This window comes from Rivibacter subsaxonicus, from assembly GCF_004217215.1.
Lineage (GTDB): Bacteria > Pseudomonadota > Gammaproteobacteria > Burkholderiales > Burkholderiaceae_C > Rivibacter > Rivibacter subsaxonicus.
In genome coordinates this window covers 892389-948855 of record NZ_SHKP01000004.1, presented here as the reverse complement: position 1 = coordinate 948855, position 56467 = coordinate 892389, and the positions used below count along the sequence as shown (strand labels likewise).

The 56467-nt window shown below is 70.2% G+C and carries 50 protein-coding genes and 1 tRNA gene (2 of these 51 only partly in view); 33 read left to right on the top strand and 18 right to left on the bottom strand.

The window, feature by feature from the left end; translation table 11 throughout:
• The 3 genes from gmk to EV670_RS04365 all read left to right on the top strand — a co-directional run.
• A protein-coding gene (gmk, locus tag EV670_RS04375; protein WP_130430561.1) for a guanylate kinase crosses the window boundary here: on the top strand, positions 1–430 show its 3' portion. The gene continues 191 nt to the left of window position 1, outside the view; 430 of the gene's 621 nt are visible here — the last part of the coding sequence; its start codon lies beyond the left edge, outside the window; its stop codon occupies positions 428–430.
• 43 nt (positions 431–473) lie between these two features.
• Positions 474–677 carry a DNA-directed RNA polymerase subunit omega gene (gene rpoZ, locus EV670_RS04370; protein ID WP_130430560.1) on the top strand — a complete coding sequence of 68 codons (204 nt, stop codon included), beginning with the start codon at positions 474–476 and terminating at the stop codon, positions 675–677.
• 133 nt (positions 678–810) lie between these two features.
• Positions 811–3102 (top strand): RelA/SpoT family protein, encoded by a 2292-nt coding sequence (locus EV670_RS04365; protein WP_130430559.1) that lies wholly within the window; start codon positions 811–813, stop codon positions 3100–3102.
• Here EV670_RS04365 and greB read toward each other — a convergent pair whose 3' ends face one another.
• The 3 genes from greB to EV670_RS04350 form a co-directional block, all read right to left on the bottom strand.
• Positions 3103–3678 (bottom strand): transcription elongation factor GreB, encoded by a 576-nt coding sequence (gene greB / locus EV670_RS04360; RefSeq protein ID WP_130430558.1) that lies wholly within the window; start codon positions 3676–3678, stop codon positions 3103–3105.
• The gene (locus EV670_RS04355) at positions 3675–5585 is read right to left on the bottom strand and encodes a patatin-like phospholipase family protein (RefSeq protein WP_130430557.1); all 1911 of its coding nucleotides are present in this window, start codon (positions 5583–5585) and stop codon (positions 3675–3677) included. The genes greB and EV670_RS04355 overlap by 4 nt, the downstream gene beginning before the upstream one ends.
• Before the next feature lie 141 nt (positions 5586–5726).
• Positions 5727–6080 (bottom strand): VOC family protein, encoded by a 354-nt coding sequence (locus EV670_RS04350; protein WP_242616859.1) that lies wholly within the window; start codon positions 6078–6080, stop codon positions 5727–5729.
• Between the two features lie 233 nt (positions 6081–6313).
• Here EV670_RS04350 and EV670_RS04345 point away from each other — a divergent pair, with 233 nt between their 5' ends.
• Positions 6314–8518, top strand: a complete 2205-nt coding sequence (locus EV670_RS04345; RefSeq protein WP_130430555.1) for a prolyl oligopeptidase family serine peptidase — start codon at positions 6314–6316, stop codon at positions 8516–8518.
• Between the two features lie 19 nt (positions 8519–8537).
• On the opposite strand, the gene EV670_RS04340 is transcribed toward EV670_RS04345, so the two are convergent.
• The 6 genes from EV670_RS04340 to hemC form a co-directional block, all read right to left on the bottom strand.
• On the bottom strand, positions 8538–9005 hold the full coding sequence (locus EV670_RS04340; protein WP_130430554.1) for a thioredoxin family protein: 468 nt from the start codon (positions 9003–9005) through the stop codon (positions 8538–8540).
• Between the two features lie 91 nt (positions 9006–9096).
• Positions 9097–9173: transfer RNA gene (locus tag EV670_RS04335), tRNA-Arg, on the bottom strand.
• A 74-nt stretch (positions 9174–9247) separates the two neighbouring features.
• Positions 9248–10492 carry a heme biosynthesis HemY N-terminal domain-containing protein gene (locus tag EV670_RS04330; RefSeq protein WP_130430553.1) on the bottom strand — a complete coding sequence of 415 codons (1245 nt, stop codon included), beginning with the start codon at positions 10490–10492 and terminating at the stop codon, positions 9248–9250.
• A gap of 64 nt (positions 10493–10556) precedes the next feature.
• Positions 10557–11645 carry a uroporphyrinogen-III C-methyltransferase gene (locus EV670_RS04325; protein WP_242616830.1) on the bottom strand — a complete coding sequence of 363 codons (1089 nt, stop codon included), beginning with the start codon at positions 11643–11645 and terminating at the stop codon, positions 10557–10559.
• Entirely contained in the window at positions 11642–12526 is an 885-nt protein-coding gene (locus EV670_RS04320) for a uroporphyrinogen-III synthase (RefSeq protein WP_130430552.1), read from the bottom strand. Before EV670_RS04320 ends, EV670_RS04325 begins: the two co-directional genes overlap by 4 nt.
• The gene (gene hemC / locus EV670_RS04315; RefSeq protein ID WP_130430551.1) at positions 12523–13494 is read right to left on the bottom strand and encodes a hydroxymethylbilane synthase; all 972 of its coding nucleotides are present in this window, start codon (positions 13492–13494) and stop codon (positions 12523–12525) included. The genes EV670_RS04320 and hemC overlap by 4 nt, the downstream gene beginning before the upstream one ends.
• Before the next feature lie 117 nt (positions 13495–13611).
• Here hemC and ppc point away from each other — a divergent pair, with 117 nt between their 5' ends.
• Entirely contained in the window at positions 13612–16413 is a 2802-nt protein-coding gene (gene ppc / locus EV670_RS04310) for a phosphoenolpyruvate carboxylase (RefSeq protein WP_130430550.1), read from the top strand.
• Positions 16414–16715: 302 nt separating this feature from the next.
• Entirely contained in the window at positions 16716–17066 is a 351-nt protein-coding gene (locus EV670_RS04305; RefSeq protein ID WP_130430549.1) for a DMT family transporter, read from the top strand.
• 74 nt (positions 17067–17140) lie between these two features.
• Here EV670_RS04305 and EV670_RS04300 read toward each other — a convergent pair whose 3' ends face one another.
• Both EV670_RS04300 and EV670_RS04295 read right to left on the bottom strand, forming a co-directional pair.
• Entirely contained in the window at positions 17141–18067 is a 927-nt protein-coding gene (locus EV670_RS04300; RefSeq protein ID WP_207224992.1) for a ketopantoate reductase family protein, read from the bottom strand.
• Between the two features lie 31 nt (positions 18068–18098).
• On the bottom strand, positions 18099–19610 hold the full coding sequence (locus tag EV670_RS04295) for a Ppx/GppA phosphatase family protein (RefSeq protein WP_130430931.1): 1512 nt from the start codon (positions 19608–19610) through the stop codon (positions 18099–18101).
• A 191-nt stretch (positions 19611–19801) separates the two neighbouring features.
• Here EV670_RS04295 and EV670_RS04290 point away from each other — a divergent pair, with 191 nt between their 5' ends.
• Both EV670_RS04290 and EV670_RS04285 read left to right on the top strand, forming a co-directional pair.
• Complete coding sequence (locus EV670_RS04290) at positions 19802–20686, top strand: dienelactone hydrolase family protein (RefSeq protein WP_130430548.1); 885 nt, start codon at positions 19802–19804, stop codon at positions 20684–20686.
• A gap of 67 nt (positions 20687–20753) precedes the next feature.
• Positions 20754–21593 carry a ZIP family metal transporter gene (locus EV670_RS04285; RefSeq protein WP_130430547.1) on the top strand — a complete coding sequence of 280 codons (840 nt, stop codon included), beginning with the start codon at positions 20754–20756 and terminating at the stop codon, positions 21591–21593.
• 54 nt (positions 21594–21647) lie between these two features.
• Here EV670_RS04285 and EV670_RS04280 read toward each other — a convergent pair whose 3' ends face one another.
• The 5 genes from EV670_RS04280 to EV670_RS04260 form a co-directional block, all read right to left on the bottom strand.
• Positions 21648–22109 carry a SixA phosphatase family protein gene (locus tag EV670_RS04280; protein WP_130430546.1) on the bottom strand — a complete coding sequence of 154 codons (462 nt, stop codon included), beginning with the start codon at positions 22107–22109 and terminating at the stop codon, positions 21648–21650.
• Positions 22110–22127: 18 nt separating this feature from the next.
• Positions 22128–24215, bottom strand: coding sequence for a polyphosphate kinase 1 (ppk1, locus tag EV670_RS04275; RefSeq protein ID WP_130430545.1), 2088 nt, complete (start codon positions 24213–24215; stop codon positions 22128–22130).
• 152 nt (positions 24216–24367) lie between these two features.
• Entirely contained in the window at positions 24368–25432 is a 1065-nt protein-coding gene (locus EV670_RS04270; protein ID WP_165393234.1) for a porin, read from the bottom strand.
• 311 nt (positions 25433–25743) lie between these two features.
• On the bottom strand, positions 25744–26832 hold the full coding sequence (locus tag EV670_RS04265) for a glycosyltransferase family 4 protein (protein WP_130430543.1): 1089 nt from the start codon (positions 26830–26832) through the stop codon (positions 25744–25746).
• 4 nt (positions 26833–26836) lie between these two features.
• Positions 26837–27748 (bottom strand): UDP-2,3-diacylglucosamine diphosphatase, encoded by a 912-nt coding sequence (locus EV670_RS04260; RefSeq protein ID WP_242616829.1) that lies wholly within the window; start codon positions 27746–27748, stop codon positions 26837–26839.
• Between the two features lie 106 nt (positions 27749–27854).
• Here EV670_RS04260 and EV670_RS04255 point away from each other — a divergent pair, with 106 nt between their 5' ends.
• Positions 27855–28244: a hypothetical protein gene (locus tag EV670_RS04255; protein ID WP_130430542.1), complete on the top strand. Its 390-nt coding sequence runs from the start codon at positions 27855–27857 to the stop codon at positions 28242–28244.
• A gap of 147 nt (positions 28245–28391) precedes the next feature.
• Complete coding sequence (locus EV670_RS04250) at positions 28392–31553, top strand: S8 family peptidase (protein ID WP_130430541.1); 3162 nt, start codon at positions 28392–28394, stop codon at positions 31551–31553.
• A gap of 72 nt (positions 31554–31625) precedes the next feature.
• Here the strand turns inward: EV670_RS04250 and polA are convergent, their stop codons facing one another.
• Positions 31626–34448, bottom strand: a complete 2823-nt coding sequence (polA, locus tag EV670_RS04245; protein WP_130430540.1) for a DNA polymerase I — start codon at positions 34446–34448, stop codon at positions 31626–31628.
• A 30-nt stretch (positions 34449–34478) separates the two neighbouring features.
• On the opposite strand from polA, the gene EV670_RS04240 reads away from it, so the two are divergent.
• The 5 genes from EV670_RS04240 to EV670_RS04220 are packed head-to-tail and all read left to right on the top strand — an operon-like array spanning position 34479 to position 37488.
• Complete coding sequence (locus tag EV670_RS04240) at positions 34479–34844, top strand: hypothetical protein (RefSeq protein WP_130430539.1); 366 nt, start codon at positions 34479–34481, stop codon at positions 34842–34844.
• 33 nt (positions 34845–34877) lie between these two features.
• Positions 34878–35858 carry a homoserine kinase gene (locus EV670_RS04235; protein ID WP_130430538.1) on the top strand — a complete coding sequence of 327 codons (981 nt, stop codon included), beginning with the start codon at positions 34878–34880 and terminating at the stop codon, positions 35856–35858.
• 8 nt (positions 35859–35866) lie between these two features.
• Entirely contained in the window at positions 35867–36655 is a 789-nt protein-coding gene (locus tag EV670_RS04230; RefSeq protein ID WP_130430537.1) for a BPSS1780 family membrane protein, read from the top strand.
• Between the two features lie 39 nt (positions 36656–36694).
• On the top strand, positions 36695–36943 hold the full coding sequence (locus EV670_RS04225) for a DUF1272 domain-containing protein (protein WP_130430536.1): 249 nt from the start codon (positions 36695–36697) through the stop codon (positions 36941–36943).
• Between the two features lie 2 nt (positions 36944–36945).
• Positions 36946–37488 carry an isochorismatase family protein gene (locus EV670_RS04220; RefSeq protein ID WP_165393233.1) on the top strand — a complete coding sequence of 181 codons (543 nt, stop codon included), beginning with the start codon at positions 36946–36948 and terminating at the stop codon, positions 37486–37488.
• A 7-nt stretch (positions 37489–37495) separates the two neighbouring features.
• Here the strand turns inward: EV670_RS04220 and EV670_RS04215 are convergent, their stop codons facing one another.
• Entirely contained in the window at positions 37496–37831 is a 336-nt protein-coding gene (locus tag EV670_RS04215) for a DUF3579 domain-containing protein (RefSeq protein ID WP_130430534.1), read from the bottom strand.
• A gap of 169 nt (positions 37832–38000) precedes the next feature.
• Here EV670_RS04215 and EV670_RS04210 point away from each other — a divergent pair, with 169 nt between their 5' ends.
• The 18 genes from EV670_RS04210 to EV670_RS04125 all read left to right on the top strand — a co-directional run.
• Positions 38001–39224, top strand: coding sequence for an aspartate aminotransferase family protein (locus tag EV670_RS04210; protein WP_130430929.1), 1224 nt, complete (start codon positions 38001–38003; stop codon positions 39222–39224).
• 10 nt (positions 39225–39234) lie between these two features.
• Positions 39235–40197 carry an ornithine carbamoyltransferase gene (gene argF, locus EV670_RS04205; RefSeq protein WP_130430533.1) on the top strand — a complete coding sequence of 321 codons (963 nt, stop codon included), beginning with the start codon at positions 39235–39237 and terminating at the stop codon, positions 40195–40197.
• A 319-nt stretch (positions 40198–40516) separates the two neighbouring features.
• Entirely contained in the window at positions 40517–41533 is a 1017-nt protein-coding gene (locus tag EV670_RS04200; protein WP_130430532.1) for an FAD:protein FMN transferase, read from the top strand.
• Between the two features lie 40 nt (positions 41534–41573).
• Complete coding sequence (locus EV670_RS04195; RefSeq protein ID WP_165393232.1) at positions 41574–44624, top strand: HzsA-related protein; 3051 nt, start codon at positions 41574–41576, stop codon at positions 44622–44624.
• Positions 44621–45298, top strand: a complete 678-nt coding sequence (locus EV670_RS04190; protein ID WP_130430531.1) for a hypothetical protein — start codon at positions 44621–44623, stop codon at positions 45296–45298. Before EV670_RS04195 ends, EV670_RS04190 begins: the two co-directional genes overlap by 4 nt.
• Before the next feature lie 47 nt (positions 45299–45345).
• Positions 45346–46110 carry an SH3 domain-containing protein gene (locus tag EV670_RS04185; protein ID WP_242616828.1) on the top strand — a complete coding sequence of 255 codons (765 nt, stop codon included), beginning with the start codon at positions 45346–45348 and terminating at the stop codon, positions 46108–46110.
• Positions 46111–46116: 6 nt separating this feature from the next.
• Complete coding sequence (locus EV670_RS04180; RefSeq protein WP_130430530.1) at positions 46117–46776, top strand: outer membrane beta-barrel domain-containing protein; 660 nt, start codon at positions 46117–46119, stop codon at positions 46774–46776.
• Between the two features lie 25 nt (positions 46777–46801).
• Complete coding sequence (locus tag EV670_RS04175; protein ID WP_130430529.1) at positions 46802–47308, top strand: TlpA family protein disulfide reductase; 507 nt, start codon at positions 46802–46804, stop codon at positions 47306–47308.
• A complete protein-coding gene (locus EV670_RS04170; protein WP_130430528.1) occupies positions 47305–47550 on the top strand; it encodes a DUF4266 domain-containing protein in 246 nt (81 codons plus the stop codon). Before EV670_RS04175 ends, EV670_RS04170 begins: the two co-directional genes overlap by 4 nt.
• Positions 47537–48646: a DUF3570 domain-containing protein gene (locus EV670_RS04165; protein ID WP_242616827.1), complete on the top strand. Its 1110-nt coding sequence runs from the start codon at positions 47537–47539 to the stop codon at positions 48644–48646. Before EV670_RS04170 ends, EV670_RS04165 begins: the two co-directional genes overlap by 14 nt.
• Before the next feature lie 17 nt (positions 48647–48663).
• On the top strand, positions 48664–49263 hold the full coding sequence (locus EV670_RS04160) for an AraC family transcriptional regulator (RefSeq protein ID WP_130430526.1): 600 nt from the start codon (positions 48664–48666) through the stop codon (positions 49261–49263).
• 5 nt (positions 49264–49268) lie between these two features.
• The gene (locus EV670_RS04155) at positions 49269–51194 is read left to right on the top strand and encodes a hypothetical protein (protein WP_130430525.1); all 1926 of its coding nucleotides are present in this window, start codon (positions 49269–49271) and stop codon (positions 51192–51194) included.
• Positions 51172–54066 carry a tetratricopeptide repeat protein gene (locus EV670_RS04150; protein WP_242616826.1) on the top strand — a complete coding sequence of 965 codons (2895 nt, stop codon included), beginning with the start codon at positions 51172–51174 and terminating at the stop codon, positions 54064–54066. The genes EV670_RS04155 and EV670_RS04150 overlap by 23 nt, the downstream gene beginning before the upstream one ends.
• 112 nt (positions 54067–54178) lie before the next feature.
• Positions 54179–54802, top strand: a complete 624-nt coding sequence (locus tag EV670_RS04145) for a tetratricopeptide repeat protein (protein WP_165393231.1) — start codon at positions 54179–54181, stop codon at positions 54800–54802.
• Complete coding sequence (locus EV670_RS04140) at positions 54799–55131, top strand: hypothetical protein (RefSeq protein WP_130430522.1); 333 nt, start codon at positions 54799–54801, stop codon at positions 55129–55131. The genes EV670_RS04145 and EV670_RS04140 overlap by 4 nt, the downstream gene beginning before the upstream one ends.
• A gap of 32 nt (positions 55132–55163) precedes the next feature.
• Positions 55164–55820: a MotA/TolQ/ExbB proton channel family protein gene (locus EV670_RS04135; protein ID WP_130430521.1), complete on the top strand. Its 657-nt coding sequence runs from the start codon at positions 55164–55166 to the stop codon at positions 55818–55820.
• A gap of 31 nt (positions 55821–55851) precedes the next feature.
• The gene (locus EV670_RS04130; RefSeq protein WP_130430520.1) at positions 55852–56358 is read left to right on the top strand and encodes an ExbD/TolR family protein; all 507 of its coding nucleotides are present in this window, start codon (positions 55852–55854) and stop codon (positions 56356–56358) included.
• Positions 56355–56467: the start of an ExbD/TolR family protein gene (locus tag EV670_RS04125; RefSeq protein ID WP_130430519.1), read on the top strand. 382 nt of this gene lie beyond the right edge of the window; only the first 113 of its 495 coding nucleotides appear in the window; the start codon lies at positions 56355–56357; the stop codon falls past the right edge of the window. Before EV670_RS04130 ends, EV670_RS04125 begins: the two co-directional genes overlap by 4 nt.

The following is a 56467-nucleotide window of genomic DNA, read 5'->3' as shown; positions in this document are numbered from 1 at the left end:
GGCCGGGCGCGGCGACTTCTTCGAGTGGGCCGAGGTCCACGGCAATCTCTACGGCACCTCGCGCGCCGCGATCGAGGCCCGGCTCCAGGCCGGCGAGGACGTGGTGCTCGAGATCGATTTCCAGGGCGCGCTGCAGATCAAGCAGCTGTTCGGGCATGCGGTGCTGATCTTCATCCTGCCGCCAAGCTGGGCCGAACTCGAGCAGCGGCTGCGCCGCCGCGGCGAGGACGCCAACGGCGCCATTGGCCAGCGCATGGCCAACGCGCGCGAGGAGGTGGCGCAGGCGCGGCACTTCGATTTCGTCGTCGTCAACGCGGTATTCGAGACCGCTCTCTTCGACCTCAAGACCATCGTTCACGCACAACGGTTAAAATACTCGGCTCAACAGCGCAGCAAGGCCGCCGTGTTCAAGGCGCTCGACCTGCTCTGACCCCGAATTCCCGATCCTCAAGACAGCCACCGGAGTTTTCAGCATGGCCCGCATCACCGTCGAAGACTGCCTGGACAAGATCCCGAACCGCTTCCAGCTCGTGCTGGCCGCCACCTACCGTGCGCGCATGCTGAGCCAGGGCCACGCGCCCCGCGTCGAGACCAAGAACAAGCCCGGCGTCACCGCGCTGCGCGAGATCGCCGAAGGCCTGGTTGGCGTGGAGATGCTCAAGAAGGTGCCGATCTGAGGATCGCGCACGACGCCTGAGCCGCGACGGCCCAGGCCAGCACCAAGGCCCGCCACCCGGCGGGCCTTTTCGTTGGCGTCAACCGGGAGGCCCCTTGGCGCGCTCGCCGGGCATGCTCCGTTACCATTCGCAGATGCCCTCGCGTGCCGTCACCGCCGTTCGCAAGAAGCTCAGTGAAGCGCTGCCGGCCTTCATGCTCGGCGGCGCCGCGGCGCTGAACAAGGGTGGCTCAAACGTCGAAGCCAGCAGTTTTGCCGCGCTGGCCGACAAGCTCGACTACCTCGACAGCGCCGACCTCAAGCAGGTCCGCGCCGCCTACCGCTTTGCCGACGAGGCCCACCTGGGCCAGTTCCGCGCCAGCGGCGAGCCCTACATCACGCACCCGATCGCCGTCGCCGGCCTGTGCGCCGACTGGAAGCTCGACGCGCAGGCGATCCAGGCCGCGCTGATGCACGACGCGATGGAGGATTGCGGCATCACCAAACCGGAGCTGATCGAGCGCTTCGGCGCCCCGGTGGCCGAACTGGTCGACGGCCTCACCAAGCTCGACAAGCTGCAGTTCAGCACGCGCGAGGAAGGCCAGGCGGAGTCCTTCCGCAAGATGCTGCTGGCGATGTCGCGCGACGTGCGCGTCATCCTCATCAAACTCGCCGACCGGCTGCACAACATGCGCACGATGGACGCGATGCCGGCCAACAAGCGCGGCCGCATCGCGCGCGAGACGCTCGAGATCTACGCCCCGATCGCGCACCGGCTGGGCCTCAACCAGAGCTACCGCGAGCTGCAGGAGCTCTCGTTCCGCCATCTGCGGCCGTGGCGCTTCGGCGCGGTCGAAAAGGCGGTCGGCCGAGCGCGCGGTTTCAGGCGCGACATCGTCGATCGCGTGCAGAAGGACGTCGAGCGTGCCTTCAAGGAAGCCAAGCTGCCGGTGCAGGTGTCGGGCCGCGAGAAGACGGTCTACAGCATCTACCGCAAGATGCGCGAGAAGCACCTGAGCTTCGCCCAGGTCAGCGACGTGTTCGGCTTCAGGCTGGTGGTCGGCACGCTGCCCGAGTGCTACCTCGCGCTGGGCGTGCTGCACCAGCTCTACAAGCCGATGCCGGGCCGCTTCAAGGACTACATCGCGATCCCCAAGGCCAACGGCTACCAGTCCTTGCACACCACGCTGGTGAGCCCGCTCGGCACCGCGGTCGAGTTCCAGATCCGCACCGAGCAGATGCACCTGGTGGCCGAGAAGGGCATCGCGGCGCACTGGCTCTACAAGGCGCGCGGCGCGGCCGGCACCGACGCGCAGGCGCTCGGCGCGATGTGGCTGCAGAGCCTGATGGACATCCACGACGAGACGCGTGACGCGGCCGAGTTCCTCGAGCACGTCAAGATCGACCTGTTCCCCGACTCGGTCTATGTCTTCACGCCGATGAGCAAGATCCTGGCGCTGCCGCGCGGCGCCACGCCGGTCGACTTTGCCTACGCGATCCACTCCGACGTCGGCGACCACTGCATCGCCGCCAAAGTCAACGGCGAGTCGGTCGCGCTGCGCACCGAACTGCGCTCGGGCGACGTGGTCGAGGTGATGACGGCGCCGAGCGCCAAGCCCAACCCGGCCTGGTTGAACTTCGTGCGCACCGGCCGCGCGCGCTCCAAGATCCGCCACTACCTCAAGAACATGGAGGGCGAGGAGTCGCAGCGCCTGGGCGAGAAGCTGCTGGCGCAGGCGTTGCGGGCCGAGGGCCTGCAGCTGCCGGCGGGCGACGCCGAGGGCGAAGGCGCCGACGCCCAGCTCTGGACCGCGCTGCTGCGCTGGAGCGCCAGCCGCAACCGCGAGGACCTGATGATCGACATCGGCCTCGGCAAGAAGATCCCGAGCATCGTCGCCAAGCGGCTCGCCATGCTGCTCGGCGAGCGCGGCGCGCGGCCCGATGCGCTGACGCTGACCGCCGGCCGCTTCGTGGCCGACGACGCCCAGCCGGCGCAGGGCACTGTGATCATCGACGGCAGCGAGGGCGCCACGGTGCAGCTGGCGCATTGCTGCCGGCCGATCCCGGGCGACGAGATCACCGGCTACCTCGGCCGCGGCGAGGGCCTGGTGGTGCATGCCGCCGACTGCGGCGTCGCGCGCCGGCTGGCGCAACGCGACAGCGAGCAGTGGATCAAGGTCGAATGGGCCGAGGCGCCGGAGCGTAGCTTCGAGACCTCGGTCAGCGTGCTGGTCGGCAACGGCAAGGGCGTGCTGGCCCAGGTGGCTTCGGCCGTCAGCGGGGCAGAGGCCGACATCGTCCACCTCGACATGGGCGACGATCGTGCCGCCGAGACCACCGAACTGCGCATGCTCATCGCGGTGCGCGACCGGCTGCATCTGGCCGAGGTGCTGCGCACCCTCAAGCGCGCCAGCACCGTGCTGCGCGTGGCGCGCAGCAAGGGTTGATCAGTTCGGGGTTCCGGGCGCCGGGTAGCTGACCACCAGCACCTCGAGCCGCTCGACGCCGCCCGGCGTCGGCAGCGTCACCTCGTCGCCCTCGCGCGCCTTGATCAACGCACGCGCGATCGGCGCCACCCAGCTGACCTCGCCCTTCAGGTTGTCGACCTCGTCGATGCCCTTGATCGTGATCGTGCGCCGCTCGCCCTTGGCGTTGGCGTAGGTGACCGTGGCGCCGAAGAAGATCTGGTCGCTGCCATGGTGCGCACTCGGGTCGGCCACCTCGGCGATGTCGAGCCGCTTGGTGAGAAAGCGGATGCGGCGATCGATCTCGCGCAAGCGCTTCTTGCCATAGAGGTAGTCGCCGTTCTCGCTGCGGTCGCCGTTCTTGGCCGCCCACGAGACGACCTCGACCACCTTCGGCCGCTCGTCGTCCATCAGCTGCATCAGCTCGGCGCGCAGCCGCGCGTAACCCTGCGGCGTGACGTAGTTGCGGGCACCGGCTGGCAGCGCGGGCAACGCGGGACCCGCGTCCTCGTCGTCGTCGAGATCGCCGTCGGGCTCGCGGGTGAAGGCCTTGTTCATCGCACGCCCAGCGTATCAGCAAGCCCGGCGCCGGCGGAGCCGGCACCGAGTTGCCGCAACGCCGGCGCGGACATCTGGCCAAGAACCTCGAGCGCGTGCGCATGCCCCTGTTGCACGACCTGGTCGAAGCGATCCCAGGCCAGCATGCCGACCCGCTCCAGCGGCGGATTGAAATAGAGGTCGGTCAGCTTCTTCGCCTCGCGCTGGCGCGACATGCTGTAGAGGATCGTGACGTTCATCAGGTAGGCCGGCAGCGAAGGCAGCCGGTAGCGCCGCTGCTTGCGGGGTCGCAGCCGGTCGCGCAACAGGGCCCAGGTGCCGGGCATGTCGTCGTGCTCGATGCGACGCAGCTTGCGGAAGTTGAGGTCGACGCCGATCACCTTGCCGACCCCGCGCATGCGGCGCATCACGTCGACCGGGAAGTTGTTGAAGGTGCCGCCGTCGCAGAGCAGGTCGCCGTCCTCGATCACCGGCGGCAGCGCGCCAGGAATGGCGGTGCTCGACAGCAGCGCCCTGGCCAGGTTGCCGTGGTGCACCACCTGCTCGCTGGCCTTGGAGTAGTTGGTGGCGACGCAGTAGAAGTTGCGCCACAGGTCTTCGACATCGGCATCGACGCCGAGCAGCTCTTGAATCGCCTGGGAAATCAGGCGACGCAGGCGCTGGCCCTTGATCAGCGAGACCATCGGCAGCAGGTTGAAGTCGCCGGTCGGGTGGTCGCCGAAGGCCTTGCGCGCATGCGCGGTAATCGCCGCCAGCGGCTGGTCGCAGGCGATGTAGGTGCCCATCGCGGCACCGATGCTGGTGCCGCCGACCACGTCGATCTCGATGCCGTGCTCCTGCAGCGCGCGGTAGACGCCGAGGTGGGCAAAGCCGCGCGCGCCGCCGCCGGCCAGCACCATGCCGATCGCGGTGCGGCTCTGCAGGCGCGCCAGGCGCGCCATGTCGCGCGCCAGCGCCGGACGGATGTGCACATGATCGGCCAGCGGGCGCCGCGCCAGCCATTCGCGCGTGCCACGCGGCGACAGCCGGTCGGCCGGATGCAGCAGCACCAGGATCTCGGCGGCCTCGGTGCGCGGCGGCCGCCGCAGCAGGCACTCGTCCTCGATCGCATGCACGCGCGGCGGCTGGTCGGCGTCTGCGAGCAGCAGCAACTCGTCGCAGTGGCGGCTGCAGCGATGGGTCCAGGTGGTCGGCGTGGCATCGCCAAGGAGCAACACGAAGTCGTTCCCGGCCTCGATCTCGTCGAGCCGCATCGCGATGCGGCGATTGGCCTCGGTGTCGCCCTGGGCGCGGTGAGTGATGCCGGGCTGCTGCAGGTCGGCGTCGAGACTGGCCGAATCGACCACCGCGACCCGACCCATTGCCTGCAGTTGCTTGGCCAATTCGCGACCGAAGCTCGAGATGTCGACGCCATCGCTGATCGGCAGCAGTCCGATCGCGACCGGCCGGTCGAGCGCGGAGCGCGACTGCTCGGTGCGCAGGCGCTGGATGATCTGCCGGGTCAGCGCGATCGACACCTGCGAGCTGCTCGACAGCAGCCGGTTGAACTCGGCCTTGCCCAGGCGCACCAGCACCGAATCGCGGATCGCCACCACCGTGGCCGAGCGCGGCTCGTCGGTGTAGAGGCTCATCTCGCCGAGGATCTGGCCACGCGACATGTCGCGCACCATGCGCTGCGACCCGTCGTCGTCGGCGATGTAGGCACGCAAGCGGCCGCTGACCAGCAGGTACATCGAGTCGCCCGGCTCGCCCTGCCGGATCAGGGACTCGCCACCGACGATCTCGACCCACTCCAGGTGCTCACGCAGCAATTGCGCCGAGGCAGCGTCGATTTCTCCGAAGCAGGCGCGCAGGTGCTGCATCAGCAGCGCGTCCTGGTAATGCTGGGGTGAGGCGACCTGGTCCATGAACCCTCGGGCTTTGCTTCGTTGTCATGGCCCGGGGGCAATGCGGCGCAGGCTGCGCTGCCGGGCGATTCAATGTACCCGAGGGTTTGCGGCATCGCATGTTGCGGCCCGGCCTGCTTTCGGGGTGGTGTCGCCTTGCACTCAGCCAAGGTCCTCGTGCAGGCACAGGATGTTGCCCTCGGGATCCTCGAACCAGGCCGCCTTCTCCGAGCCGAGCACGCAGACATGCTCGACGGTCTTGAGGCCGGGCAGGTCGTAGTCGGCGAACACCACGCCGCGCGCCACCAGTTGCGCGACCGCAGCACCGATGTCGGCGACCCGGAAGCTCAGCGCCGTGTGCGTGGCCTGGGTGCCCTCGGGCTTGGGAAACAGCGCGATCTCGGTGCCGCCGCAGCGGTAGACGAACTTGCCGTCGGGCTTGCCGCCGACGATCTCGAGTCCGAGCGCCTGCTCGTAGAAGCGTCGGGCGCGGGCCAGGTCCTTGACCGGCAGCATGCAGGTCGCCTCGCTGCTCGGGAAGGTGGCTGGCTCCGCTGCACGCCCTGCGGCCGAAGCGGGTTGATTGGGGGGCGACAGACTCATTGCGGTCTCCTTGCGGCATCGGTCACGACAGGCCCTCTTGTAGGCATCGGCACCGGCCACGGCCATACGCAGTCTTGCGTAAACGCGACGCGGGCACGGGTAGCATCGCGGCCATTTCGCGCATCCCGCGCCGATGGAGCCTGTTCATGCATCGAGCCGTTCGCCGGCCCGGCCGGCGTCGCCTGGTCGACCTGATCCTTGGTGGCGCGGCCGCCGCCTTCGCGCTCGCGGCCTCGGCCGCGGGCCTGCCGCCGGCCGCGCCCAGCCAGCCAGTGACCGAGGTGCTGCACGGCGTCAGCGTCGCCGATCCCTACCGCAATCTCGAGAACGTCAAGAGCCCAGCGACCCAGGCCTGGCTCAAGGCGCAGGGCGAGTACGGCGCCGAGCAACTGGCGCGCATCGCCGGGCGCGACGAACTCACGCAGCGCGTCGAGGCGCTGGCCAAGGCCTCGGGCGACGTGGTGCGCGGCGTGATGCGCATGCCCGGCGACCGCATCTACTACATGAAGCGCAAGGCCGGCACCAGCCAGCTCAAGCTGATGATGCGCGAGGGGCTGAACGGTCCCGAGCGCGTGCTGGTCGACCCCGAGCAACTGGCCAAGGCCACTGGCGTGCCCCACGCCATCAACTACTTCATGCCCTCGTGGGACGGCAAGACACTGGCCTACGGCATCTCGGCCGGCGGCTCGGAGAACGCCTCGCTGCACCTGCTCGACATCGCCAGCGGCAAGGCAATCGGCCAGCCGATCCCGCGCGTTCAGCAGGGCCAGGTGCACTGGACGCCCGACAGCCGCAGCCTCAGCTACAACCAGGTGCGCGAACTGCCGCCCGGCGCGCCGGAGACCGAGACCTACCTCGACACCACCGTGTTCCTGCTGAAGGCCGGCGATCCCGAATCGAAGGCGCGGCCGCTGTTCGGCCCGCTGCTCAACAAGGAACTCAAGCTCGACCGGCTCGACGTGGCCGAGGTGATCTTTGCGGCGGACAGCCGCTACATGATCGCGCGCACCACCGACACCACCGTGCCCGAGGGCCGGCTGTACGTGGCCCCGATCAGCGACCTGGGTCGCAAGAACATCGGCTGGCGCCAGATCTCGGGCTTCGACGACAAGATCACCGCGGTCGAACTGCGCGGCGACACGCTGTACCTGCGCACCTACGCCGGCGCGCCGCGCGGCCGCGTGCTCGCGCTGCCGCTCAAGGACCCGGTGCTGGCCAGGGCCGTGACCGTGGTGCCGCAGCCCGAGACCGGCGTGCTGCAGTCCTTCAGCCTCGACCGCGACGCGATCTACACCGAGGTGCAGCAGGGCTTCAACACGCGGGTGCTGCGCCACGCCAAGGGCCAGGTCGGCCCGGGCAAGGACATCGCGCCCGGCCTGGCCGGCTCGACCTTCATGGCCGCCGATCCGGCCCATGCCGAGCGCGAGCCCTGGGTCGGCACGAGCACCTGGACCGAGCCGCCGCGGGTGATCGCGGTCGGCAGCGACGGCGCCACGCGCGACACCGGCCTGCTCGCCGCGACCCGCCCACCCGGCGCGCCGGAGATCGAGGTCTCGGAGGTACTCGTCACCAGCCACGACGGCACCAAGGTGCCGCTGGCGATACTGCGCCGCAAGGGCCTGCCGCTGGACGGCAACAACCCGACGCTGCTGGTCGGCTACGGCGCCTACGGGCTGTCGTTCGAGTCCTTCTTCGATCCGCGCAGCATCGCCTGGCTCGAGCGCGGCGGCGTGCTGGCCTACGCCAACGTGCGTGGCAGCGGCGCCTACGGCAACGACTGGTATCGCGCCGGCTTCAAGGCCACCAAGCCCAACACCTGGAAGGACGGCCTGGCTGCCGCGCGCTACCTGATCGACCAGGGTTACGCCTCGCCCAAGACCCTGGGTATCTGGGGCACCAGCGCCGGTGGCATCTTCGTCGGTCGCGGCATCACCACCGCGCCCGATCTTTTCGCGGCGGCGATCTTCGACGTCGGCATCATGGACGCGGTGCGCGCCGAGGAGTCGGCCAACGGCATCACCAACATCTCGGAGTTCGGCTCGGCCAGGAACCCGGCCGAGTTTCCGGCGCTGCTCGAGATGAGCACCTACCACCAGATCAAGGATGGCACGGCCTACCCGGCGGTGATGTTCATCCACGGCCTCAACGACCCGCGCGTGGACGTGTGGCACAGCGCCAAGGCCGCGGCCCGGCTGCAGGCCGCGAGCAACAGCGGCAAGCCGGTGCTGATGCGGCTCGATGGCCAGGCCGGGCATGGCGTGGGCAGCACCGCCCAGCAGGGCTACAGCAAGCTGGCCGACATCTACAGCTTCCTGCTGTGGCAGTTCGGCAAGACGACGCAGAAGCCCTGACCGGGGCTCCGCGCCCGGCTCAGGAGCCGGGCCGGGCGTCGCTCGAGACGCGCCTGAAGAACTCGAGGATGCCGGCCTCGCCCATGCTGCGTGCATCGGCGAGTTCGCCGGCGCGCGTGGCGTAGAGCACCTGGTTCGCGGGCGAGAGCACGACGACCGCGGGGATGCCCTTCTTGAGCGGCACGCCGTAGCTCGTCGCCACGTCGAGATTGCGGTCGAAGCGACCGACGTCGATCTTGACGACCCTGAACTCGCGCGTGATCAGCGGCGCGCTGCTGCCGCCCTTCATCGCCAGGTCGAGCACCTTGCAGTCGCCGCACCAGTTGGCCCCGAACACGAGCAGCACCGGCACCCGTGCATCGGCCGCCTGCGACAGCGCCTGGCGGATCTCGGCCCTGGCGTCGGCCGCCTCGTTGTACGGCCCCTCCGCGGCAACGGCGGCGGTCGCCGCCAGCAGGAAGGCAAAGGCGGCAAGCAGTGATTTCATGATCGTTGGCTTGTGGCGGTCCAATGAAAAACGCCCCGACCGTTTGCACGGTCGAGGCGCTTCATTTCTTCTTCTTCGTTTCTTCTTGTTCTGGTGCGGCTGGCAGGATTCGAACCCACGACCCCTTGGTTCGTAGCCAAGTACTCTATCCAACTGAGCTACAGCCGCGCTGAGCCTCGCAGTATAGCAGTGTTTTCCAGAGTGTCACCAGCCACTGCGAGCAAATCGGCGCAAAGATGCCTTCAGGGCAAGGCCGCCGCGCTGCGGAAAGCGCGGCCGGCGCGCTCGTGGTCGTCATCGCGTTCGGCCATCGCCGCCAGCAGCAGCCAGGCCTCGCGCCGCGCGCCCGACTCGAGGTCGGCGCTGGCAGCGGCCGGTTCGAGCAGTTGGCGCGCCTTGCCCCACAGCTCGCGCGATGCAAAGGCGCGCCCGACCGCGTAGCCGATCGCGGCGTCTCCGGGGTAAGCCTGCAGCGCCGACTCCAGGCGCGGCAGCCACTCGGGACCGATGCCCTCGACCGCGCGCGCCAGCGCCAGCGCCAACTCACGCCGCTCGTCGGCCGGCAGTTCGGCGAGCCGGTCCCAGAACGGCCGCAGCCACGCACGCGCTTCCTCCGGCACGCCGAGCGCGACCAGGTGCTGCGCCGCGCGTGCCGCGACCAGCACGTCGCGCCGGTCCGCAGTCTCGAACTCGCGCCAGACGCGCTTTAGCTGATCGACATCACGCGTCGCGTCGATCGCCTCGCCGGCCAGCGCGCGTAACAGCCCCTGCGCCGCGGCGGCCGAGAAGGCCTGGTGCTTGGCGAGCAGCCGCGCGGTTCGCAGCGCCTCGACCGGTTGCTGCGCCAGTCGCGCGGCCTGCAGCTTCAGGCGCAGCGCCTGGGTGCGACGCGAAACACCGGGCGGCAACTGGGCCAGCAGTTCGAGCGTGCGGCGCGCGTTGCGATCGTCCAGCGCCCATTCGGCGGCCAGCAGTTGGGCGCCCTCCTCGGCCGCGCGCGCGCCGGCGCTCTGCGCGATCGCCAGCGCGCGTTCGAGTTGCTCGTCGCGCCGCACGCGGTCCTGCAGCCGGTGCAGGCTGCCCGCGGCCAGCAGGTGGCCGAGCGCGGTGAACTCGCGGTCGCTGGCGAGCTCCGGCGTGTCGGCCTGGATCGCGACGGCGCGCTGCGCCGCCTTGTGGGCGCGGCCGTAGCGACCACCGAAGAACTGCGCGATGCTGTCGCGCAGCGCGGCCTGCGCGGTGCGGTCGCGCCTTGCCACGCGCCATTCGCGCGCCCGGCGCGGCATGCCGGCGAGCGCGGTGATTCCCTGCAGCAGGATGTTGCCGGCAATGAGCGCCAGCACCAGCAGCAGGATGAAGAAGTTCAGCGACAGGTCCAGGCGCCAGGGCGCCCAGTAGATGGTCACCGTGTTGTCGTTGCTGCCGAGCAGCGTCGCTGCCAGCGCCGCCAAACCCGCCAGCAACAACAGCCAGATCACCGTGCGCATGCGCAATCCCGGTCGAATGAACGGCGTGAGACGCCGGGCCGCGGGCAAGGCGCGTGCGGCGTCATCATTTCCCGGCCGCGGCGGCGGCCAGCGCAGCGAGCGTTTCGTCGGGCCGCGGCACGCCGCCCTGGCGCGCCTGCTGCTGCGCGTTGCGCAGCGTCTCGAGCAGCGCCTGGGTGCGCTTGGCGTTGCGGTCGAAGTAGCGCTCGAGCATGGCGATGCTGGCCTGCAGGTCGCTCTGCGCAATGTCGAACTGGCGGCTGAGCACCGCCAGCCGCGCGTTGAGCAGCTTGAGCTTGAGGTTCTCGCGCACGAAGTAGCTTTGCTCGGGAGCGAGCAGCATGGCGTCGGGCTGGTCGATGCGCGTGAGGCGCACCAGCGAGCGGGTCTCGTGCCACAGCGCATCGAGCCAGCCGCCGATGCCGGCCGGCAGCCAGGCCCTGATCGGCGCCGAGGCCGATCCGGTCGGCGGCGACGCCGCCCCGGCGCGCACGGGCGCGCGCGCCACCTTCGGCTCCGCGCGCGGCTCCATCGCCAGCAGCGGGGCCTCATCGGCCAGGCGCACCGCCTCGTCGAGCCGCAACGCCAGCGTCGCGACATCGACCACCCCGGCGGCCTTGACGCGATCGAGGTCGCGCGCGATGGCGCGCCGGATCGGCTGCAGCCGCGGCTGGTCGACGCGCGCCAGGCGCTCCTCGGCAGCCTTCAGCGCCACCACCAGCGGCTCGGCGCTGCCGGTGATCGCGGTCTGCTGCAGCGCCACGCGCAAGCCGGCATCGAGGTCGGCGACCAGGTTCTCGTCGCGCGAACGCGCCAGCTGATGAATCAGTTCATCGAGCTGTCCGCGCTGCAGCGCCACCTCGGCCAGCCGCGTCTCGAGCAGGGTCGACTTGGCGATCGCCTCGCGCGCGCTTTCCTGCGCCTGCTTGGCCAGCAGGCGCGCCTCGGTGGCCTGGGCGCCGCTGTCGTCCTGGCGCTTCACCAGTTCCTGCTCGAGCGATCGAACGCGCTGCTTGACGCTCCAGGCAAACAGGCCGACGCCGAGCGCGGCGGCCAGCGCCAGCCAGACGATCCAGCGCGCCCAGCCGCCGGTTGCGGGGGGCGATGCGGCAGCCGTCTCGGCGGCAGCGGGGGGTGCGGGGAACTCGCTCACGATGCGGGAAATTCTATAGACGGGGTCGGGGTGCGGCGGCCGGGTCCGGGCCAGGCGTCGATACAGCGCCGCAGCGAATCGGCATCGCCGGCGCAAACCGGTACCGGATCGAAGCCTGCCGCGCGCGCGCGCTCGGCAATGCGCGGATGGGTCGCGATCGCCGCGCCAGGCGCCGCCGGCAGCGTCATGCCGGCGCCTTGCGAGATCGTGCGCAGGTGGTCCAGCGCCTCGGCGCTGGCAAACAGCCAGACATGCCGCGACGGCGCGGCGAGCGCGGTGCGCAACAGCGCCAGCTCGCGCTGCGACAGCAGCGCCGGCCCGCGCCGGTAGACCGCCTGCAGTTGCACCTCGGCGCCCGCTTCGGTGAGCGTGGCCGCCAGCCATTCGCGTCCGACGCCGGCATCGACGAGGGGCGCGCCGGCATCGACGAGGGGCGCGCCGGCATCGGCCCCGCGCAGCACCAGCACGCGTGCCGTGCGCCAGTCGAGGCGCGGGGCAAGCGCGGCCCAGAGCGCCTCGGAATCCTGGTTGCCGCCGGCGGCCGGTGCCACGACCTGCGCCGCAGGAACGCCGGCCGCCTGCAGCGCGACCGCGGTGCCGGGGCCGGGCGCGGCGGCCAGCACGCCGGCCGGCCAGTTCGCTCCGGTCGGCCGCTCCTTGAAGAAATGCGCCACCGCGTTCTGGCTGACAAAGACGAGCAGCTGCCAGCGCTCGAGCGTGCCCCACAGCGAGCGCACCGGCGCCGCGTTTGCCAGCGGCGTGATGCCGATCAGCGGCAACGCCGCGGCCTCGACGCCGGCATCGCTGAGCGCGCGCACCGCCGGCTCGGCCTGTGCCGCCGGCCGCGTCACGAGCAACAGCCGGCGCGGCGACTCGCTCATCGCGCCGGCGCGATCAATGCGCTGCCGCCGCTGGCCAGCAGCCGCGCCGCGACCTCGCGGCCGAGCGCCTCGGCCGCCGCGGTGTCGCGCACCTCGGCGCGGCCATCGGCCAGCACCGGCGCGATGCCGGCTGCGCCGTCGTGGGCACCGAGCAAGGTGTGCAGCTCGAGCCGGCCATCAGCCGCAAAGCGGGCATGCGCCGCCAGCGGCATCGAGCAGCTGCCACCGAGCGCGCGCGCCACCGCGCGTTCGGCATGGGTTGCGAGCCAGGCCCGATCGTCGACCAGCGCGCGCACCGCGGCCCACAGCAGCGGGTGGCGCTGCTCGGCATCGGCGCGGAGCTCGATGCCGAGCGCGCCCTGGCCGGCAGCAGGGATCATCTGGTCGGCCTCGAACACGGCGCGGATCCGGTCGCCGAGGCCGAGCCGCTTGAGGCCGGCCGCGGCCAGCACGATGCCGTCGTACTGGCCCTCGTCGAGCTTGCGCAGCCGGGTGTCGAGGTTGCCGCGCAGCGGCTCGATGCGCAGCTGCGGCCAGCGCGCCGCGAGCTGCACCTGGCGGCGCAGGCTCGAGGTGCCGATCACCGCGCCGGCGGGCAGCTCGGCCGGGCCCGCATGGCGCGCCGAGACCCAGGCGTCGCGCGGATCCTCGCGCTCGAGCACCGCGGCCAGCACGAAGCCGGCCGGCATCTCCATCGGCACGTCCTTCAGCGAATGCACCGCCAGGTGGGCGGCGCCGCTCTCGAGCGCGGTCTCGAGCTCCTTCACGAACAGGCCCTTGCCGCCGACCTTGCTGAGCGTGCGGTCGAGGATCTGGTCGCCGCGGGTCGTCATGCCGAGCAGCTCGACCGGGGCCGCCAGGCGCGCGCCGAGCAGCGCCTTCACATGCTCGGCCTGCCACAGCGCGAGCCGGCTTTCGCGGGTCGCGATGACCCAGCGGCCGGGGGCTTGAGGAAAAACTTCAGTCATCCGGCCGATGCTAGCAGCGGCCGGCCCGTCGATTGCTTGCGGCACGAGCTTGTAGTCCTTGTAGTTGTGCTCCACTTCGACGCTGCCGCCGTCTCGCCCCCTCCCCGCCCGATCGCCATGCCCACCCCTCGCCGACCCAAGAACGCCGCCGCCGACGACGCCAAGAACCTGCCGCTGGTGGCCGACATCCGCCTGCTCGGCCGCATCCTCGGCGACGTGATCCGCGAGCAGGAGGGCTCGGCGGCCTTCGATCTGATCGAGCGCATCCGCAAGCTCTCGGTGGGCTGGCGCCTCAAGCGCGACGCCGGAGCCGGCCGCGAACTCGACCGCCTGCTGAAGAACCTCTCGGTCGCCCAGGCGGTCTCGGTGGTGCGCGCCTTCAGCTACTTCTCGCACCTGGCCAACCTGGCCGAGGACCGCCACCACGTGCGCCGGCGCGAGCACCACGACCGCCTGGGCCACGTGGCCGAGGGCTCGCTGGCGGCCAGCTTCGACAAGCTCGCACGGCGCGGCCTGCGCGCCAGCGAGATCGCGCAGACGCTGCAGCGGGCCCATGTCTCGCCGGTGCTGACCGCCCACCCGACCGAGGTCCAGCGCCAGAGCGTGCTCGATGCCGAGCGCCGCATCGCCCAGCTGCTGGCCGCGCGCGACCGCGCCGACGCCGAACGCGAGCGTGCCGCGATCGAGACCCAGCTGCGCGCGCGCGTGACCCAGCTCTGGCAGACCCGGCTGCTGCGACCGACCAAGCTCAGCGTCGCCAACGAGATCGAGAACGCCCTCTCCTACTACCCGACCACCTTCCTGCGCGAGATCCCCAAGCTCTACGCCGAGCTCGAGGAGCGGCTGCACGGCCACCCGGTGGCACCCTTCCTGCGCATGGGCCACTGGATTGGCGGCGACCGCGACGGCAACCCCAACGTCAGCGCCGCCACGCTCGAGCTGGCACTGGCCAAGCAAGGCGAGACCGCGCTGCGCTTCTACCTGACCGAGGTCCACGAGCTCGGCGCCGAGCTGTCGATGAGCACCCTGCTGGTCGAGGTGAGCCCGGCGCTGCAGGCGCTGGCCGGGCGCTCGCACGACGACAACCCGCAGCGCGGCGACGAGCCCTACCGGCGCGCGCTGATCGGCGTCTATGCGCGGCTCGCGGCCACGCTCGAGCGCCTGACCGGCACCGAGGCGTTGCGCCACGCGGTGGCGCCGAGTTCGCCCTACGCCAGCGCCGCCGAGTTCCTGGCCGACCTGGCCACCGTGCGCGACTCGCTGGCCGGCCACCATGGCGAACCGCTGGCGCAGGCGCGGCTGCTGCCGCTGATGCGCGCGGTGCAGGTGTTCGGCTTCCATCTCGCCACGGTCGACCTGCGCCAGAGCTCCGACCAGCACGAGCTGGTGATTGCCGAGCTGCTGAAGGTCGCGCGCATCGAACCCGACTACGCCGCGCTCGACGAGGCGGCCAAGGTGGCGCTGCTGACGCGCGTGCTGCACGACGCGCGCGTGCTGCGCGTGCCGACCCATGCCTACGGCGAGCACAGCCGTGGCGAACTGGCGATCTTCGAGGCGGCACGCAACGCACGCCAGCGCTTTGGCGCGGCGGCGATCCGCCACGCGATCATCAGCCACACCGAGACCGTCAGCGACCTGCTCGAGGTGCTGGTGCTGCAGAAGGAGGCCGGCCTGCTCGGCGGCGCGATCGACGATCCTGCCGCCACCCAGGCGCTGGTGGTGGTGCCGCTGTTCGAGACCATCGCCGACCTGCGCCATGCCACCGGGATCATGCGCGGCTACTACGCGGTGCCCGGCGTCCTGCCGCTGCTGCTGCGCTCCGGCGCCGAGCAGGACATCATGCTCGGCTACTCCGACAGCAACAAGGACGGCGGCTACTTCACCAGCAACTGGGAGCTCTACCGCGCCGAGACCGCGCTGGCCGAACTCTTCGAGCCGCTGCAGCGCGAGCACGGACTGGTGATGCGGCTCTTCCACGGTCGCGGCGGTACCGTCGGCCGCGGCGGCGGCCCGAGCTTCGAAGCCATCCTGGCCCAGCCGCCCGGCACCGTGAACGGCCAGATCCGCCTGACCGAGCAGGGCGAGGTGATCGCCAGCAAGTACGCCAACCCCGAGATCGGGCGCCGCAACCTCGAGACGCTGGTGGCCGCCACGCTCGAGGCCACGCTGCTGCCGCCGGGACGCAAGGTGCCCAGGGCCTTTCTGGAAGTGGCGGCCGAGCTCTCGCAGCGCTCGATGGACGCCTACCGCGCGCTGGTCTACGAGACCCCCGGCTTCACCGACTACTTCTTCGGCGCCACGCCGATCCGCGAGATCGCCGAACTGAACATCGGCTCGCGCCCGGCCTCGCGCAAGGCCACGCGCGCGATCGAGGATCTACGGGCCATTCCCTGGGGCTTCAGCTGGGGCCAGTGCCGCGCCGCGCTGCCGGGCTACTTCGGCTTTGGTGCCGCCGTGGCGGGCTGGCTCGACGACGCGCCCAGCGCCGCCGAGAAGAAGACGCGGCTCGCGCTGCTGCAGCGCATGCATCGCGAATGGCCCTTCCTGCGCACGCTGCTGTCGAACATGGACATGGTGCTGGCCAAGAGCGACCTCGCCGTCGCGGCGCGCTATGTCGAACTGGTGTCCGACCGCCGCGCCGCGAAGAAGATCTTCGCCGCCATCGAGGCCGAGTGGCAGCGCACCGCGCAGGCACTGACCTTGATCACCGGCGACAAGGAACGCCTGGCCGGCAACCCCTCGCTGGCGCGCTCGATCGCGCACCGCTTCCCCTACCTCGACCCGCTCAACCACCTGCAGGTGGAACTGATGCGGCGCTACCGTGCGCACAGCGAAACGGGCGCCGAGCACGAGCGCGTGCAGCGCGGCATCCACCTGTCGATCAACGGGGTGGCGGCGGGGTTGAGGAATTCGGGGTGAGACCCCGAAGCGAGGGGCCAGGGGCCCCGCCGCGCAGCGGTGGGGATCGACCAAGGGGCCGGGCGAGTGGACGGGGCCCTTCGGCCCCGTCTGCGAGAGGTGGAGTCACCAGCGAGCCTGGGGCGTTTGCGCGGAGCGCCAGCATTGACCTAGCCTGCGCCTGCACACACTTCGCAAGACTAGGGAGACAGGCGCCAAGCTCGGGCGCAAAACGAGTCGCCCGATAACACGTCAGGTCGCACGTTCCGACCACCCATGACGTTCGGCTACGCTGTCGACCTCAGTGAAATCGAGGGACGTCAATGACCGCTCTCCTTGCCAACACCAACGCTTGGCTCTTGCTCGCTGCCGCCGGCATCCTCGAGATCGTCTGGGCGACGAGCATGAAAGCGTCGGCTGGATTCACCAAGGTTCCATTCGCCGTTCTCACCTTCGTCGCAGCGTGGCTTAGCTTCTGGCTCTTGGGCCTGGCCATGCGCACCTTGCCAGTGGGCACCGCCTATGCTGCCTGGACCGGCATTGGCGCCGTAGGAGCCGCAATACTGGGTATCGTGTTCTTCAATGAACCAGCGACCCTTGCTCGAATCGCCTGCATCGCACTCATCGTCGTGGGAATTCTGGGCCTCAAGTTCTTCACTCCCGGTGCGGCCTGACGTTCGGCTTGACGCCGACACCCGGATTCGAATGCCGGCCCGGCCGGCACGACCGGCGTGCCGCCGGCCCAGGCTCAGCCCTGCACGGCCTTGCCGCCCTCGTACAGCACCAGCGCCCGATACACCACGCTGTGCGCCGGCGTCGGCACGCCGAGTTGCAGGCCGAGGCCGTGCACCCGGCCCGACAACCAGCTCAGCTCCAGCGGCTTGCCGCGTTCGAGGTCCTCGGACATCGACGAGCGGAACGAGGCCGGCATCGCGGCCAGCTTGCTCATGATCTCGTCGGCCAGTTCGGCCCGGATCGGCTTGCCGGCCGCGCGGCCGACCGCCACCGCCTCGTCGACCAGTTGCCGCTGCAGCGCCCGCGATTCTGGATGGCCGAGGATCTGGCCCATGCGTGCACGCAGCAGCGAGGTGGTGGCCGAGAGCGCGGTCAGCGCGATGAACTTTTCCCAGATCACCACGTCGATCGCGTCGCTGGCCGTCACGTCGAGCGCGCTGGTGCGCTCGCTGGCCCGGCACAGCGCGGCCACCACCGGGTCGCCGCCGGCCGCGTCGGCCACGATCCGGTGCAGTCCGCCCGGACTGCGGATCACGCCCGGACTCTCGATCACGGCCGACACGTAGATCACGCCGCCGAGCACCTTGGCGCTACCGGCGTGGCGCGAGATCAGCTCCACGCTGTCGATGCCGTTCTGCAGCGTCAGCACGCGCGTCTCGGGCCCGAGCAACGGGCCGATGGCGCGCGCGGCGGTCTCGGTGTCGCCGAGCTTGACGGCAAAGATCACCAGGTCGACCGGCCCGATCCGTGCCGGCTCGTCGCTCGCCGTGACGCGCGGCAGGTGCAGCGGCGCGACCGGGCTATCGATGCGCAGGCCCAGCTGCTTCAGGGCGTGCAGGTGCGCGCCGCGCGCGATGAAGACGACTTCCTCGCCCGCCGCCTGCAGCTGGGCGCCGACATAGGCGCCGACGCCGCCCGAACCCATGATCGCGATGCGCATGCCGTGTCTCCTGGTGACCTTGCCCGACCGCTCAGCCGACTCCGTTCAACTCCACCTTGAGCCGCCCGCTACGGGCCCAGGTCTGCAACTCCTCGCCCAGCAGGTGCATGGTGCGCGGATGGCCGGCGGCCCAGTCGGTGTCGATGTGCAGGCTGGCACCGCGCGCGCTGCGCTCCAGGCTGGCGATGCCGTCCGGCACGTCGCTGCGCGCGTGTGCCAGCAAGGCCGCCAGGCGCAGGCAGAGCACCTGCCAGGCGACGGTTTCGTCGGCCAGGTGCGGCAGCTTGCGCAGGTCGCCACGATGGCCGAGCACCAGTTCGGCCACGCGTCGCTGCTGGCTCTGCGAGAAGCCGGGCGCGTCGACGTTGGCGACCAGGTACGCACTGTGGCGGTGGTGGTCGTGATGCGAGACCGCCATGCCGATCTCGTGCAGCGCGGCGGCCCAGCCCAGCTCGCGTACCGGCTCGTCGGGTTGGCTGGCGCCGATGCGCCGGCCCGGCCGCACGCTCGCGTGCAGCGACAGCGCCAGCGCCTGAACCCGCTCGGCCTGCGCCAGGTCGGCGCCGAAGCGCCGTTGCAACTCCTGCACCGAGCGCTCGCGCATGTCGCGCGATGTGGCGCGTTCGGGGTGGGCGATGGCGTCGAGGCGGTCGGCGAGGTCGAAGATCACGCCCTGGCGCAGCGCGCCACGCGCCGGCTGCAGCGCGTCGATGCCGAACTGCATCGCCAGCGTGTAGAGGATCGACAGGCCGCCGCCGAGCACCGCGCGGCGCTCGGGCTTGAGGCCGGGGAGCGCGAGCGCGTCCTGGTGGCCGACCTCGATGCAATGCTCGATGCACCAGCGCAGGCCCTGCGGCGTGATGGCGCCGTCGGTGATGCGGTTGGCCGCCAGCAGCTGCGAGACGGCGCCGACCGTGCCCGAGGAGCCCATCGCCTCGACCCACTGGCCCGGGGCGAAAGGCTGCAAGCCTTCTTCCAACTCCGCGCCGGCGGCCACCTGCGCGGCGCGAAAGCCCCGGGCGGTGAAGCGGCCGTCGGCGAAGTACTTCATCGACAGGCTGACGCTGCCGACATGGAAGCTCTCGGCCACCCGTGGGGTGCGGCCCTGGCCGAGGATCATCTCGGTCGAGCGGCCGCCGATGTCGATCACCAGTCGCGGCCGGTCGCTCGGCTGCAGGTGGGCGACGCCTGCAAAGATCAGGCGCGCCTCCTCGCGGCCCGAGACCACCTCGATCGGGTAGCCGAGCACGTCCTGCGCGCGCGCCAGGAAGGCGTCGCGGTTGCCGGCCTCGCGCAGGGTCTGGGTCGCGACGGCGCGCACCTGCTGCATGCCGAAGCCCTGCAGGCGGTCGGCGAAGCGCGACAGGCAGGTCAGGCCGCGCGCCTGCGCGGCCTCGGTCAGCCGGCCGTCGGCATCGAGCCCGGCGCCCAGGCGCACCGTCTCCTTCAGGTAGTCGATGCGCTTGTAGCGGCCACGGGCGAGCTGGCCGATCTCGAGCCGGAAGCTGTTGGAGCCGATGTCGATGGCGGCCAGCAGTTGCATCGCCGGTTGTGCCGGCGCCGCGCCGGCGCTCGCGGCGCGGGCTTCGGGGGTGGAACGGCTGGAGTCGGAAGAACGCATCGAAACGATTGTCCCTGATCGATCGGCGCCCAAGGTGACAGTGGCCCGGCGCCAGCTTCGCCGGTTCCTAGAATGCGGCGGCGCGCCGTGGTTCAACCCTCAGGAGTTCTTGGATGCTGGAGCAGGAAATCGACAAGCCGACCGCCACCCCCGACTACTCTCGACGCGACTTCGTGCGCGCCTCGGTCGGCTCAGGCTTTGCCGCGGCGGTGATGCCGGTGACGGCGCAGACCCTCGTGTCGACCGGCTCCGGGGGCCTGGTCGCCGGCCCGGTGACGATCCCGGTCGGCAGCTTCCAGATGCCGGCCTACCGGGCCCAGCCCGACAAGCCGGCCGGCAAGAACGGCTTCCCGGTGGTGCTGGTGATCAGCGAGATCTTCGGCGTCCACGAGCACATCGCCGACCTCACGCGGCGCCTGGCCCGGCAGGGCTACCTGGCGATCGCGCCCGAGCTGTTCATCCGCCAGGGCGACGCCAAGGCGGCGGTCGACATCCCGACATTGGTCAGGGACGTGATCTCCAAGGTACCCGACGCGCAGGTGATGGCCGACCTCGACGCCACCGCCGCCTGGGCCGCGGCCAACGGCGGCGACGCCACCCGGCTGGCCGCGACCGGCATGTGCTGGGGCGGCCGCATCACCTGGCTCTACGCCGCCCACAACCCGAAGATCGAGGCCGCCGCCGCCTGGTACGGGCGGCTCGTGGGCGAGGCCAGCGCATTGCAGCCCAAGCACCCGATCGACCTGGTCGGCAGCCTCCACGCACCGGTGCTCGGGCTCTACGCCGAGAAGGACGGCGGCATCCCGCTTGACAGCGTCGATAAGATGAAAGCTGCGCTTGCCCAGGGCAGCGCGGCGGCCAGGAAGAGCGAGATCGTGGTCTTCCCCGGCACGCAGCACGGCTTTCTGGCGGACTACCGGCCCAGCTTCGACAGGCAGGCCGCCGAAGATGCCTGGAAGCGCATGCTGGCCTGGTTCGAGGCCAGGGGCGTGGCGTAGAGAATGTTCGCCCCGTCCAGCGACCGCGCCCCACGGCGCGGTCTTTGTTTGTAGACAAGACCTGTTCATGAATCTCGCGGATCCCTCGTTCACCCTGCTGTCGATCGTGCTGGCCACGCTGGCCGGGGGCCTGCTCTCCGTGGCGCTCGCGGCCTGGCTGACCTACAGCGTGCTGACGGTGATGGTGCGCCAGCTGGTGAGCCTGTCGGCCGGCCTGCTGCTCGGCACCGCGCTGCTCAACGTGCTACCCGAGGCCTTCGAGAGCGGCGCGGCGCCGGCGCCGCTGTTCGCCACGCTGCTGGCTGGCCTGCTGTTCTTCTTCCTGATCGAGAAGGCGGCGATCTACCGCCACTCGCACCACCACGAGGGCGACGGGCATCACCACCATCATCACTTCGACAGCGAGCAGGCCGGGCGCGCCGGCTTCTCGGTGCTGGTCGGCGACAGCGTCCACAACTTCTGCGACGGCATCATCATCGCCGCCGCCTTCATCGCCGACTGGCACCTTGGCGTGGCGACCGCGGTGGCGATCATCGCCCACGAGATTCCGCAGGAGGTTGGCGACACCATCGTGCTGCTCAACGCCGGCTTCTCGCGCCAGCGCGCACTGGCCTACAACGCGCTGTCGGGCCTGGCGGCGGTGCTGGGCGGCGTGCTCGGCTACTTCATCGTGCGGCCCTTCGAGTGGCTCACGCCCTACCTGCTGGTGATCGCCGCCAGCAGCTTCATCTACGTGGCGGTGGCCGACCTGATCCCGCAACTGCAGCGCCGGCTGGCCTGGCGCGAGACGGCCTCGCAGCTGGCGTGGCTGGGGGTCGGGCTGGTTCTGGCGGCACTGGTGGCGGGCGGGCACGCGCACGAGTCGGGTGCGGCGCGCGACCACGACCACGCTGCGCCGACGCGCTGAGCGCGGCCTCGCCGCAGCGGCCGGCGATCACCGCGGTGGTCGATGCCGCCGTCGCTAAAGCAGGTCAGCCCCCTGCACCGCCTGCAGCACCACGCGCTCCTCGTCGGCCCGCTCGCGCTGGCGCAGCCACCAGACCGCGCCCTTCTTCACCGACCAGGGCTGCTCGATGCCGGCCAGCAGCCAAGCCGCCGTCAGGCCGAGCGTGGGCTGGTGGCCCACCACCAGCACCGGTTCGCCGGCCTGCGGCCATTTCGCGGCTACCAGCAGCGTCTCGACGCTTGCCTCGGGCGCCAGCGCATTGACGGTCTTGTAGGGTCGGCCAAGCGCCTGCGCGGTCTGCTGGCAACGCAGCGCCGGGCTGACGAGGATGCGGGTGCTCTCGGCAAGACGCTGGTTCAGCCATTCGGCCATGCGCTGGGCCTGGCGCTCGCCCTTGGGCGTGAGCGCGCGCTGCAGATCGGTCTGGCCATCGCGCACCAGATGCGCTTCGGCGTGGCGCCAGAGGATCAGGTCCATCCGGGCAAGGCGCCTGGTTCAGGCGCGATGGCGCGCCATCAGCGCCTGCTGGGCACTCGGCCCGTCGCTGCCGACGCGCGTGTAGCTGCCGTCGCTGGCGAGGCTCCAAGCGTCGCGCGCGTCGTGCAGGTAGGGCAGCAGGCACTCGTCGATCAGGCGCTGGCGATGGCGCGCGTCACGCACCGGCCAGGCAAGCTCGACGCGGCGCAGCATGTTGCGGCTCATCCAGTCGGCGCTGCTGAGGTAGAGCGCCTCGTCATCCTCGCCCGCGCCCCAGCGGAAATACAGCACCCGCGTGTGTTCGAGGAAGCGGCCGACGATCGAGCGCACCCGGATCCGCTCGCTGTAGCCTGGCACGCCGGGCGGCAGCATGCAGGCACCGCGCACGATGAGGTCGATCTCGACGCCGGCCTGCGAGGCCGTGGTCAGCGCCGCGATCAGCGCCTCGTCGGTCAGCGCGTTGAACTTGGCGACGATGCGCGCCGGCTTGCCGGCCCGCGCCGCGCGCACCGTGCGCTCGATCATCTTCAGCAGCTGCTGCTGCAGGTGCGCCGGCGCCACCAGCAGCTGGCGCGGCGAGCGCATCTTGGTCAGGCTGGCGAGCTGCTGGAAGACAAGGTCGGCGTCGGCAGTCAGGTCCGGGTCGGCGGTGAGGCAGCCGACGTCGGTGTAGAGCCGCGCGGTCTTGTCGTTGTAGTTGCCGGTGGAGAGGTGAGCGTAGCGGCGCAGCACGGGACCGCGCGCGCCGTCCTCGCGGCGCGTGACGAGCAGCAGCTTGGCGTGGGTCTTGAGGCCGACGATGCCGTACACCACCTGGGCGCCGACGGCCTCGAGCCGTTCGGCCCAGTTGATGTTGGCCTCCTCGTCGAAGCGCGCCTTGAGCTCCACGACCGCCATCACCTCCTTGCCGCGCCGCGCCGCCTCGAGCAGCAGGTCCATCAGCACGCTCTCGCTGCCGGTGCGGTAGATGGTCTGCTTGATCGCCAGCACCTCGGGATCGAGCACCGCCTCGCGCAGGAACTGCACCACCGGCTCGAAGCTCTGGAAGGGGTGGTGCATCAGCACCTCGCCATGCGCGCGCAGGTGGGCGAAGATCGACTCGCCGCGCTTGAGGCCTTTGGGCCACGAGGGCTCGTAGGGCGCGAAGCGAAGCCGGTTGGCATCGGCCTGGTCGATCAGCTGGTTCAGCCGCACCAGGTTGACCGGGCCGTTGACCTTGTAGAGCGCGGCCTCGGGCAGGCCGAACTGCTGGCGCAGGAAGTCGCTCAGCTCGGGCGGGCAGGTGGCCACCACCTCGAGCCGGATCGCCTGCCCGAACTGCCGCGTCGACAGCCCCGAGCGCAGTGCCTGGCGCAGGTTGGTGATGTCGTCCTCGTCGACCTCGAGCTCGGAATCGCGCGTCACGCGGAACTGCGAAAAATGCTCCACCGTGCGGCCGGCGAACAGCTCCTCGAGGTGGGCCCGGATCACGCTGGACAGCAGCACGAAGGCCTGCCGGCCCGGCGCCACCGACTCCGGCAGCCGGATCACGCGCGGCAGCACGCGCGGCACCTTGACGATCGCGATGCGGCCCTCGCCGCCGTAGGCGTCCTTGCCGCCGAGCTTGGCGATGAAGTTCAGCGACTTGTTGGCGACCAGCGGGAAGGGATGCGCCGGATCGAGCCCGACCGGCACCAGCAGCGGCCGCACCTGCTTCTGGAAGAAGTTGTCGACCCAGCGCCGCTGCGCCTCGTTGCGGTCGGCGTGGTTGAGGATCACGATGCCGGCGCCGTGCAGCGCCGGCATGACCTGGTCGTTGAAGGCGGCGTACTGCTCGTCGATCAGTTGGTGGGCGATGGTCGCCACATGCGCCAAGTCATGTTCGGTGACGCCGCTGCCCGGGATGCGCGAGAGCTCGAGCACGTCGGCGAAGCGGACCTCGAAGAACTCGTCGAGATTGCTCGAGACGATGCAGATGTAGCGCAGCCGCTCGAGCAGCGGCACGTCCTCGCGCAGCGCCTGCGCCAGCACGCGTCGGTTGAACTCGAGGATCGCGCGCTCGCGGTTGAGCAGCGCCGGCGGCGATGCGGCCGGCGGCAGCGCGACCTCGGAGAGAACGGCATTCATACCCTGAGTCTATGGAAGATTCGCGACGATTAAGTGACACCCTGGCCCGGCGTCCGTCTCGCCCAGAAAAATAGGCCCGCAACCGCCGTGGCGGTCGCGGGCCTTGTCCCGTGCATCGGCGTCGCGCCAGGCGGCACCGGCCGCACCCCGGATCAGAAGCTGTGACTGATGCCGAGGGCGACGACCGAGGTCTTGGAGTTGGGGAAGGAGCCGTTGAGGATCACCCCGGTGCGCAGCGACGGCGTCGAATCGGCGTCGGCGATCGCGAACTGTGCGTAGATCACGGTGCGCTTGGAGATCGCGTAGTCGTTGCTGATGACGAACGTGCTGGTCTTGTCGCCCGAGACCTTCTTGTCCTTGCCGTAGTAGTAGGTCGCGTTGAAGGTGTTCATCGCGTTCCAGGCCCAGTCGAAGCCGATGCCGTAGAAATCGACCTCGTGGGTCTCGATGCCGAAGTCGTCCTCGGTCGCGTGCTGATAGCTGCCCTTGATCGTGAAGCCACCCAACGGCACCGCCAGGCCCAGCATGTAGTGCGTGGTGCCATCGCTGTCGGAGTTGGCGGCATCGATCTCCTGGTAGGAGCCCGAGACCACGACCGGCCCGGTGTAGCTGGCGCCAAGGGTCATCGTGCGCCCCGTGCCCTCGCCCGCCGCGAGCAGCGCGCCCACGTACACCGGCCCGAAGTTGCCGCTGTAGGACACGGCGTTGCCGATGAAGATCCCGAGGTCGTTGACGGTGTTGTTGGTCGGGTTCTGGTTCAGCGCGTAGGGGTAGAGGCCGGAGAGGTTTTCCTTGAAGGCGCGCGGTTCGGTGCCGAGGTTGGCGAGAATCGCCGGGCTGTACTGGCGGCCCATCGTCACCGCACCCCAGTCGCTCTTGACGCCGACGTTGGCCTGGCGTCTGAAGGCCTGGCCGGTGCGGGCGCCCAGGCCGTTGTCGGTGAAGAAGTGGGCCTCGAGGTTGAAGAAGGCCTTCAGCCCGCTACCGAGGTCTTCGGTGCCCTTCATGCCCCAGATGCTCGGACGGATGCCGCCATTGGCGAGTTCGTAGAGATCGTCATCGATCGTGCCGGTCTTGGTGCTGTATTGCAGTGCCGCATCGAGACGCCCGAACAGCGTGACGTTCGACTGCGCACTGGCACCGGTGGCCGCGGCCGCCAGTGCCGCGCTGACGATCAGCGACCGACGGACGGTCGCAAGGCTGGTTCTCTTGCTCATCGTGTCTCCTCGTACGGGATCGATCCCTGTTGTTTCATCGTCGGTCGCGGTTGGTTCCGCGCCGACGCACGGGCAATCGCTATGCCAGTGCGCACCGCCGGCGCCGGATTCGCAGCACCGACGCGGCATTCGAGGCACGCTCAGCCGCCACGACGCCGGCGCGCGGGGAGCCTCCGACGCCGCCCGGAGCAGGCCGGCGCAGCACGCCGGCGGCGCGCATCGCGCCACACACTGAGGCGACGCGGTCACACACTGACATTGGGGTGTCCCGTTTGGCGACACCGGGGCGACGCGCTCCCGCGCCGCCCGATTCAGCGCAGCGGCATGCTCGACGCGCTCGAGTCCGCCCCGCGGGCGGCGAGTCGCGCGCTCGCCGGCACATTTGCCGGGACCAGGTGGGCAATGAAGCGGTCGCAGACCGCGGCCCAGTCGAAGCCGAGCGCACGCTCGCGCGCCGCCTGCCGCGACACCAGCAGCGCCTGGCGCGCGGCGGCCTGAAGATCGGCGTGCAGCACGCCGCCGTTGCGGCCGTCATGGTGCTCGCCGATCACGTCGAGCGGGCCGGCCTCGGGGTAGGCCGCCACCGGCGTGCCGCAGGCCATGGCCTCGAGCATCACGAGGCCGAAGGTCTCGCTGCGACTCGGAAAGACGAACACGTCGGCGCCGCTGTAGATCGCCGGCAAATGCTCGCGGGCGACCACGCCGCGCCAGTGCACCTGTGGGTACCTTTTCTTCAGCGCCGCCTCGAGCGGACCGACGCCGTAGACCAGCTTGCTGCCCGGCAGCTCGAGCTCGAGGAAGGCCTCGAGGTTCTTCTCGTAGGACACGCGCCCCACGTACAGCCACACGGGTCGCGGCAGCCCGAGATCGGCGCCGGGCACCGGCTTGAACAGCTCGAGATCGACGCCATGCGACCAGCGACGCAGCTTCGCGAAGCCATGCTGCTGCAGGATCTTCAGCATGCCCTCGGCCGGCACCATCACGCCGGAGGACGGCGCGTGGAAGCGCCGGAACCAGGCGTAGCCCCAGCGCTGCGGCACACGCAGCGCCTTGGCCAGGATGTCCGGAAAGCGGGTGTGGAAGGCGGTCGTGAACGCCAGGCCGCGCCGGCGCGCGTAACGCCGCGCGGCGCCGCCGAGCGGGCCCTCGGTGGCAATGTGGATCGCGTCGGGCCGCAGCGCGTCGAGCCGGCGCGCCAACTGCGTGTAGGGCAGGATCGACAGCTCGATCTCGCGGTAGCCCGGGCACGGGATGCGGCGAAAGGTCGAGGGCTCGATGACCTCGACCTCGATGCCGCGCGCCTTCAGTCCCTCGACCAGCTCGACCAGGGTGGTGACGACGCCGTTGACCTGGGGCTTCCAGGCGTCGGTGACGATGGCGAGCGTGCGGATCGGCTGCATGGCTTCAGTCGGTTTGCGCGGTTTCGGCCAGGCGCCGGGTCCGTGCCTGGTGCGCCGGAGCGGCGCGCTGGCTCCAGTCGACGATCTCGAGCCTGCCGTCGGCGTGCTCGACCAGCGCGGTCAGGCTCTCGACCCAGTCGCCGTCGTTGGCGTAGAGGATGCCGTCGATCATGCGCAGCTCGGCATGGTGGATGTGGCCGCAGACCACGCCATCGGCGCCGCGCTTGCGGGCCTCGCGCGCCACCGCCATCTCGAAGTCGCCGATGAAGCTCACCGCACGCTTGACCTTGAGCTTGAGGTACTTCGAGAGGCTCCAGTAGGGCAGGCCCAGGCGCGCGCGCAGCGAGTTGAAGCCGCGGTTGAGCCGCAGCGTGAACTCGTAGGCCGAGTCGCCGACATAGGCCAGCCACTTGGCGCACTGGATGACGCCGTCGAAGTAGTCGCCGTGCGTGATCCACAGGCGCTTGCCGTCGGCGGTGGTGTGCATCGCATCCTCCAGCACCTCGATGCCACCGAACTCGTGGTCGAAGTACTTGCGCGCGAACTCGTCGTGGTTGCCGGGCACGAAGACCACCCGCGTGCCCTTGCGCGCCTTGCGCAAGAGTTTCTGCACCACGTCGTTGTGGCTCTGCGGCCAGTACCAGCTGCGCCGCAGTTGCCAGCCGTCGACGATGTCGCCGACCAGGTAGAGCGTCTCGCAGTCGAGCTGGCGGAGAAAGTCGAGCAGGGCCTCGGCCTGGCAGCCGGGGGTGCCTAGGTGGACGTCGGAGATCCAGGCGGTGCGCACGCCGAGCCTGTCGGGCGCGGGCGGCTCGGCTGGCGGCGGCTCCAGCGGCGCCGGCCGGGCCACAGCGCCCGCGACCATCGGCGCGGCGCGCGGCCCCCATGCCCTGAACGAGATCGCTGTCCAACTCATGGACCGCCAGAATGGCCCGTCGGCGTGACAGGGCGACGACAATCACAGGACGTCGCAGGCACGCGACGCCGGGAGGCCGATGCAAGCTCGATCGCCACTGCACCCCATGTCGCAGCGCGCGCTGCGGCGGCGCGCCATGCTGGGCGCCGGCTGCGGCCTGCTGGCGGGTTTATCGCAGCCCGCTGCGTCGGCGCCGCCGGCCGCCGAAGCATGGATCGAGGCCTGGGTCGAACTGAGCGAACCGGTGGCGGCGGCCAGTTCGGCGCCGCAGGCCGCCGCGAACCAGCGTGTGGCTGACCAGCAGGAGCGCGTCGGGCGCGCACTCGCTGAATTGGGCGTGGTCGAGCTGGCACGCGTGCGCCATGCGCGCAACGCGATCGCGGTGCGCATGCCGGCCGGCAAGCGCGAGCAGGTGCTTGCCATTCCGGGCGTGGTCGGGCTGCGCACGACGCGCAGCCTGCATCCGCCGCGGCCGTCGAGCGCGGCATCGCTCTAGGGGGTCACAGGGTCCAGCACCGTTGACGCCCCTGCGCGCGGCGTGATCCATTTCACGCCTGCCCAGGCCCGACGGCGACGGCTCCCCAAAAGGGAGCCGTCGCCGTTGACGGTCCGGACCACCGACAACCCACTGGAGAGAACCCCCATGAAGCGAGCGTTGAAGGCCATCCTGGCCACCGTGGCGGGCTGCGTGCTGGCCGCCTGCGGTGGCGGCGGAGGCGAGGAGTCCGTCGATCGGAGCGCAAGCCCGCAGGCCACCGGTATGCGCGAGGGCAAGACCCTGCGCGCGCCGGTCGCGGTGCCAGGCGGCGCCATCACCGAACGCATCGACTCGCGGCTGCGCAACGCCCGAGGCCCGGTCAATGTCTGGGTGTCGCTCGACCAGCCTTCCGTGGCGCGCAAGCGCGCCGACCTGGCCGAACTCGGTGGCAGCGACCAGCTCGACGGCCGCGCGGCCCGCACCGATGGCAACCTGCGCCAGCCGGGCATGGAGCACAGGCGCCAGATCAAGGCCTCGCAGGACGCACTCGCGGCCCAGCTGCAGTCAATGGGCGGCAAGGAGCTCGGCCGCGTGCAGATGGCGCACAACGCGATCGCCATGCGGGTCGACGCGGCGCGGCTCTCGGAGATCGCTGCGCTGTCCGGCGTGGCCAAGGTCAGGCCGGTCATCAACTACGAGCTGGACCTGTCGGAAACCGTGCCCTACGTCGGCGGCACCGCGGTGCAGGCCATGGGCTTTGACGGCACCGGCGTGCGCGTCGCGGTGCTGGACTCGGGCATCGACTACACACACCGCAACCTGGGTGGTGCCGGCAACGCCGCGGCCTACGCGGCGGCCTATGGCGCCAATCCTGCCGATCCGAAGAACACAACCCGCGACGGCCTGTTCCCGACCGCCAAGGTGGTGGACGGCTATGACTTCGTCGGCGAAGACTGGCCCAACAGCCCCGAGGCCGGCGACCCCGACCCGATCGACTTCCAGGGCCACGGCTCGCACGTCGCCGACATCATTGCCGGCGCCAGCCTCGACGGCACCCACAAGGGCATGGCACCGGGCGCCAAGCTGGTGGCGGTCAAGGTCTGCAGCGCGGTCGCAACCTCCTGCAGCGGCGTCGCGCTCCTCCAGGGCATGGACTTCGCGATCGATCCCAACGGCGACGGCGACACCAGCGATGCGGTCGACGTCATCAACATGTCGCTCGGATCGAGCTACGGCCAGGTCGAGGACGACCTGACGCTGGCGGCGGTCAACGCGGTCAAGCTCGGCGTGGTGGTGGTCGTGTCGGCCGGCAATTCGGCCGACCGGCCCTACATCGTCGGCTCGCCGTCGATCGGCGAGGGCGTGATCAGCGTCGCCCAGACGCAGGTGCCGAGCGCCGCGGCCTATCCGGCCAAGGTCAATGCTCCGGCGGCCATCGCCGGGATCTACAGCAACACCGCGACACTGGACTTCGCGCCGATCGGCGGCGGAGCCACTGGCGATGTAGTCGCCGTAGGCCTGGCCTGCCCGGGCGGCCCAGCACTGCCAAACCTGAGCGGCAAGATCGCGCTCATCGATCGCGGCACCTGCTCCGTCAGCCTCAAGATCGACCTCGCCGCCAAGGCCGGCGCCGTCGGTGCCCTGCTCGCGCTGGTGGCGCCGGGCGACGCGGTCAGCTTCAGCTACGGTGGCGGCGACACCTTCGTGCCGAGCCTCGTGATCCAGCAATCGCTGGGCAACGCGATCAAGAGCCAGCTGACGGCCGGCCAGACGGTCAACGTCTCGATCTCGGCGTCGAGCGCGATCCCGCTGTCGGGCAGCATGGTCGGCAGTTCGTCGCGCGGGCCGTCGGTCAGCGACCAGCGCATCAAGCCGGAGATCGGCGCGCCGGGTGCCTCGATGTCGGCAGTGGCCGGCTCCGGCGACGGCGAGGAAGCCTTCGGCGGCACCTCGGGCGCGGCACCGATGGTCTCGGGCGCCGCGGCGCTGCTGGTGCAGGCCTTCCCGGACCGCTCACCGGTCAAGATCAAGGCCATGCTGATGAACAGCGCCGAGACCGCGGTCTACACCAACCCGGCGGTCGCGCCGGGCGTGCTGGCGCCGATCACGCGCATCGGTGCTGGCGAGTTGCGGGTCGATCGCGCCCTCAAGCTCAACGCGGCGGCCTGGAACCCGGAGTCGAGCGCGGCCGCGCTGTCCTTCGGCGCCGAGGAGGTCGACAAGTCGACGGTGCTGGTCAAGAAGCTGCGCGTGCGCAACTTCAGCAACCAGTGGCGCGAGTACAGCGTCACGCCGAGCTTCCGCTACGCCGACGACGAGGCCAGCGGCGCGGTGCGCGTGTCCGCACCGTCCAAGGTGCGGATCGCGCCCCGCGGCAGCGAGGACATCGAGGTCAAGCTGCGCATCGACCCGAGCAAGCTGCCGAGTTGGACGCTCAATGGCGGCAGCCAGGGCGGCAACGGCGCCCTGCTCAACGGCCCCGAGTTCGACGGCTACGTCACGCTGACCCAGGGCGCCGAGAAGCTGTCGGTTCCCTGGCATGTTCTGCCGCGCAAGGCCTCGCGCACCGATGCGCAGATCATCGGCCTGGGCAAGCTGCAGCCGACGCTGAAATTCTCGAACAAGGGCGCCGAGTACGGTGACTTCGATGTCTTCTCGCTGACCGGCACGAGCAAGAAGATCCCGAACAGCGAACTGCCGCAGCCGGGCGACAACTTCGCGCTGATCGACCTGCGTGCGGTGGGCGTTCGCCACCTCCCGGCGGCGATCTTCGGTGCCGACTATCTGGAGTTCGCGATCAGTTCCACCGGCCGGCGAGCCCATCCGAACTACCCGGCCGGCTTCGAGGTCGACATCGACACCAACGGCGACGGTGTTCCGGACTTCGCCGTGTTCAACCAGGAGCAGGGAACGTTTGCCTCCACCGGCGTGAACCTGGTCTACGTCCTGAACCTCGCAACTGGCGGCGCTGCCACGGCGTACTTCTATACCGACGCCGACCTGAACTCGGGCAACCGGATCTTGACGGTGCCGCTGGGCGCGCTTGGTGTTGCGCCGGGCGTGACCCTCGGCTTCACGGTGTTTGCCTATGACAACTACTTCACCGGCAGCACCACCGACGTGATCGACGGCATGCGCTTCACGCCGGGCAGTCCGCGCTTCAGCGTGGTTGGTGGCGAGCCCTACGGCTCCGTCGCACCGGGCACCAAGCCTGAGCTCGGCCTGCAGGTGGCGACCCAGCCCGACACCAAGAGCAACGAGTCCGGCGTGCTGGTGATGTACCGGCGCAATGCCGGGGCCGAAGCCGACGTGCTGAAGGCGCGCTGAGCGACGGCGACAGTCGTTCCCAACTGAAAGGGCCGCGCAAGCGGCCCTTTTTTTGCTGGCGGCGGCCTGAGGCTAGTGCGCCTGCTCCCAGTTCGGCCCGACGCCGACCTCGGCCAGCAGCGGCACCTTCAGCTGCGCCACGCCCGCCATCAGGCGGGGAATCTCGACCCGCGCCCACTCGAGTTCCGCCTCGGGCACCTCGAGCACCAGTTCGTCGTGCACCTGCATGATCATCTTCGTCGCCCGGTTCTCGGCTTCGAGCGCGCCCTGCACCGCGATCATCGCCAGCTTGATCAGGTCGGCCGCGGTGCCCTGCATCGGCGCGTTGATCGCCTGCCGTTCGGCGCCGGTGCGACGCGGGCCGTTGGGGCTGTTGATCTCGGGCAACCAGAGGCGCCGACCGAACACCGTCTCGACATAGCCCTGGGCCTTGGCCTGCAGCCGCGTCTCGTCCATGTAGCGCCTGACGCCGGCAAAGCGCGCGAAGTAGCGGTCGATGTAGTCCTTGGCGGCCTTGGTCTCGATGCCGAGGTTGCTGGCCAAACCGAAGGCGCCCATGCCGTAGATCAGGCCGAAGTTGATGACCTTGGCGTAGCGCCGCTGCTCCGAGCTGACTTGGTCGACCGCCACGCCGAAGACCTCCGAGGCCGTCGCGCGGTGCACGTCGATGCCGTCGGCAAAGGCCTTGAGCAGCACCTCGTCCTCGCTGATGTGGGCCATGATGCGCAACTCGATCTGCGAGTAGTCGGCGCTCAGGATCTTCGATCCTGGCGGCGCAACAAAGGCCTCGCGCACGCGTCGGCCCTCGGCGGTGCGGATCGGGATGTTCTGCAGGTTCGGGTCGTTGCTCGCCAGCCGCCCGGTCACCGCCACCGCCTGCGCGTAGTTGGTGTGCACGCGGCCGGTGTCGGGGTTCACCATCAGCGGCAGCTTGTCGGTGTAGGTGCCCTTGAGCTTGCTCAGCGAGCGGTGCTCGAGCAGCTTGGCCGGCAGCGGATAGTCGGCCGCCAGTTCGGTCAGCACGTCCTCGTCGGTGCTCGGCGCGCCGCTGGCGGTCTTCTTCTTGGCCGGCAGGCCGAGCTTGTTGAACAGGATCTCGCCGATCTGCTTGGGGCTGCCCAGGTTGAAGGGCTGGCCGGCCAGCGCATGGGCCTCGGCTTCGAGGGCGACCATGCGCTCGGCCAGTTCGCGGCTCTGCTGCTGCAGCAGCGCGGCGTCGATCAGCACGCCGTGACGCTCGATGGTCTGCAGCACGCGCGCGGTCGGCAGCTCGATCTGCTCGTACACGTAGCGCAGCTTGCTGTCGCGCTCCAGCCGCGGCCACAGCGCCTCGTGCACATGCAGCGTCATCTCGCTGTCCTCGCCCGAATACTGCGTGGCGATCTCGACGCTGACCTGGGCGAAGGGGATCTGCTGCGCGCCCTTGCCCGCCACCTGCTCGTAGCTCAGGCCCTTGCGGCCAAGGTGGCGCTCGGCCAGGCTCTCCAGGCTGTGCGGCTTGTGGGCCTCGAGCACATAGCTCTGCAGCAGCGTGTCGTGGGCGATGCCGCGCAGCGCGATGCCGTGGTTGGCGAACACGTGGCCGTCGTACTTGAGGTTCTGGCCGACCTTGGGACGGCCGGCGTCCTCCAGCCAGGGCTTCAGGCGCGCCAGCACCTCGTCCAGCGGCAACTGCTCGGGCGCGCCGGGGTAGTTGTGGGTCAGCGGGATGTAGCAGGCCTCGCCCGGCTTCACGCTGAACGACAGGCCGACGATGCGCGCGCGCATCGGCTCCAGCGAATCGGTCTCGGTATCGAGCGCGACCAGCGGCGCAGCTCGAATGCGGCCGAACCAGTCCTCGAAGTCGGGCCAGTCGAGCACGGCCACATGCGAGGTCTCGCCCACCTCGGGCAGCGCCGGCAGGTCGCCCTCGTCCTCGTTGCTGGCGGCAAAGAGGCCATGGCTGCGCGCCGGCGCCGGGCTCGCGTCGGCCGGCTCGATGCCGCTGGCGCGCTCCAGCTCGCGCTTGAAGGTGCGCAGGCCCAGCCGCGTGTAGAAGGCCAGCAGCGCCTCGACCTGCGGCCGGCCGAAGCCCAGCGCCTCGATCGAGGGCCAGCCCGGCAGGTGCCCGGCGAGGTCGCAGTCGGTCTTGACCGTCACCAGCCGGCGCCCCATCGGCAGCCAGTCGAGCGCCTTGCGCAGGTTCTCACCGGCCACACCCTTGACCGAATCGGCATTGGCGATCACGCCGTCGAGCGAGCCATGCTCGGCGATCCACTTGGCAGCAGTCTTGGGGCCGACCTTCTCGACGCCCGGCACGTTGTCGACCGCATCGCCCATCAAGGTGAGGTAGTCGACGATGCGATCCGGCGGCACACCGAACTTGGCGAGCACGCCGGCCTCGTCGAGCTTCTCGGCGCTCATCGTGTTGACCAGCGTCACTTGCGGGTTGACCAGTTGCGCCAGGTCCTTGTCGCCGGTGGAGACGACCACCTGGTGTCCGCTGGCGGCACCCACCGCGGCCAGCGTGCCGATCACGTCGTCGGCCTCGATGCCGGGCACCTCCAGCACCGGCCAGCCGAGTAGCCGCACCACCTCGTGGATCGGCGCGATCTGCGCCGCCAGCTCGGGCGGCATTGGCGCGCGCTGGGCCTTGTACTCGGCGTAGAGATCGTCGCGAAAGGTCTTGCCCTTGGCGTCGAAGACGCAGGCCGCATGCGCGGCCGGGTATTCCTGGCGCAGCTTCTGCAGCATCGAGACGATGCCCTGGATCGCGCCGGTCGGCTCGCCGCCGGGGCCGCGCAGGTCGGGCAGCGCGTGGAAGGCGCGGTAGAGGTAGCTGGAGCCGTCGACCAGCAGCAGGGTCGTCGGATGGCTGGCCGCCGGGCTCGGCAGCGAGGAGTTGGTGTCGCTCATCCGCGCATTGTGCGGGCCTACAATCAAGACATGCCCTCGATCCAGCTCCGTTCCGTCGTCGTGGCCCTGTTCTCGCTCGGCGCCGCCCAGTTCGCCGCGGCCCAGACCGCCGCCGCCAGCGCACCGGCGCCGGCCTCGGCCCCGGCCGAATCGACGGCCGAGTCGAAGGGCACCGTCGAACCCAAGGTGCAGCGCAGCGTGGTCGAGGACGACAACGCCAAGATCGAAGAACTGCGCGTGCGTGGCGCCGTCAAGAGCATCACCGTCACCTCCAAGCTCGCCCCCGGTCTCAGCTACGAGGTGGTGCCGGTCGACGCCGGCCGCAACCAGAACCCCGGTCCGACCAACGACCGCGGCTCCACCGGCAAGAGCGTGTTCCGCGTGCTGTCGTTCTGAGCCCCCGCGACGGCGCGGTTGGCTGCGACGGCCATGGCGGTCTTTACCGAGGTTCATTTCGATGAGGCGGCCGCGCTCGCGGCGCGGCTCGGCCTCGGCCGGCTGCTGACGCTCAAACCCATCTCGGCCGGCATCGAGAACACCAACTACTTCGCCAGCTGCGAACGTGGCGAGTACGTTCTCACCGTCTTCGAGCGCCTCACGGCCGAGCAGTTGCCGTTCTACCTGCACCTGATGAAGCACCTGGCGCAGCGCGCTGTTCCCGTGCCCGAACCGCAGGCCGACGCGAGCGGCGAGATCCTGCACAACTTGGCCGGCAAGCCCGCTGCGATCGTCGACCGCCTGCGTGGCGGCCACGCGCGGGCGCCCGACGTCGATCATTGCGAGCAGGTCGGCGCGATGCTGGCCCGCATGCACCTGGCCGGGCTCGACTATCCGCGCCACCAGCCCAACCTGCGCGGCCTGCCCTGGTGGGACGAGACGGTGCCGTTGGTGCATCCCTTCCTGAGCGAGGCCGAGCGGACGCTGGTCGACACCGAACAGGCCTACCAGCACGAGCTCGCGCGCGGCGCGGCCCATGCGCGGCTGCCACGCGGCCCGATCCATGCCGATCTGTTCCGCGACAACGTGATGTTCGAGACCGGCGCCGATGGCCGCGACCGGCTGTCGGGCTTCTTCGACTTCTACTTCGCCGGCGTCGACAGCTTCGGCTTCGACATCGCGGTCTGCCTCAACGACTGGTGCATCGACCTCGCCACCGGCCGCCTCGACGAGGCGCGCGCCGAAGGCTTCGTCGCCGCCTACGACGCGGTGCGCCCGCTCAGCGGCGACGAACGACGCCTGATGCCGGCGCTGCTGCGCGCGGCGGCCTTCCGCTTCTGGCTCTCGCGGCTGTGGGACCTGCACCTGCCGCGCGACGCCGCGCTGCTGACGCCGCACGACCCGCGCCATTTCGAGCGCGTGCTGCGCGAGCGCATCGCGCGCCCCTGGCATCCGGGAGCCTCGCTGGCATGAGCGTCACCGTGAGACTCAAGCCCGTTCCCGCGCGCCAGGGCCTGGCGTGGGTGCGCGAAGGCTTTCGCAACTTTTTTCGCCAGCCACTGGGCTACACCGCGATCTTCTCGGTGGTCGGCGTCGCGGTGCTGCTGTTGCTGCAGATCCCGCTGGTCGGTGCCTTCGCGGCACTGGCGCTGATGCCGGCCGCGACGCTCGGCTTCATGGCCGCAGGCCGCGCCCAGCGCGACGGCAAGCTGGTGCATCCGGGCCAACTGCTCCAGCCCTGGCGCGACCCTGCCGTGCGCTCGGCCCTGTTGCGCCTGGGCGTGGTCTACGCGATCGCCGCCTATGTGTCGGCGATCCTGATCTCGCTGTTCGACGGTGACGCCTTCGAGACCACGTTCGAAACGCTGGCCAAGGGCGAGGCCGGCGGCGAGGCGCTGCAGTCCGGAGCCTTCCAGTTCAGCCTGCTGCTGCGCCTCGGGCTGGCCAGCCTGATGTCGCTGGTGTTCTGGCACGCGCCCGCCCTCGTGGCGTGGAACCACCAGCCGCTGGCCAAGGCCCTGTTTGCCAGCACCCTGGCCTGCTGGCGCGCGCTGGGCGCCTATGCGCTGATGGGCGCAGCCTGGTTCGGCGTGCTGATGCTGTTCATGACGCTGGCCCAGATCTTCTTCGTGCTGATCGGCAACCCGCAGGGCGTGTTCCTGGCGGCGATTCCGGCCGGGCTGATGTTCTCGACCGCCTTCTATGCCTCGCTGTTTGCGACCTATGCGGACAGCTTCGAAACCGAAGCGGCGGCGCCGATCGACAATTGAAGGCGCGCGGCGCGACGCCATCGCGCGGAGGTGGTGACCATGCTTCAACTCAGACCCGGCTGCGAGTGCTGCGACAGGGACCTGCCGCCCGACTCCGAGGACGCGCGCATCTGCTCCTTCGAGTGCACCTTCTGCGCGGCCTGCGCCGCGGCGCTGCCGGGCGGCCTGTGCCCGAACTGCGGCGGCGAACTGCTCAGGCGGCCGCGGCGGCCGGCGAACAAGCTGGCAGCCAACCCGGCCTCGACGCAGCGCGTCTACAAGCCGACCGGTTGCGGCAAGGGAGCATGACGATGCAAGGCACCCATGCCCTGCTCGTGATCGACATGCAACGCGGCGCCTTCGATGGTGAAGCCTGCGAGCCGATCAGCGGCGCCGAGGCCCTGCTGGCGAACACGCACGCGCTTGTCGACGCGGCCCGCGCCGGTGGCGTGCCGGTGCTCTTTGTGCAGCACCTTGAGAACGAAGGCGTGTTCGTGGCGGGCTCGGCACGCGCGGACATCCACACGACATTGAGCCCTGCCGCGGACGAGCCGACCATCACCAAGCGCGCCTCCAGCGCCTTCGAAGACACCGACCTCGCGGCCAGGCTCGAGAGTCTTGGTGCGCGCGAGCTCATCGTCAGCGGCCTGCAAAGCGAGTTCTGCGTCTTCAACACCGCGCGCGCCGCCCTCGAACTCGGCTTTGTGGTGCGGATTGCCAGCGACGCTCATTCAACCTGGCCGAGCAGCGAAAAAAGTGCGTCGGCCATCGCGGCCCGCATCAATGCCGAGTTGCAGGTTCGTGGCGCGGTGCTGGCCAGCACCGCCGCACTCGTCGCCAGCCTGCGCGGCTAGCCCAAGCTCAGTCGCCGCGCTCGGGCGGCTCCGGCAACAGGCAGGCCTCGATCACCTGCAGCTGGTTGTCGCGCGCAAAGTTCATCACGAAGTCCCAGGCCATCGGCTCCAGGCTCTTGAGCGCCTCGCTGACGACCACGCACTTCACGCCGTCGATCACGTTGGGCACGCAGTACGGCGAGTAGCCGATCGCGGCCGCGCGGCCACCGAGCGAGCCGCCGGGGCGGAACGAGGACATCGCGCCCGCCAGCCGCTCGGCCCAGTCGCTGGGGCGAAAGGTGCGGCCATCCAGGGTACGGCCCTGGATGAAGACTTCGCGGGGTTTGTTCGGCGGGGTGGACATCGGTTGGCGTGGCTCCGGTGCAGCCTTTGAGGGCCGCTGCAGCCGGCACAGCCTCGTATTGTCGCTCAGCGTGTTGCGCCGCAGCAGAGGCTGGAATCGGCCGCCTAGAATTGCCGCTCGCCCTTTCACATGCCTGACCGAGGACGCCCGGATGAACGCTCCCGAAAAGATGACGGCCGCGCCCGCGGCGCCCGCCACGCGCCCGATGCCGCATGTTCTGGACACCTACGGCCGCCTGCCCTTCGCGCTCTCGCACGGCCGCGGCTGCCAGGTCTGGGACACCGAGGGCCGCGAGTACCTCGACGCGCTTGGCGGCATCGCCGTCAACACCCTGGGCCACGCCCATCCGCGCCTGGTGGCGGCGATCGCCGACCAGGCCGGCAAGCTGATCCACACCTCCAACTACTACCAGGTGCCGCTGCAGGAGCAGCTCGCGGCCAAGCTTTGCGAGTTCTCCGGCCTGGCCGGCGCCTTCTTCTGCAATTCGGGGCTCGAGGCCAACGAGGCGGCGATCAAGATCGCGCGCAAGATCGGCCACGACCGCGGCATCGAGACGCCGGAGATCGTCGTCTACGAGCGCGCCTTCCACGGCCGCTCGATCGCGACCCTCTCGGCCACCGGCAACCCCAAGGTGCAGGCCGGCTTCGGGCCGCTGGTGCCGGGCTTCGTGCGGGTGCCGCTGAACGACCTGGACGCGATCCGCGCGGTGGCCGCGAGCAACAAGAACGTCACCGCGGTCTTCCTCGAGACCATCCAGGGCGAAGGCGGCGTCAACCCGGCGCGCATCGAGTACCTGCAGGGCCTGCGCCAGATCTGCGACGAGCAGGGCTGGCTGCTGATGCTCGACGAGGTGCAGTGCGGCATCGGCCGCACCGGCAAGTGGTTCGCCCATCAGTGGGCCGGCATCCGGCCCGACGTGATGCCGCTCGCCAAGGGCCTGGGCTCGGGCGTGCCGGTCGGCGCGGTGGTGGTCGGCGAGCGCGCGCTCAAGGTGCTCGGCCCGGGCAACCACGGCAGCACCTTCGGCGGCAACCCGCTGGCGATGCGCGCCGGCGTCGAGACGCTGGCGGTGATGGAAGAAGACCGCCTGCTCGACAACGCCGCCAAGGTCGGCGCCGTGCTGAGCGCAGCGCTCACGCGCGAGCTGGGCAAGGAGGCCGGGCTGGTCGAGATCCGCGGCGCCGGGCTGATGATCGGCGTCGAGCTCGACCGTCCCTGCGGCGCGCTGGTCGGCCGCGCGGCCGAGGCCGGGCTGCTGATCAGCGTGACCGCCGATCGCGTGATCCGGCTGGTACCGCCGCTGATCATCACTGCGGCCGAGGCCGAGCGCGTGGCGGCGATCCTCGGGCCGCTGGTGCGCAAGTTCCTCGCCGAAGCGCCGGCCGCCGCCTGAGGCCATGAAGATGAAACCCGCCTCCAGCCTGATCCGCCACTACCTGCAGTTCAAGGACCTGCGGAGCGAGGAGTACGCCTATCTCTTCGAGCGCGCCGCGATCATCAAGCGCCGCTTCAAGAACTACGAGAAGTACACGCCACTGGTCGACCGCACGCTGGCGATGATCTTCGAGAAGGCCAGCACCCGCACCCGCGTCAGCTTCGAGGCCGGCATGTACCAGATGGGCGGCTCGGTGGTGAACCTCACCAGCGGCGACAGCCAGCTCGGCCGCGCCGAGCCGGTCGAGGACTCGGCGCGTGTGATCAGCCGCATGGTCGACCTGGTGATGATCCGCACCTTCGAGCAGGACCGCATCGAGCGCTTCGCGGCGCATTCGCGGGTGCCGGTGATCAACGGCCTGACCAACGAGTTCCATCCCTGCCAGATCCTGGCCGACCTCTTCACCTACATCGAGCAGCGCGGCACCAACGCGCGCGGCGTGATCGACCCCGGCTGCCTGCGCGGCAAGGTCGTGGCCTGGGTCGGCGACGGCAACAACATGGCCAACACCTGGCTGCAGGCAGCCGAGACGCTCGGCTTCAAGGTCCATGTCAGCACGCCCTCGGGCTACGAGATCGACCCGCACGTGGCCGGCATCTCCGACCTCGGCTGCTACCGCGTCTTCAAGGACCCGATGGCGGCCTGCGCCGGCGCCCACCTGGTGACGACCGATGTCTGGACCAGCATGGGCTTCGAGGCCGAGAACGAGGCCCGGCGCGCCGCCTTCGCCGACTGGCGCGTCGACGCCGAGATGATGGCGGCGGCCCAGCCCGACGCCCTCTTCATGCACTGCCTGCCGGCGCATCGCGGCGAGGAGGTCACGGCCGAGGTCATCGACGGACCGCAGAGCGTGGTCTGGGACGAGGCCGAGAACCGCATGCACGTGCAGAAGGCGCTGATGGAGTACCTGGTGCTGGGCCGGATCGGCTGATCTGGCCGCGCGCGGCGACGACGCTCGCTGACAGGCTGCCGACAGCCTGTGCTTGCCTCCGCTCACATCTGAAGCATCTGCGGACGGGCTACTACGCGCCGACACCACGCGATGTGAGACGGTTTGTAAGCCTGTCTCGGATTGCCAACTATTGACGCTTTGGCGTCCCCCCGAGGCCCGAAGATTCGGCCGCGCCGCCGGACTTTCGCTCAGCCAGCGCGCCTCGATGCCCTCGAACGGGCCTCGCAGCAACCAGAACATGCGGCCACGGCGGGCCGCCCGCCACCTCGGCGGGCCCGCACCGGCCCTCGGGGGAATCATGAACTTCGGCCTACCCAGTCTCAGGCAGCGCGCCGCGAGCTTCGCTCGCGGCAGCGCAGCCGCGACCGGGCGCGGCGCCGGCTGGGCCAGCCGCGAAGAGGCGATCATGGGCACCGCGATCCGCGTCGAGCTGTGGGCCGACGACGCCGCGACCGCCACCTCCGCGATGGCCGCGGTGATGGACGAGATGCATCGCGTCGACCGTGCGATGAGCCCGCACAAGCCGGACTCCGAGCTCTCGCGCATCAATCGCGACGCGGCGCTGATGCCGGTGCCGCTGAGCGCCGAGATGTACGGCCTGATCGCCTGCGCGCTGCGCTTCTCGGCGCTGTCGGACGGCGCCTTCGACATCAGCTTCGCCAGCGTCGGCAACCTCTACGACTACCGGTTGGGCCTGGCGCCGAGCGCGGCCGTGCTGGCGCAGGGCCGCGCCGCGATCGGCTGGCGCCATCTGCTGCTCGACCCGCAGTCGCGTTCGATCCGCTTCGCCCGCGAAGGCATGCGCATCGACCTCGGCGGCTTCGCCAAGGGCCACGCGGTCGACAACGCGACCGCGATCCTCGCGCGCCGCGGCATCCGCCACGCCATCGTCTCGGCCGGCGGTGACAGCCGCGTCATCGGCGACCGCCGCGGCCGGCCCTGGACGATCGCCATCGCCGACCCGCGCCGCCCCGGCGAGGTGGTCGCGGTGCTGCCGCTCGAGAACGTCGCGATCTCGACCTCGGGCGATTACGAACGCTACTTCGAGCGCGACGGCGTGCGCTGCCATCACCTGATCGACCCGCGCACCGGCCGTTCGCCGAGCGGCGTGCACAGCGTGACGATCCTGGCCGACGACGGGCTCACGAGCGAGGCGCTGAGCAAGAGCCTGTTCGTGCTCGGTCTCGAGCAGGGCATGCGGCTGATCGAGTCGCAACCCGGGGTCGACGCGGTGGTGGTCGACGCGCAGGGCGCGCTGCACTACTCGTCGGGGTTGCTGGGGGGCGTGACAACGCAACCCCTGACGCGGCAGTGAGAGTGCAGTGAGAGACAAATCAAAACTCAAGGAGGCGGACATGGACTACCGGACCGGATCGAGCCTTGGATCGCGCAGGCAGTGGTGGGAGCAGTCGCGCCGACGCAGCCGCACGCATTCGCTGATCGGCCTGACCGCGCTGCTGGTGGCGATCGGCTTCAGCCTCGCGGCCTGCTCGCCCAGCGACGGCAGCGACTCGACCACGGTGGCGGTCGCCGGTGACGTGCCGATCGCCTACGCCAAGCGTTCGACCGCCATGTCGATCAACCCGACCGATGGCACGCCCTTCGCGCCCGGCGGCGACCTGATGATCCGCGAGAAGTCCTCGCCCAGCGCGCCCGAGCACAACATCACCGCCGCCTTCACCCAAGGCGTCGGCGATGTCGCCGACCCCGAGGTCTCCTACGACGGCAAGAAGATCGTGTTCGCGATGCGCTGCCCGGCCACGAACACCGCCAAGATCGACACGCTGCCGGCCTGCACCGGCCACTGGAACATCTGGGAGTACGACATCAGCCGCGGGCTCACCGGCGGCAGCTTTCGCCGGCTGACCAGTTCGAGCCAGGACGACGACGTCGATCCGGTCTACCTGCCCGGCGGCCAGGGCGTGGTGTTCGCGTCCAACCGCCAGACCAAGTCCAGGCTCAACCAGGCGGTCGGCCAGAGCTACTACGCGCTCGACGAGTACGAGCGCGAGCGCGTGCTCAACCTGCACACGATGGACGCGACGGGTCAGAACATCACCCAGATCTCGTTCAACCAGAGCCACGACCGCAACCCGGTGGTGCGCCCCAACGGCGACATCATGTTCTCGCGCTGGGAGCATGTGGGCCCGCGCAACCGCTTCGCGATCTTCCGCACCAAGCCCGACGGCACCGACATGTTCGTGCTCTACGGCGCGCAGAGCCCGGGCAACAGCTTCCTGCACCCGCGCGACATGGACCCGAGCGGCCCCTACAAGGGCTACGTCGCCTCGTCGCTGATGTCGCTCTCGCGCACCCAGGAGGGCGGTGCGCTGATGTTCATCGACGCCGCCAACTACTCCGAGCACAACACGCCGGCCAACAGCACGGTACCGGCCCAGGGCGGCCAGAAGGAAGTGACCGCGCAGGCGCTCAACCAGGGCCGCGGCCTGTCGCTGGCCGGCCGCGTCACCGCGCCCTACCCGCTGTGGGACGGCACCAACCGCGTGCTGCTGGCCTACCGGCCCTGCGAGGTCACGCGCAAGGGCGTGGTGGTCTCCTGCGCCACGCTGACGGCGGCCGAGATCGAGCGCCTGAGCGACGACGAGCGCATGGAGTCCGACGTGGCCACCGACGAGCTGCAGGACAACGTGCCCGCGTACTACGCGATCTACATGTTCAACCCGGCCAACCAGACCTGGCTGAACGTCGCCGCGCCGCCGTCCGGCTTCATGTTCACCGACCCGATCGCGCTGGTCGCGCGGGCCGAGCCGAGCTCGACCGCGCCGACCACCGTCGATGCGGCGCTCGCGGCCCAGGGCCTGGCGCTGATCGAGGTGCGCAGCGTCTACGACACCGACGGCCTCGAGCGCATGGGCGAGCCGGCCCTCGCCGCGGCCGACCTGCCGCCCGGCTGCACGGTCGGCATCGCCAAGACCCGGCCGGCCGACGCGATGGACACGCGGGCCCAGGTTGCCGACCTCGTGAAGATCAAGGACCCGGCCGACGCCGCCTACGGCTGCGCCCCGGCCCGCTTCGTGCGAGCCACCCGCGCCGTGGCGCCGCCGTCGAGCGCGATGGGCCTGCGCTCGGCGATCGGCGAGACCGAGTTCGAGCAGCAGCAGATCCTCGGCTACGCGCCGGTCGAACCGGACGGCTCGTTCAAGCTGCAGGTGCCGGCCGACGTGCCGCTGGCGCTGGCCATCGTCGATGCCAAGGGCCGCGGCATCCAGACCCACCTGAACTGGATCCAGGTCCGGCCCGGCGAGCGTCGCACCTGCGACGGCTGCCACAGCCCGCGCCGCGGTGCGGCGCTCAACTCGGGCGCCGTCGTCAACACGATGCCGGCCGCGCTGCGCAGCGCGCTCACCGGTGCCCACCAGTCGGGCGAGACCATGGCGGCACTGCGCACCCGGCTCGACCCGACGCTGCTGAACCTGGTGCCCGACATGGTGTCGAGCGATGTCTGGGCCGACACCAGCAAGCCCGGCGTCACCGCCCGCGCCTCGATCGCGATCCGCTACACCGGCAACGCCAGCGCCGCCGACGACCTGGCAACCCCGGCGCCGGTCAACGGCATCATCAACTACCCGCAGCACATCGCGCCGATCTGGACCCGCGCCCGCGGCACGAACGGTGCCCACACCTGCACCGCCTGCCACGCCGACAGCGTCAAGCTCGACCTGCGCGCGACCATCAGCGGCACCGGCCGCCTCAGCTCCTACGAGGAACTGCTGCTCGGCGACCCGCTGCTCGACGCCAACGGCCGGCCGCAGACCCGCATCATGGACGGCGTGCCGGAGATCGTGCGCGGCGCCGCGCTGGTCGAGACCATGGCCGGCAACGCCGGCGGCATGGCGCGCAGCAGCCGGCTCGCCGAGATCCTGTTCGGCGAGACGCTCAAGGCCGGTGCCGAGGCCCTGGCCGCGCACCCGAACCCGCCGGCCACCGCGCCCGACCACTCCACGCTGCTCAACGCGGCCGAGAAGCGGCTCGTCACCGAGTGGATGGACCTCGGCGGCCAGTACTACAACAACCCCTTCGACGGCGGCGTGCAGTCGGTCGCCACGCTCAACGAGACCACCTTCACGGCCCAGGTGCTGCCGGTCCTGCGCAACAGCTGCGCCGGCTGCCACCAAGCCGGCGGCAACAGCGGCGCGGCAGGCGCGGCGGCCTCGTTCCGCGGCAACCGCTTCGTGCTGACCGGCAGCCCGGAGGGCGACTTCGGCGTCACCCTGTCGATGATCTCCGACACCTGCAACCCGGCCTCGAACTACCTGCTGAGCCGGCCCTCGCTGGTGCCGCACCCGGCCGGCGCCACCGCGCAGACCACGGCGCCGCTGCCGGCAGGCAGCACCGACTACAACAGGATCGCGAGCTGGATCAGCAGCGGTTGCCCACGACCATGAGTTTTGTTGTCGAAGACCGCGCCGGACGCCTCGTTCGCTCCCGAGCTTCCCGCCGACGCCCCCGCATCGCCGCTGCCGCCTGCCTCGCCGTCGCCGGCCTGGCAGGCGGGCTCGCGGGCTGCGGCGGTGGCGACGGCGAGAACCCCTTCGGCAACCCGCCGCTGGTCGCCAACCCCGAGAGCAACTCGGGCCAGAAGCTGTCGTACGTCTACTTCCAGAAGTGCATCAACCCGATCCTGCTGGCCCAGCTGCAGAGCGTCCAGGGTGGCACGACGACGACCAACACCTGCGCCAGCGCCGGCTGCCACAGCAACGCCAGCGGCACCGGTGGCGCGCTGCGCGTGGTGCCCGAGGCGCAGGCGCTGGACCTGAGCAACGCGGCCAACACGGCCGAGGTGATCCGCGCCAGCGACATGTACAAGAACTTCTACTCCTCGCAGGGCTCGACGGTGCCCGGCTCGCCGCTGCAGAGCCGGATGCTGACCAAGCCGCTGGTGCAGGGCGTGCTGCATGGCGGCGGCCTGATCTTCGAGAACGAGCAGGACCCCAACGCCAGGCTCATCAAGTACTGGATCAGCCGTCCGATGCCGCAGGGCCAGGACGAGTTCAGCAACGCCGCCAACACCATGTTCACGCCGGCCGATCCGCAGGCCGGGACGTGCAACACCCAATGATCGCGAGCCGCCCGATGGCGCCGCCACAGCGCGGCGCGGAACGCCTTTTGGCTCTGCTGCACGGCGCCGTGCCGTGGCTGCTCGCCGTCCTCGTCGTGTTCGGCGCGACCGGCATGAACGTGGCGCGGGCCGCCGAGCCGGCCGTCGAGCGGGTCAAGATCACCGACCCGTACATCGAGCTGCGAACCGGCCCCGGACGTGGCTACCCGATCCACTTCGTCGCCGCGCGCGAGGAGTGGATCGAGATCACGCTGCGCCACACCGACTGGTTCAAGGTGCGCACCGAAGGCGGCAAGGAAGGCTGGGTCCAGCGCGAGCAGCTCGCCACCACGCTGACCGAGGCCGGTGGCCTCAAGAGCTTCCGCGACGTGGTGCTCGACGACTACCTGCATCGCAAGCTCGAGATGGGCGCGGCCTGGGGCGCGTTCAAGTCGGAGCCGATGCTCAAGCTCTGGGCCGGCTGGCGCTTTGCCGAGGCACTCGCGGTCGAGGCCACGATCGGCCAGGTCCAGGGCGTCTATTCGGGCACCGACTTCTGGCACCTCAACCTGATCGGCGAGCCCTGGTCGGACCAGCGCTTCTCGCCCTTCGCCGGCATCGGCTTCGGCAAGTTCCGCAACGTCCCGAACGCGAGCCTGGTCGGCGCCCTCGACACCAACGTCAACCTCGCCAACGCGATGGTCGGCGTGCGCTACCACCTGACCGATCGCTTCGTGCTGCGCGCCGACTACAGCATCTACACCGCCTTCGTCGCCGACAGCCGCAGCACCGAGTACCGCGCCTTCACGGCCGGGGTTTCGTTCTTCTTCTAAACGATCATGCGCCTCAACAAGACCTCAACCGCCTTGCTGCTCGCCAGCCTCGCCGCCGCTGCGGGCGCCATCGCGCCGAGCGCCGCGCTGGCCCAGCAGACGAACGCCACCAACGAGCAGGTGGTGGTGCCCGAGGTCGACCGCCGCGACGTGCGCAAGCCGCGCTATCCGTCGAACGACTTCTCGATCGGCCTCTTCGGCGGCACCTACGGCACCCAGAACTTCGGCTCGAGCCTGGTCGGCGGCATCAAGCTCGGCTACCACATCACCGAGGACTTCTTCGTCGAGGCCGCCTACGCCCAGACCAAGGTCAGCGACGAGGCCTTTCGCCAGATCCTGCCCGGCGGCGTGTTCGCCGACCAGACCGAGAAGCTGAGCTACTACAACCTCTCCGGCGGCTGGAACGTGCTGCCGGGCGAGGTCTTCATCGGCCGCAACCGGGCGCTGGCCTCGCAGCTGTACCTGATTGCCGGCGTCGGCAGCACCAGCTTCGTCGACCAGAACCGGCAGACCATCAACTTCGGCTTCGGCTACCGCGTGTTCCTCACCGACCACGCCGCGCTGCAGCTCGACGCACGCGACCACATCTACTCGCTGGACATCCTCGGCAAGCGCCAGAGCACCCAGAACCTCGAGCTGACGTTCGGGTTCGCGTACTTCTTCTGAACCACGCGTGACCGCAGTGAATCCCATGATCTCCCGACGCCGGCTGACAGGCTCCCTGCTCGGGCTCGCCGCCAGCCTGGGCGCCAGCGTCTGCGCCGCCGCCGCGCCGATGAGCGGCGTCGCGCCCGACTTCACGCTACGCACCACCGAAGGCCCGAACCTGCGCCTGCAGGAGCAACGCGGCCGGGTCGTGCTGATCAACTTCTGGGCCACCTGGTGCGCACCCTGTCGCCAGGAGATGCCGCACCTGAACCGGCTCTACGAGAAGTACCGAGGCTCGGGCTTCGTGCTGCTCGGCGTCAACGTCGACGAGGACCCGCGCAACGCGGCCAGCCTGGCCGCGCGGCTCGGCCTCAAGTTCCCGGTGCTGCTCGACGCCGACAAGCAGGTCAGCCGCCTCTACCAGCTCAGCACCATGCCTTCGACCGTGGTGATCGACCGCAGCGGGCGCGTGCGCTACCTGCACCGCGGCTACCGCGACGGGCTCGAGCTCACCTACGACCAGCAGATCCTGGAGTTGCTGAAGGAATGAACACCCCTGCCCTGCTTCGTCGCGCCACCGCACTGCTCGCGCTGATCGCCGGCGGCGCCCTGCTCGGCGGCTGCGCGCCGATCGAGCCCTGGGTCAAGCCCTACGAGCGCGAGCGCCTGGCCGACCCGATCATGAAGTTCGATGGCGGCCTGGCCGACAAGCACCGCGAGCACGTGCTCGTGGTGCGCGAGGCTGCACGCGGCGCCACCGGCGTGCAGGGGGGCGGCTGTGGCTGCAACTAAGCACTGGCTGGCGCGCCTGCTGGCCCTGCTGGCCGCGCCGCTCGGCGGCCTGCTCGCGGCCGGCGGCACGCGCGCGGCCGAGCTGCCCGAGGATCGCGGCGACGCGATGTTCCACCTCTACGACGGCGGCGGCGTGCGCGCCAGCGGACCGGCGCTGCTGGTGCGCAAGAGCATCGCCGACAAGGTCTCGCTGTCGGCCGGCTACTACGTCGACATGGTCAGCAACGCCTCGATCGACGTCGTGACCACCGCCAGCCCGTTCAAGGAAACACGCAACGCGGTCGATCTCGGCGCGGTCTACGCGGTGCGCGACTCGCTGCTGACGCTGTCGCTGGCGCGCAGCACCGAGCCCGACTACGTGGCCAGCAGCGCCAGCCTCGACATGTCGCAGGAGGTCTTCGGTGGCATGACGACCATCGCGCTCGGCTTCACGCGCGGCTCCGACGAGGTCAGCAAGACCGGCTCGCCCGAGTTCGCCGACTACGCCAAGCACTGGCAGTACCGGCTCGGCGTCACCCAGATCCTCACGCCGCGCTGGCTGATGAGCCTGAACTTCGAGGCGGTCTCCGACGACGGCTTCCTCGGCAGCCCCTACCGCGTCGCGCGCGCCTTCGGCGCCATCGTGCCGGAGCGCAATCCGCGCACCCGCTCGAGCCGCGCGATCAAGCTGCGCTCGGTCACCGCGGTCGGCGAACAGGGCGCGGTGCGCGCCGAGTACCGCTACTTCTGGGACACCTGGGACATCGGTGCCCACACGCTCGAGGCGGGTTATGCGCGCCACATCGGCGAGCGCTGGATCGCCGACGCCCACGCGCGCTACTACACGCAGAGCAAGGCGCTGTTCTACAGCGACAACGCGACGACCGACACGCTCTACCTCTCGCGCAACCGCCAGCTCGGTACCTTCACCAACACCGGGCTCGGCGCCAAGCTGGCCTACACCTTTGCCGGCGCGCCGGGCAAGTACGAGCTCAAGGCCAGCGGCAGCTACGAGCTGCTGCGCTTCGACTACGCCGACTTCACCGACCTGCGCACCGGCAAGCCCTACGCCTTCAACGCGCATGTGCTGCAGTTGCTGGTGACGGCCATTTTCTGAGATCGAGAGACCACGCCATGTTCTTCAGCAAGCAATGGATCACCGGCGCGGGCCTTGCGCTCGCGCTGCTCGGCGGCACGCCGGCATGGAGCGCAGACCCGGCCGCGACGACGACAGCGGCACCGGTGGCAGCGGCCGCCGCCGCCGCACCCGCTGCGGCCGCCAGCGCACCGGCCAGCCTCGACGCCCGCGTGCAGGATCTCAAGGGCGATGTGATCCGCCTCAACCGCGACCTGCTGGTGCTCGAGGAGGAACTGCTGTTCCCGGCCAGCACCCAGGTCGCGCTGTTCGTCTCGATGGACGTGGGCAAGCTCTTCGAGCTCGACTCGGTGCAGATCAAGCTCGACGACAAGCTGGTCACCAACTACCTCTACACCCCGCTCGAGGTGCAGGCACTGCATCGCGGCGGCGTGCAGCGCATCTACCTGGGCAACCTGAAGGCGGGCAAGCACGAGATCGTGGCCTTCTTCACCGGCAAGGGCCCGCACGAGCGCGACTACAAGCGCGGTACCACGATCAAGTTCGACAAGAGCACCGAGCCCAAGTACATCGAGCTGCGGATCAAGGACTCGCAGGCCAAGCTGCAGCCCGAGTTCGAGGTCAAGGTCTGGCAGTGAGCGGCATGGACCGGAAATTCTCCCTGAACGCGATCGCGCGGCGACTGGCCGGCGCGGTTGCCGTGGCGTCGCTGCTCGGCGCCGCGGTGCCGGCGAGCGCCGCGCCGCCGGCCCAGCCGCAGCACGTGATCAAGGACCCGCACTACGGCGACGGCCTGTTCCATTTCTTCCAGGACCAATACTTCGAGTCGCTGACCAGCCTGATGGTCTCGCAGCATTTCGACCGCGTCGCGCAGCATGCCGACGAGGCCGAGATCCTGCGCGGCGGCCTGCTGCTGTCCTACGGTCTGCACCGCGAGGCCGGCCAGATCTTTGCCCAGCTCATCGAGCGCGGCGCGCCGCCCAAGGTGCAGGACCGGGCCTGGTTCTACCTGGCCAAGATCCGCTACCAGCGCGGCTTCCTGGCCGATGCCGCGGCCGCGCTCGACCGCATCGGCGGCGCGCTGCCGCCGGCGCTCGAGGAAGAGCGCGGCCTGCTGCGCGCCAACGTGATGCTGGCCAGCGGCGACGACGCCGGCGCCGCCAAGGTGCTCGCCGCCATCCCGCCGACCAGCGGCGCCGGGCTCTACGCGCGCTACAACCTCGGCGTCGCGCTGCTTCGCAGCGGCGAGACCGAGCGCGGCACCAAGGTGCTCGACGAGGTCGGCCGGCTCAGCGCCACCAAGGCCTTCGCCGGCGAGGAGTTCCGCGCGCTGCGCGACAAGGCCAACGTCGCGCTCGGCTTTGCCGCGCTCAAGGACGAGCGGCCGCAGGACGCGCGCAACTACCTCGAGCGGGTGCGACTGAACGGCCCGCAGTCGAACAAGGCGCTGCTCGGCTTCGGCTGGGCCGCGGCGGCGCAGAAGCAGCCGAAGCTGGCGCTGGTGCCCTGGACCGAGCTCGGCGGCCGCGACGCCAGCGACGCGGCGGTGCTCGAGGCCCGCATCGCGCTGCCCTACGCGCTGGCCGAGCTCGGCGCCTACGGCCAGTCGCTCGACCGCTACAACGAGGCGCTCGCCGCCTTCGCCCAGGAGGGCAAGGCGCTCGACGAATCGATCGCCGCCGTTCGCGGCGGCAAGCTGATGAACGCGCTGCTCGACAGCAACCCGGGCCAGGAGATGGGCTGGTTCTGGACCCTCAAGGCCCTGCCCGAGCTGCCCCATGCCTCGCATCTGGCGCCGCTGATGGCCGGCCACGAGTTCCAGGAAGCTTTCAAGAACTATCGCGACCTGCGCTTCCTCGCCGGCAATCTCCAGAGCTGGCAGGACAAGCTCGGCGTCTTCGGCGACATGCTCGCCAACCGGCGCCAGGCCTTCGCCGAGCGGCTGCCGAAGGTGCGCGAGCAGGCCAAGGACAGCGGGCTGCCTGCATTGCAGCAGCGCCGCGAGTCGCTCGCCGGCGAGCTGGTCAAGGCCGAGACCGACGCCGACGGCGTGGCCTTTGCCAACCCGCAGCAGCGTGCGCAGAAGACGCGCATCGACGACGCCGGCCAGAACCTGAAGGCCGCGACCGCCACCCTGCCCGCGCCCGAGGCCGCCGACGCCGCCGAGCGCCTGCGCCGCGTCTCGGGTGCGCTGACCTGGCAGCTGGCGCAGCAGCATCCCGAGAAGTTCTGGGACGCCAAGCGCGCGCTGGCCGCGACCGACACCGCGCTGGCCGAGGCCACGCAGCGCGATGCCGCGCTCGCCAAGGCACAGGTCGAGGAGCCACTGCGCTTCGAGAAATTCGCGGCCCGCATCGCCGAGCTCGACCGCCGCATCAAGGCCCTCAACCCGCGCGTGGCCGCCCTCAGCCGCGAACAGCAGCGCCAGGTCGAGGACATCGCGGTCGCCGAACTCCGGCAGCAGCAGGAGCGGCTCGCGGTCTACGGCACCCAGGCCCGCTTCGCGGTCGCCCAGTTGCAGGACCGCGCCACCCAGAACAAGAGCGATGAACATGCGGCCAAGCAATAGTCCGCCATCGCCGCTGCGGCCATTGATCGCGAGCCTCGTCGCCGCCCTGCTGGTCGGCACGCTCGCGGGCTGCGCCGGCAGCGGTAAGCGCGCCGCCAAGCCCGACACCGAGCCCACGCTCAAGAGCCTGGCCGGACGCAAGGTCGAGGTGGCGCCCGACAAGGGCATCGAGGGCAGCGAAGAGAAGGCGATCGCGGCCTACAGGAAGTTCCTCGAAGTGGCGCCCTCGGCGCCGCAGCGGGCCGAGGCGATGAAGCGCCTGGGCGACCTCGAGATGGACAGCGTCGACCGCCGCCTGGCCGACGGCAAGGAAGGCGCCGGCACCCAGCTGCCCAGCGGCGCGCCCGACTACCGCGCCGCGATTGCGCGCTACCAGGCCTACCTGCTCGCCTATCCCAAGGCCCAGGGCAACGACCGCGTGCTCTACCAGCTCGCGCGCGCGCAGGAACAGGGCGGCGAACTCGAGGCGGCGCTGCGCACGCTCGACCGCCTGGTCGTCGAATACCCGCAGACCGCGCTGCGCGACGAGGCCCAGTTCCGTCGCGGCGAACTGCTGTTCACGACGCGCGACTACGCGCGCGCCCAGCAGGCCTACACGCTGGTGCTCAAGGGCGAGGCCGGCAACCGCTACCGCGACCGCGCGCTCTACATGCAGGGCTGGTCGCTGTTCAAGCAGGGCCAGCTCGAGGAGGGGCTGAAGTCCTTCTTCGGCGTACTCGACATCAAGGTCGCCGACCTCGGTCCGGCCGCCGAGGCCGAGGGCGGGCTCGACGCCCTGCCCGGCCTCAGCCGCGCCGACCGCGAGCTGGTCGAAGACACCTTCCGCGTCACCAGCCTGAGCCTGGCGAACCTGCAGGGCGCGGAGTCGATCCCGCCCTACATCGACAGCCCGGCCCGCAAGCGCTACGAGTTCCGCGTCTACCAGCAGCTCGGCGAGCTCTACATCAAGCAGGACCGCACCAAGGACGCCGCCGACACCTTCGGCGCCTTCGCGCGCCGCCAGCCCTTGCACGCGCAGGCGCCGGTGCTGCAGGCGCGCGTGATCGAGATCTACCAGGCCCAGGGCTTTGCCACGCTGGCGCTCGAGGCCAAGAAGGACTACGTCTCGCGCTACGGCGTCGATGGCGAGTTCCGACGCGCCAATCCGCAGGGTTGGAGCAAGGCGCAACCGCTGGTCAAGACCCACCTGGCCGAACTGGCGCGCCACTATCACGCAACGGCTCAGAAGAGCCACGCCAAGGCCGACGTGCAGGAGGCGGTGCGCTGGTACCGCAGCTACCTGGTCTCGTTCCCGAACGAGCCCGAGGCCGCGACCAGCAACTTCCTTCTCGCCGAGCTGCTGTTCGAGGACAAGCAGTTCCTCGAGGCCGCGACCGAGTACGAGAAGAGCGCCTACGGCTACCCGCGTCATGCCAAGAGCGCCGATGCCGGCTACGCCGCGCTGCTGGCTTACGCGGCGCAGGAAAAGCAGACCGCGGCCGCCGAGTTGCCGGCGTTGCAGAAGACCGGCGTCGAGAGCGCGCTCCGCTTTGCCAAGGCCAACCCGACCGACCCGCGCACCGGCAGCGTGCTGACCAACGCCGCCGAACGGCTCTACGCACTGAAGGACGGCGAAGGCGCGGCCACAGTCGCGCGACAGGTGCTGGCGCTGGCCCCGCCCGCCGCGCCGGCGCAGAAGCGCGTGGCGTGGACGGTGCTCGCGCACACGGCCTTCGAGCGCGGCGCCTTCGCCGAGGCGGAGAAGAGCTACGCCGAGGTGCTGGCGCTGACGCCCGAGAAGGACGCCGGCCGCAACGAGCTGGTCGAACGCCTCGCGGCCTCGGTATACAAGCAGGGCGAGCAGGCCCGCGCCGAGGGCAAGGCACGCGACGCGGTGGACCACTTCGCGCGCATCGCCAGCGTCGCGCCGGCATCGGCGGTGCGTGCCACCGCGCAGTACGACGCGGCGGCCGCGCTGATCGGCCTCAAGGACTGGGATGGCGCCGCGCGCACGCTGGAAGACTTCCGCCAGCGCTACCCGAATCATGCGTTGAAGGACGAGGTCGGGCCGAAGCTGGCGCTGGTCTACCTCGAGCAGGGCAACTGGTCGCAGGCGGCGGGCGAGTTCGAGCGCGTCGCGGCCACCAGCAAGGACCCGCGGCTGGCGCGCGAGTCGCTCTGGCAGGCGGCCGAGCTGCACGAGAAGGCGAGCCTGAAGTCGGGCTCGCGCGCGGCCGCGACCAAGGCCTGGGAGCGCTATCTCAAGCAATACCCCCAGCCCTTCGAGCCGGCGCTCGAGGCGCGCTCGCACATGGCCAGGCTCGCCAAGCTGGACGGCAACGCCGCGCGCGAGCTGGCGCTGCAGAAGGAGATCTTCCAGGCCGACCAGGGCGCCGGCAGCGCCCGCACGCCGCGCAGCCGCACGCTCGGTGCCACCGCGGCGCTGGCGATGGCCGCGCCGGCCTTCGACGAGTACCGCAAGGTCGCGCTGGTCGAACCGCTGGCGAAGAACCTCAAGCTGAAGAAGGCGCGCATGGAAGAGGTGCTCAAGGCCTACGCGGTCGCCGCCGACTACGGCGTGGCCGAGGTCACCACCGCCTCGACCTACCAGACCGCCGCGGTCTACCAGGACTTCGGCAAGGCGCTGCTCACCTCGCAGCGGCCGAAGAAGCTGTCGAAGGTCGAGCTCGAGCAGTACGACGTGCTGCTCGAGGAGCAGGCCTTCCCCTTCGAGGAGAAGGCGATCGAGCTGCACGAGACCAACGCGCGCCGCGCCGCCGAGGGCGTCTACGACCCGTGGGTGCGCAGCAGCTTCAAGGCACTGGCCGTGCTGCGGCCGGTGCGCTACGGCAAGGCCGAACGCAGCGAAGGAGTCATTGATGCGATCCGTTGACCACCCCCGCAGCGCCTGCGGCGCCTCCCCCTCGAAGGGGGCGACGCGAGTGGACCGGCGGAGCCGGATCCACCGCGTCTGCTGGCCAGGCCAAACTCTGCTTGCCGCGCTGGTGCTCGCGCTCGCCGGTTGTGCTTCCGGTCCAAAGCCGACAGCCGCCGTCGCCAACGCCACCGCCACCACGCCGGCTGCAGCGCCGCAGCCGGCGCCGCAAGCAGCACCACCCAGCCCCGAAACCCAGCGCGCCTTCGACGACGCCCGCCGCGCGCTGGCCGCCGGCCGCAGCGACGAGGCCGCGCGCGGCTTCATGGCGATCGCGCGGGCGCACCCCGAGCTTGGCGGCCCGCACGCGAACCTCGGCCTGATCCATCGCCAGGCCGGCCGCGACGCCGAGGCGGTGGCCGAACTCGAGCGTGCGGTGCAGGCCAGCCCGCAGCAGCCGCAGTACCTCAACCAGCTCGGCATCGCCTATCGCCAGCAGGGTGCCTTCGACAAGGCGCGCGCTTCCTACGAGCGCGCGCTCGAGGCCGACCCGGTCTATGCCGCCGCCACGCTCAACCTCGGCATCCTGCACGACCTCTACCTCGGCGACGGCGCGCGCGCGCTCGAGCTCTACGAGCGCTACCTCGCGTTGTCGACCGACAAGGACCCGCAGGTCGGCAAGTGGATCGCCGACCTCAAGAACCGCAAGCCGCCCGCGCAGCGCGTGGTCAGCGGCAAGAAGGAGCAGTCATGACGAGGACCCCGTCGACCGCGCTAGCCTTCGCAGGCCTGGCATCGCTGTGGGTGGCGCTGGCCGCGCCGGCCCTGGCCCAGGACCGCGCGGACATCGACCGCACCCAGATCATCGGCAACCGCGAGCTGCCGAAGGTGCTCTACATCGTGCCGTGGAAGAAGCCGCAGGCCGGCGATCTCTCGGGCCGGCCGGGGCAGAGCGTGCTCGACGAGGCGCTGGCGCCGGTCGATCGCGACGTGCTGCGGCGCCAGCTTCGCTACAACGACCAGATCCAGGCCAATACGCTCTCGGTCGCGCCACCCGCGGCCGTGCCGCAAGTCAGCAAATGAACCGCCCCCAATTTCTTTCGGAGTAACCAGCGATGAACGCATTCCAGACCGCCGTCAAGTTCTTCCAGGACTCTGGCCTTTTCATCTACCCCAGCCTGCTGATCATGGCGATCGGCGTCTCGATCGCGATCGAGCGCTTCATCTTCCTGAACCGCACGCGCACCCAGAACCGCCAGCTCTGGGCAAAGGTGCAACCGATGCTGCAGCAGGGCCAGTTCAAGGAGGTCCACGGCGTGACCGCCAAGAGCGACGCCGCGATGGGCAAGATCGTCCACTACGGCCTGACGCGCATGCAGAGCGCCGGCCGCCGCGAGGACATCGACAACGCGATGGAGGAAGGCATGATGGAGATCGTGCCGCGCCTGGAAAAGCGCACCCACTACATCGCGACGCTGGCCAACGTGATCACGCTGGTCGGCCTGCTCGGCACCATCATCGGCCTGATCAAGGGCTTCACCGCGGTGGCGCAGGTCAACCCGGCCGAGAAGGCCGAGCTGCTGTCGGCCTCGATCTCGATCGCGATGAACAACACCGCATTCGCGCTGATGGTCGCGATCCCCTTCCTGCTGATCCACGCCTTCCTGCAGGCCAAGACCAGCGAGATCGTCGACGGCCTCGAGGCCGCCAAGATCAGCTTCCTGAACCTGGTGCAGCGCCTGCGCGCCGAACAGACGCCGGCCGCACGCTGAAGCAGCCCACCCGTCTTCAGGAGTAAAGATCATGCGAGTCCGACGCCCGCGCAAGCAGGCCGCGCATCTGGAGATCACGGCCTTCATCAACCTGATCGTGGTGCTGGTGCCGTTCCTGCTGTCGACCGCGGTGTTCTCGCGGCTGGCGGTGCTGGAGCTGACGCTGCCCGCGCAGTCGAGCGGCGCCGGCCAACTGGAGGAGAACAAGCTGCTGCTCGAGGTGGTGCTCTGGCCCGAGCGCATCGACGTTGGCGGCCGCATCGGCGGCCTGCGCCAGAGCATCCCCAACCTGGCCGGCGGCGGCTACGACGTGGCGACGCTGTCGGCGCTGATGGTGCAGCTCAAGAGCGAGCACCCGCAGGAGCTGGAGGCCACGATCCTGGCCCAGCCCGACACGCCCTACGACGCGCTGGTCAAGGTGATGGACAGCGTGCGCAGCACCTACGTGACCCAGGGCCCGAAGATCATCCGCGACGAGCTGTTCCCGAACATCTCGATCGGCGATGCGCCGGTGCCCAAGAAGGTGGCGGCACGATGAAGCTGACCCCGCTCCAGAAGCGCGCCGAGCGCAAGGCGCGCAACAACACCGCGCTCGACATGAACCTCGTGGCGCTGATCGACATCTTCACGATCCTGATCTTCTTCCT

Excerpts from the sequence above, each read along its gene's own strand:
- rpoZ (WP_130430560.1), top strand. The coding sequence starts at position 474 with ATGGCCCGCATCACCGTCGAAGACTGCCTGGACAAGATCCCGAACCGC.
- EV670_RS04365 (WP_130430559.1), top strand. The coding sequence starts at position 811 with ATGCCCTCGCGTGCCGTCACCGCCGTTCGCAAGAAGCTCAGTGAAGCG.
- greB (WP_130430558.1), bottom strand. The coding sequence starts at position 3,678 with ATGAACAAGGCCTTCACCCGCGAGCCCGACGGCGATCTCGACGACGAC.
- EV670_RS04355 (WP_130430557.1), bottom strand. The coding sequence starts at position 5,585 with ATGGACCAGGTCGCCTCACCCCAGCATTACCAGGACGCGCTGCTGATG.
- EV670_RS04350 (WP_242616859.1), bottom strand. The coding sequence starts at position 6,080 with ATGCTGCCGGTCAAGGACCTGGCCCGCGCCCGACGCTTCTACGAGCAG.
- EV670_RS04345 (WP_130430555.1), top strand. The coding sequence starts at position 6,314 with ATGCATCGAGCCGTTCGCCGGCCCGGCCGGCGTCGCCTGGTCGACCTG.
- EV670_RS04340 (WP_130430554.1), bottom strand. The coding sequence starts at position 9,005 with ATGAAATCACTGCTTGCCGCCTTTGCCTTCCTGCTGGCGGCGACCGCC.
- EV670_RS04330 (WP_130430553.1), bottom strand. The coding sequence starts at position 10,492 with ATGCGCACGGTGATCTGGCTGTTGTTGCTGGCGGGTTTGGCGGCGCTG.
- EV670_RS04320 (WP_130430552.1), bottom strand. The coding sequence starts at position 12,526 with ATGAGCGAGTCGCCGCGCCGGCTGTTGCTCGTGACGCGGCCGGCGGCA.
- hemC (WP_130430551.1), bottom strand. The coding sequence starts at position 13,494 with ATGACTGAAGTTTTTCCTCAAGCCCCCGGCCGCTGGGTCATCGCGACC.
- ppc (WP_130430550.1), top strand. The coding sequence starts at position 13,612 with ATGCCCACCCCTCGCCGACCCAAGAACGCCGCCGCCGACGACGCCAAG.
- EV670_RS04305 (WP_130430549.1), top strand. The coding sequence starts at position 16,716 with ATGACCGCTCTCCTTGCCAACACCAACGCTTGGCTCTTGCTCGCTGCC.
- EV670_RS04300 (WP_207224992.1), bottom strand. The coding sequence starts at position 18,067 with ATGCGCATCGCGATCATGGGTTCGGGCGGCGTCGGCGCCTATGTCGGC.
- EV670_RS04295 (WP_130430931.1), bottom strand. The coding sequence starts at position 19,610 with ATGCAACTGCTGGCCGCCATCGACATCGGCTCCAACAGCTTCCGGCTC.
- EV670_RS04290 (WP_130430548.1), top strand. The coding sequence starts at position 19,802 with ATGCTGGAGCAGGAAATCGACAAGCCGACCGCCACCCCCGACTACTCT.
- EV670_RS04285 (WP_130430547.1), top strand. The coding sequence starts at position 20,754 with ATGAATCTCGCGGATCCCTCGTTCACCCTGCTGTCGATCGTGCTGGCC.
- EV670_RS04280 (WP_130430546.1), bottom strand. The coding sequence starts at position 22,109 with ATGGACCTGATCCTCTGGCGCCACGCCGAAGCGCATCTGGTGCGCGAT.
- ppk1 (WP_130430545.1), bottom strand. The coding sequence starts at position 24,215 with ATGAATGCCGTTCTCTCCGAGGTCGCGCTGCCGCCGGCCGCATCGCCG.
- EV670_RS04270 (WP_165393234.1), bottom strand. The coding sequence starts at position 25,432 with ATGAGCAAGAGAACCAGCCTTGCGACCGTCCGTCGGTCGCTGATCGTC.
- EV670_RS04265 (WP_130430543.1), bottom strand. The coding sequence starts at position 26,832 with ATGCAGCCGATCCGCACGCTCGCCATCGTCACCGACGCCTGGAAGCCC.
- EV670_RS04260 (WP_242616829.1), bottom strand. The coding sequence starts at position 27,748 with ATGAGTTGGACAGCGATCTCGTTCAGGGCATGGGGGCCGCGCGCCGCG.
- EV670_RS04255 (WP_130430542.1), top strand. The coding sequence starts at position 27,855 with ATGTCGCAGCGCGCGCTGCGGCGGCGCGCCATGCTGGGCGCCGGCTGC.
- EV670_RS04250 (WP_130430541.1), top strand. The coding sequence starts at position 28,392 with ATGAAGCGAGCGTTGAAGGCCATCCTGGCCACCGTGGCGGGCTGCGTG.
- polA (WP_130430540.1), bottom strand. The coding sequence starts at position 34,448 with ATGAGCGACACCAACTCCTCGCTGCCGAGCCCGGCGGCCAGCCATCCG.
- EV670_RS04240 (WP_130430539.1), top strand. The coding sequence starts at position 34,479 with ATGCCCTCGATCCAGCTCCGTTCCGTCGTCGTGGCCCTGTTCTCGCTC.
- EV670_RS04235 (WP_130430538.1), top strand. The coding sequence starts at position 34,878 with ATGGCGGTCTTTACCGAGGTTCATTTCGATGAGGCGGCCGCGCTCGCG.
- EV670_RS04225 (WP_130430536.1), top strand. The coding sequence starts at position 36,695 with ATGCTTCAACTCAGACCCGGCTGCGAGTGCTGCGACAGGGACCTGCCG.
- EV670_RS04220 (WP_165393233.1), top strand. The coding sequence starts at position 36,946 with ATGCAAGGCACCCATGCCCTGCTCGTGATCGACATGCAACGCGGCGCC.
- EV670_RS04215 (WP_130430534.1), bottom strand. The coding sequence starts at position 37,831 with ATGTCCACCCCGCCGAACAAACCCCGCGAAGTCTTCATCCAGGGCCGT.
- EV670_RS04210 (WP_130430929.1), top strand. The coding sequence starts at position 38,001 with ATGACGGCCGCGCCCGCGGCGCCCGCCACGCGCCCGATGCCGCATGTT.
- argF (WP_130430533.1), top strand. The coding sequence starts at position 39,235 with ATGAAACCCGCCTCCAGCCTGATCCGCCACTACCTGCAGTTCAAGGAC.
- EV670_RS04200 (WP_130430532.1), top strand. The coding sequence starts at position 40,517 with ATGAACTTCGGCCTACCCAGTCTCAGGCAGCGCGCCGCGAGCTTCGCT.
- EV670_RS04195 (WP_165393232.1), top strand. The coding sequence starts at position 41,574 with ATGGACTACCGGACCGGATCGAGCCTTGGATCGCGCAGGCAGTGGTGG.
- EV670_RS04190 (WP_130430531.1), top strand. The coding sequence starts at position 44,621 with ATGAGTTTTGTTGTCGAAGACCGCGCCGGACGCCTCGTTCGCTCCCGA.
- EV670_RS04180 (WP_130430530.1), top strand. The coding sequence starts at position 46,117 with ATGCGCCTCAACAAGACCTCAACCGCCTTGCTGCTCGCCAGCCTCGCC.
- EV670_RS04175 (WP_130430529.1), top strand. The coding sequence starts at position 46,802 with ATGATCTCCCGACGCCGGCTGACAGGCTCCCTGCTCGGGCTCGCCGCC.
- EV670_RS04170 (WP_130430528.1), top strand. The coding sequence starts at position 47,305 with ATGAACACCCCTGCCCTGCTTCGTCGCGCCACCGCACTGCTCGCGCTG.
- EV670_RS04160 (WP_130430526.1), top strand. The coding sequence starts at position 48,664 with ATGTTCTTCAGCAAGCAATGGATCACCGGCGCGGGCCTTGCGCTCGCG.
- EV670_RS04155 (WP_130430525.1), top strand. The coding sequence starts at position 49,269 with ATGGACCGGAAATTCTCCCTGAACGCGATCGCGCGGCGACTGGCCGGC.
- EV670_RS04150 (WP_242616826.1), top strand. The coding sequence starts at position 51,172 with ATGAACATGCGGCCAAGCAATAGTCCGCCATCGCCGCTGCGGCCATTG.
- EV670_RS04140 (WP_130430522.1), top strand. The coding sequence starts at position 54,799 with ATGACGAGGACCCCGTCGACCGCGCTAGCCTTCGCAGGCCTGGCATCG.
- EV670_RS04135 (WP_130430521.1), top strand. The coding sequence starts at position 55,164 with ATGAACGCATTCCAGACCGCCGTCAAGTTCTTCCAGGACTCTGGCCTT.
- EV670_RS04130 (WP_130430520.1), top strand. The coding sequence starts at position 55,852 with ATGCGAGTCCGACGCCCGCGCAAGCAGGCCGCGCATCTGGAGATCACG.